This window comes from Verrucosispora sp. WMMC514 (assembly GCF_027497295.1).
Classification (GTDB): Bacteria; Actinomycetota; Actinomycetes; order Mycobacteriales; family Micromonosporaceae; genus Micromonospora; species Micromonospora palythoicola.
This window is the reverse complement of the sequence record NZ_CP114906.1, coordinates 3,420,572-3,478,242: the sequence shown is the minus strand read 5'-3', so window position 1 is coordinate 3,478,242 and position 57,671 is coordinate 3,420,572. Positions and strand designations below refer to the sequence as shown.

48 protein-coding genes and 1 pseudogene (2 of these 49 running past the window's edge) are annotated in these 57,671 nt (G+C 71.7%); 22 read left to right on the top strand and 27 right to left on the bottom strand.

Features of this window, described 5'->3' with window-relative positions; translation table 11 throughout:
• Together O7597_RS16280 and O7597_RS16275 are read right to left on the bottom strand one after the other, a co-directional pair.
• Positions 1 to 867: the 5' portion of an amidohydrolase gene (locus O7597_RS16280; protein WP_269739861.1), read on the bottom strand. 393 nt of this gene lie to the left of the window's left edge; 867 of the gene's 1,260 nt are visible here — the first part of the coding sequence; it begins with the start codon at positions 865 to 867; its stop codon lies beyond the left edge, outside the window.
• 465 nt (positions 868 to 1,332) lie between these two features.
• Complete coding sequence (locus O7597_RS16275) at positions 1,333 to 2,916, bottom strand: methylmalonyl-CoA mutase family protein (RefSeq protein WP_269739862.1); 1,584 nt, start codon at positions 2,914 to 2,916, stop codon at positions 1,333 to 1,335.
• Between the two features lie 208 nt (positions 2,917 to 3,124).
• On the opposite strand from O7597_RS16275, the gene O7597_RS16270 reads away from it, so the two are divergent.
• Both O7597_RS16270 and O7597_RS16265 read left to right on the top strand, forming a co-directional pair.
• Complete coding sequence (locus tag O7597_RS16270; protein WP_281580053.1) at positions 3,125 to 5,254, top strand: serine/threonine-protein kinase; 2,130 nt, start codon at positions 3,125 to 3,127, stop codon at positions 5,252 to 5,254.
• A gap of 48 nt (positions 5,255 to 5,302) precedes the next feature.
• Positions 5,303 to 6,991: a phospho-sugar mutase gene (locus O7597_RS16265; RefSeq protein ID WP_269739864.1), complete on the top strand. Its 1,689-nt coding sequence runs from the start codon at positions 5,303 to 5,305 to the stop codon at positions 6,989 to 6,991.
• Positions 6,992 to 7,042: 51 nt separating this feature from the next.
• Here the strand turns inward: O7597_RS16265 and O7597_RS16260 are convergent, their stop codons facing one another.
• Together O7597_RS16260 and upp are read right to left on the bottom strand one after the other, a co-directional pair.
• Positions 7,043 to 7,732: a GPP34 family phosphoprotein gene (locus tag O7597_RS16260; RefSeq protein WP_281580052.1), complete on the bottom strand. Its 690-nt coding sequence runs from the start codon at positions 7,730 to 7,732 to the stop codon at positions 7,043 to 7,045.
• 53 nt (positions 7,733 to 7,785) lie between these two features.
• Entirely contained in the window at positions 7,786 to 8,418 is a 633-nt protein-coding gene (gene upp / locus O7597_RS16255) for a uracil phosphoribosyltransferase (RefSeq protein ID WP_164446152.1), read from the bottom strand.
• Positions 8,419 to 8,552: 134 nt separating this feature from the next.
• Between upp and deoC the strand changes: the two genes are divergently transcribed.
• The 10 genes and pseudogenes from deoC to O7597_RS16205 all read left to right on the top strand — a co-directional run bounded on the left by deoC (position 8,553) and on the right by O7597_RS16205 (position 20,625).
• On the top strand, positions 8,553 to 9,512 hold the full coding sequence (deoC, locus tag O7597_RS16250; protein ID WP_269739866.1) for a deoxyribose-phosphate aldolase: 960 nt from the start codon (positions 8,553 to 8,555) through the stop codon (positions 9,510 to 9,512).
• 5 nt (positions 9,513 to 9,517) lie between these two features.
• Positions 9,518 to 10,948, top strand: a complete 1,431-nt coding sequence (locus O7597_RS16245; protein ID WP_269739867.1) for an aldehyde dehydrogenase family protein — start codon at positions 9,518 to 9,520, stop codon at positions 10,946 to 10,948.
• On the top strand, positions 10,941 to 11,765 hold the full coding sequence (locus tag O7597_RS16240) for an aldehyde dehydrogenase family protein (RefSeq protein WP_269739868.1): 825 nt from the start codon (positions 10,941 to 10,943) through the stop codon (positions 11,763 to 11,765). The genes O7597_RS16245 and O7597_RS16240 overlap by 8 nt, the downstream gene beginning before the upstream one ends.
• A 548-nt stretch (positions 11,766 to 12,313) precedes the next feature.
• A pseudogene (locus tag O7597_RS16235) lies at positions 12,314 to 12,664 on the top strand (BlaI/MecI/CopY family transcriptional regulator); the annotation flags it as partial.
• A 238-nt stretch (positions 12,665 to 12,902) separates the two neighbouring features.
• Positions 12,903 to 13,808 carry a M56 family metallopeptidase gene (locus O7597_RS16230; protein ID WP_281580051.1) on the top strand — a complete coding sequence of 302 codons (906 nt, stop codon included), beginning with the start codon at positions 12,903 to 12,905 and terminating at the stop codon, positions 13,806 to 13,808.
• Between the two features lie 115 nt (positions 13,809 to 13,923).
• A complete protein-coding gene (locus O7597_RS16225; RefSeq protein ID WP_281580050.1) occupies positions 13,924 to 15,177 on the top strand; it encodes a cytochrome ubiquinol oxidase subunit I in 1,254 nt (417 codons plus the stop codon).
• A 10-nt stretch (positions 15,178 to 15,187) separates the two neighbouring features.
• Positions 15,188 to 16,195 (top strand): cytochrome d ubiquinol oxidase subunit II, encoded by a 1,008-nt coding sequence (locus tag O7597_RS16220; protein ID WP_281580049.1) that lies wholly within the window; start codon positions 15,188 to 15,190, stop codon positions 16,193 to 16,195.
• Positions 16,192 to 17,865 carry a thiol reductant ABC exporter subunit CydD gene (gene cydD / locus O7597_RS16215; RefSeq protein ID WP_269739872.1) on the top strand — a complete coding sequence of 558 codons (1,674 nt, stop codon included), beginning with the start codon at positions 16,192 to 16,194 and terminating at the stop codon, positions 17,863 to 17,865. The genes O7597_RS16220 and cydD overlap by 4 nt, the downstream gene beginning before the upstream one ends.
• Before the next feature lie 156 nt (positions 17,866 to 18,021).
• Complete coding sequence (cydC, locus tag O7597_RS16210; protein ID WP_348650755.1) at positions 18,022 to 19,887, top strand: thiol reductant ABC exporter subunit CydC; 1,866 nt, start codon at positions 18,022 to 18,024, stop codon at positions 19,885 to 19,887.
• Positions 19,888 to 19,953: 66 nt separating this feature from the next.
• Positions 19,954 to 20,625 carry a permease prefix domain 1-containing protein gene (locus O7597_RS16205; protein WP_281580048.1) on the top strand — a complete coding sequence of 224 codons (672 nt, stop codon included), beginning with the start codon at positions 19,954 to 19,956 and terminating at the stop codon, positions 20,623 to 20,625.
• Between the two features lie 2 nt (positions 20,626 to 20,627).
• On the opposite strand, the gene O7597_RS16200 is transcribed toward O7597_RS16205, so the two are convergent.
• Complete coding sequence (locus tag O7597_RS16200; RefSeq protein ID WP_281580047.1) at positions 20,628 to 20,969, bottom strand: helix-turn-helix transcriptional regulator; 342 nt, start codon at positions 20,967 to 20,969, stop codon at positions 20,628 to 20,630.
• Positions 20,970 to 21,115: 146 nt separating this feature from the next.
• On the opposite strand from O7597_RS16200, the gene O7597_RS16195 reads away from it, so the two are divergent.
• From O7597_RS16195 to O7597_RS16185, 3 genes are all read left to right on the top strand, one after another.
• The gene (locus O7597_RS16195) at positions 21,116 to 22,063 is read left to right on the top strand and encodes a DNA primase (protein ID WP_281580046.1); all 948 of its coding nucleotides are present in this window, start codon (positions 21,116 to 21,118) and stop codon (positions 22,061 to 22,063) included.
• 64 nt (positions 22,064 to 22,127) lie between these two features.
• On the top strand, positions 22,128 to 24,446 hold the full coding sequence (locus O7597_RS16190) for a transposase (protein ID WP_281580045.1): 2,319 nt from the start codon (positions 22,128 to 22,130) through the stop codon (positions 24,444 to 24,446).
• A gap of 149 nt (positions 24,447 to 24,595) precedes the next feature.
• The gene (locus O7597_RS16185) at positions 24,596 to 25,813 is read left to right on the top strand and encodes an ABC transporter substrate-binding protein (protein WP_281580044.1); all 1,218 of its coding nucleotides are present in this window, start codon (positions 24,596 to 24,598) and stop codon (positions 25,811 to 25,813) included.
• A gap of 96 nt (positions 25,814 to 25,909) precedes the next feature.
• Here O7597_RS16185 and O7597_RS16180 read toward each other — a convergent pair whose 3' ends face one another.
• The 4 genes from O7597_RS16180 to O7597_RS16165 all read right to left on the bottom strand — a co-directional run bounded on the left by O7597_RS16180 (position 25,910) and on the right by O7597_RS16165 (position 30,863).
• Positions 25,910 to 26,503, bottom strand: coding sequence for an ATP/GTP-binding protein (locus O7597_RS16180; protein WP_155215169.1), 594 nt, complete (start codon positions 26,501 to 26,503; stop codon positions 25,910 to 25,912).
• 1 nt (position 26,504) lies between these two features.
• Positions 26,505 to 26,882, bottom strand: coding sequence for a DUF742 domain-containing protein (locus tag O7597_RS16175; protein WP_091634396.1), 378 nt, complete (start codon positions 26,880 to 26,882; stop codon positions 26,505 to 26,507).
• A gap of 100 nt (positions 26,883 to 26,982) precedes the next feature.
• Positions 26,983 to 27,387: a roadblock/LC7 domain-containing protein gene (locus tag O7597_RS16170; RefSeq protein ID WP_013731521.1), complete on the bottom strand. Its 405-nt coding sequence runs from the start codon at positions 27,385 to 27,387 to the stop codon at positions 26,983 to 26,985.
• On the bottom strand, positions 27,384 to 30,863 hold the full coding sequence (locus tag O7597_RS16165) for a nitrate- and nitrite sensing domain-containing protein (RefSeq protein WP_281580043.1): 3,480 nt from the start codon (positions 30,861 to 30,863) through the stop codon (positions 27,384 to 27,386). Before O7597_RS16165 ends, O7597_RS16170 begins: the two co-directional genes overlap by 4 nt.
• 460 nt (positions 30,864 to 31,323) lie before the next feature.
• On the opposite strand from O7597_RS16165, the gene O7597_RS16160 reads away from it, so the two are divergent.
• Positions 31,324 to 31,668 (top strand): hypothetical protein, encoded by a 345-nt coding sequence (locus O7597_RS16160; RefSeq protein WP_269739879.1) that lies wholly within the window; start codon positions 31,324 to 31,326, stop codon positions 31,666 to 31,668.
• Positions 31,669 to 31,686: 18 nt separating this feature from the next.
• On the opposite strand, the gene O7597_RS16155 is transcribed toward O7597_RS16160, so the two are convergent.
• On the bottom strand, positions 31,687 to 32,766 hold the full coding sequence (locus O7597_RS16155) for an adenosine deaminase (RefSeq protein WP_281580042.1): 1,080 nt from the start codon (positions 32,764 to 32,766) through the stop codon (positions 31,687 to 31,689).
• 143 nt (positions 32,767 to 32,909) lie between these two features.
• On the opposite strand from O7597_RS16155, the gene O7597_RS16150 reads away from it, so the two are divergent.
• On the top strand, positions 32,910 to 33,782 hold the full coding sequence (locus O7597_RS16150; protein ID WP_269739881.1) for a putative RNA methyltransferase: 873 nt from the start codon (positions 32,910 to 32,912) through the stop codon (positions 33,780 to 33,782).
• On the opposite strand, the gene O7597_RS16145 is transcribed toward O7597_RS16150, so the two are convergent.
• The 9 genes from O7597_RS16145 to O7597_RS16105 form a co-directional block, all read right to left on the bottom strand.
• The gene (locus tag O7597_RS16145) at positions 33,779 to 34,459 is read right to left on the bottom strand and encodes a DUF4272 domain-containing protein (protein ID WP_269739882.1); all 681 of its coding nucleotides are present in this window, start codon (positions 34,457 to 34,459) and stop codon (positions 33,779 to 33,781) included. The genes O7597_RS16150 and O7597_RS16145 overlap by 4 nt on opposite strands.
• 106 nt (positions 34,460 to 34,565) lie before the next feature.
• Entirely contained in the window at positions 34,566 to 35,846 is a 1,281-nt protein-coding gene (locus O7597_RS16140; protein WP_269739883.1) for a thymidine phosphorylase, read from the bottom strand.
• Positions 35,847 to 36,056: 210 nt separating this feature from the next.
• Positions 36,057 to 36,761, bottom strand: coding sequence for a cytidine deaminase (locus tag O7597_RS16135; RefSeq protein WP_281580041.1), 705 nt, complete (start codon positions 36,759 to 36,761; stop codon positions 36,057 to 36,059).
• A gap of 15 nt (positions 36,762 to 36,776) precedes the next feature.
• Positions 36,777 to 38,057 (bottom strand): ABC transporter permease, encoded by a 1,281-nt coding sequence (locus O7597_RS16130; RefSeq protein WP_269739885.1) that lies wholly within the window; start codon positions 38,055 to 38,057, stop codon positions 36,777 to 36,779.
• Positions 38,058 to 38,060: 3 nt separating this feature from the next.
• Positions 38,061 to 39,386 carry an ABC transporter permease gene (locus O7597_RS16125; protein WP_269739886.1) on the bottom strand — a complete coding sequence of 442 codons (1,326 nt, stop codon included), beginning with the start codon at positions 39,384 to 39,386 and terminating at the stop codon, positions 38,061 to 38,063.
• A 61-nt stretch (positions 39,387 to 39,447) separates the two neighbouring features.
• Entirely contained in the window at positions 39,448 to 41,100 is a 1,653-nt protein-coding gene (locus O7597_RS16120; RefSeq protein ID WP_348650807.1) for an ABC transporter ATP-binding protein, read from the bottom strand.
• Positions 41,101 to 41,352: 252 nt separating this feature from the next.
• Positions 41,353 to 42,417 (bottom strand): BMP family ABC transporter substrate-binding protein, encoded by a 1,065-nt coding sequence (locus tag O7597_RS16115; RefSeq protein ID WP_269742649.1) that lies wholly within the window; start codon positions 42,415 to 42,417, stop codon positions 41,353 to 41,355.
• Between the two features lie 278 nt (positions 42,418 to 42,695).
• Positions 42,696 to 43,037 carry a hypothetical protein gene (locus O7597_RS16110; RefSeq protein ID WP_269739887.1) on the bottom strand — a complete coding sequence of 114 codons (342 nt, stop codon included), beginning with the start codon at positions 43,035 to 43,037 and terminating at the stop codon, positions 42,696 to 42,698.
• A gap of 18 nt (positions 43,038 to 43,055) precedes the next feature.
• Positions 43,056 to 44,027: a hypothetical protein gene (locus O7597_RS16105; protein ID WP_269739888.1), complete on the bottom strand. Its 972-nt coding sequence runs from the start codon at positions 44,025 to 44,027 to the stop codon at positions 43,056 to 43,058.
• A 102-nt stretch (positions 44,028 to 44,129) separates the two neighbouring features.
• Between O7597_RS16105 and O7597_RS16100 the strand changes: the two genes are divergently transcribed.
• A complete protein-coding gene (locus O7597_RS16100; protein ID WP_269739889.1) occupies positions 44,130 to 44,726 on the top strand; it encodes a TetR/AcrR family transcriptional regulator in 597 nt (198 codons plus the stop codon).
• 73 nt (positions 44,727 to 44,799) lie between these two features.
• Here the strand turns inward: O7597_RS16100 and O7597_RS16095 are convergent, their stop codons facing one another.
• The 3 genes from O7597_RS16095 to O7597_RS16085 all read right to left on the bottom strand — a co-directional run bounded on the left by O7597_RS16095 (position 44,800) and on the right by O7597_RS16085 (position 48,080).
• Positions 44,800 to 45,654: a sugar ABC transporter permease gene (locus O7597_RS16095; protein WP_348650298.1), complete on the bottom strand. Its 855-nt coding sequence runs from the start codon at positions 45,652 to 45,654 to the stop codon at positions 44,800 to 44,802.
• Positions 45,654 to 46,670 carry a sugar ABC transporter permease gene (locus O7597_RS16090; protein WP_281583170.1) on the bottom strand — a complete coding sequence of 339 codons (1,017 nt, stop codon included), beginning with the start codon at positions 46,668 to 46,670 and terminating at the stop codon, positions 45,654 to 45,656. The genes O7597_RS16095 and O7597_RS16090 overlap by 1 nt, the downstream gene beginning before the upstream one ends.
• A gap of 105 nt (positions 46,671 to 46,775) precedes the next feature.
• Positions 46,776 to 48,080, bottom strand: a complete 1,305-nt coding sequence (locus tag O7597_RS16085) for an extracellular solute-binding protein (protein WP_269739891.1) — start codon at positions 48,078 to 48,080, stop codon at positions 46,776 to 46,778.
• A 329-nt stretch (positions 48,081 to 48,409) separates the two neighbouring features.
• Here O7597_RS16085 and O7597_RS16080 point away from each other — a divergent pair, with 329 nt between their 5' ends.
• Positions 48,410 to 49,492, top strand: coding sequence for a LacI family DNA-binding transcriptional regulator (locus O7597_RS16080; protein WP_281583169.1), 1,083 nt, complete (start codon positions 48,410 to 48,412; stop codon positions 49,490 to 49,492).
• A gap of 168 nt (positions 49,493 to 49,660) precedes the next feature.
• Complete coding sequence (locus tag O7597_RS16075) at positions 49,661 to 51,301, top strand: glycoside hydrolase family 13 protein (RefSeq protein WP_281583168.1); 1,641 nt, start codon at positions 49,661 to 49,663, stop codon at positions 51,299 to 51,301.
• Positions 51,302 to 51,451: 150 nt separating this feature from the next.
• Here the strand turns inward: O7597_RS16075 and O7597_RS16070 are convergent, their stop codons facing one another.
• From O7597_RS16070 to O7597_RS16050, 5 genes are all read right to left on the bottom strand, one after another.
• On the bottom strand, positions 51,452 to 51,889 hold the full coding sequence (locus tag O7597_RS16070; RefSeq protein ID WP_164446178.1) for a hypothetical protein: 438 nt from the start codon (positions 51,887 to 51,889) through the stop codon (positions 51,452 to 51,454).
• Between the two features lie 73 nt (positions 51,890 to 51,962).
• On the bottom strand, positions 51,963 to 52,886 hold the full coding sequence (locus tag O7597_RS16065; RefSeq protein ID WP_281583167.1) for a YhjD/YihY/BrkB family envelope integrity protein: 924 nt from the start codon (positions 52,884 to 52,886) through the stop codon (positions 51,963 to 51,965).
• A gap of 63 nt (positions 52,887 to 52,949) precedes the next feature.
• Complete coding sequence (locus O7597_RS16060) at positions 52,950 to 53,519, bottom strand: 2'-5' RNA ligase family protein (protein WP_269739894.1); 570 nt, start codon at positions 53,517 to 53,519, stop codon at positions 52,950 to 52,952.
• A gap of 36 nt (positions 53,520 to 53,555) precedes the next feature.
• The gene (gene trpS, locus O7597_RS16055) at positions 53,556 to 54,581 is read right to left on the bottom strand and encodes a tryptophan--tRNA ligase (protein WP_269739895.1); all 1,026 of its coding nucleotides are present in this window, start codon (positions 54,579 to 54,581) and stop codon (positions 53,556 to 53,558) included.
• 32 nt (positions 54,582 to 54,613) lie between these two features.
• On the bottom strand, positions 54,614 to 55,612 hold the full coding sequence (locus tag O7597_RS16050; RefSeq protein WP_269739896.1) for a hemolysin family protein: 999 nt from the start codon (positions 55,610 to 55,612) through the stop codon (positions 54,614 to 54,616).
• An 81-nt stretch (positions 55,613 to 55,693) separates the two neighbouring features.
• On the opposite strand from O7597_RS16050, the gene galE reads away from it, so the two are divergent.
• A complete protein-coding gene (gene galE, locus O7597_RS16045) occupies positions 55,694 to 56,677 on the top strand; it encodes a UDP-glucose 4-epimerase GalE (protein ID WP_281583166.1) in 984 nt (327 codons plus the stop codon).
• A protein-coding gene (galK, locus tag O7597_RS16040) for a galactokinase (protein WP_281583165.1) crosses the window boundary here: on the top strand, positions 56,674 to 57,671 show its 5' portion. 172 nt of this gene lie beyond the right edge of the window; 998 of the gene's 1,170 nt are visible here — the first part of the coding sequence; it begins with the start codon at positions 56,674 to 56,676; its stop codon lies off the right edge, out of view. The genes galE and galK overlap by 4 nt, the downstream gene beginning before the upstream one ends.

Here is a 57,671-nt window from a genome sequence, read left to right as displayed (position 1 = left end):
CACCCGCAGCGTGCCGGAGGCGGACGCCTCGGACGGGATGACGTTGTAGCGGGTGCCCGCGGAGGCGTGTCCGAAGACCAGCAGCAGTCCACTGTTCGCCGGCACCCGGCGGCTGACCAGGGCCGGCACCTCGGTGATCAGTCGGCCCAGCGCGTCCACCAGGTCCACGGTCAGGTGCGGGCGGGCGGTGTGTCCGCCCGGTCCGGTGAGCCGGACGGTGACGTTGTCGGCGGCGGCGGTGATCGGACCGACCCGCAGGCCCACCTGACCGACGGGCAGGTTCGGGTCGCAGTGCAGCGCGAAGATCTGCACCACGTCGTCGAGACCACCGGCCTCGATCACCTCGAGTGAGCCGCAGGGCAGGATCTCCTCGGCGGGCTGGAAGATCAGCCGGACCCGGCCCGGCAGCTCGCCCAGGTCGGCCAGCTGCGCGAGCAGCATGCCGACGCCCAACATGATCGTGGTGTGCACGTCGTGACCGCAGGCGTGGCAGACCCCGTCGACCGTGGAGCGGTACGGCACGTCCTTGACGTCGGCCAGCGGCAGCGCGTCGATGTCGGCGCGCAGCGCGATCACCGGGCCGTCCGGGCGGCCGTTGATGTCGCAGATCACCCCGTTGCCCTTGGGCAGCAGGCGCGGCTGCAATCCGGCCAGGGAGAGTTCCCGGGCGACCAGGGCCGCGGTCTCGAACTCCGCGCCGGACAGCTCCGGGTGCGAGTGGATGTGACGGCGCGTGGCGATCAGGCCCGGTACCCGGAGGGCGAGCAGGTGGTCCAACTCGAAGGGCAGGGGCTGGGAACCGGTCGGCCCGTCCGGCCAGGACGGCGCCAGTTGGTGACCGGTAGGCATCGTCAACGCACTCGTCACGTCGAATTCTCTTCGATCACTAGAAATGGATGGATCATCGGGAACAGCAGACAGCGTAGACCCCCGACGGTGACTCTGCGCAACCTCGTTCCAGTGATGATCGGACCGCGCAGCGTCACGTATGCCCTGCTGAGAGCGTCCGTAGGCGGGCGGCGCAGCAGGTAGATCGCGGTCATACGCCGTCATCCACCCCTCACCTCCTACAACGCGTAATCGTGCCGAGAGCGCCGAGAATCTTCTCGGAACCCGCGTCGCCGTTCCGAATTGTCGCATTAGTCGTGCCAATGAACTGACGGTACGACAATTTCCCGACCACGCACTGCAACGATCACCCGAGGACGTTCACACGCACCGCACCCCGACGACCGCACACCGTGTGCGTCTGGGTGATCACCGACAGCGGAGTACCCGGGTGCGGCCCGTTCGACACGCTCGGCGACGGACAGGGCTCGGCACGAGCCGCGGTCAGAACCGGTCGGTGGGCTGGTAACGACCCCAGACCTCGCGGAGCGCCCCGCACACCTCACCGACGGTGGCGCGCTCGCGCAGCGCCGCCTTCATCGGGTACAGCACGTTCGCGGTGCCGGCGGCGGCCTCCCGCAGCTCGACCAGGGCCCGCTCCACGGCGGCCGAGTCCCGCTGGGCCCGCAGCTTCGCCAGCCGCTCGGCCTGCGCCGCCTCGATCGCCGGATCGACCCGCAGCGGCTCGTACGGCTCCTCGGCGTCGATCGTGAACCGGTTGAGCCCGACCACCACCCGCTCACCCGAGTCGATCTCCTGCGCGATCCGGTACGCGGACTGCTCGATCTCCCGCTTCTGGAAGCCGACCTCGATCGCGTCCACCGCCGACCCGTGCTCGAAGACCCGGGCCATCAGCGCGTCCGCCGCCGTCTCGATCTCGGCGGTCATCGCCTCCACCACGTACGAGCCGGCGAACGGGTCGACCGTGGCGGTCAGATCGGTCTCGTACGCCAACACCTGCTGGGTACGCAGCGCCAGCCTGGCCGCCTTCTCGGTGGGCAGCGCGATGGCCTCGTCGAAGCTGTTGGTGTGCAGCGACTGGGTGCCACCGAGCACCGCGCCGAGCCCCTGCACCGCCACCCGGACCAGGTTCACCTCGGGTTGCTGGGCGGTCAACTGCACGCCCGCGGTCTGGGTGTGGAAGCGCAGCATCATCGACTTCGGGTTCTTCGCGCCGAACTCGTCACGCATCACCCGGGCCCAGATCCGCCGGGCCGCCCGGAACTTCGCCACCTCCTCCAGCAGGGTGGTGCGGGCGACGAAGAAGAACGACAGTCGGGGGGCGAAGTCGTCCACGGCCAGCCCGGCGGCGATCGCCGCCCGGACGTACTCCACCCCGTTGGCGAGCGTGAACGCGATCTCCTGCACGGGCGAGGCGCCGGCCTCGGCCATGTGGTAGCCGGAGATGGAGATGGTGTTCCACTTCGGCACCTCGCTGCGGCAGTAGCCGAAGGTGTCGGCGACCAGCCGCAGCGAGGGCTTCGGCGGGAAGATGTACGTCCCCCGGGCGATGTACTCCTTGAGGATGTCGTTCTGGATGGTGCCGTTGAGCGCCGAACCCGGCACCCCGTTCTCCTCGGCCACGAGTTGGTAGAGCAGCAGCAGCACCGAGCCGGGCGCGTTGATCGTCATCGAGGTGGAGACCTTGTCCAGCGGGATGCCGTCGAACAGCAGCCGCATGTCCTCGATGGAGTCGATGGCCACGCCGACCTTGCCCACCTCGCCGTGCGCGATCGGGTCGTCGGAGTCGTACCCCATCTGGGTGGGCAGGTCGAAGGCGACCGACAGGCCCATGGTGCCGGCCCGCAACAACTGGTGGTAACGCGCGTTGGACTCGGTGGCGGTACCGAAGCCCGCGTACTGGCGCATCGTCCACGGACGGGAGGTGTACATGGTCGGGTAGACCCCACGGGTGTACGGGAACTCACCCGGTGCGCCGAGCCGGGAGTCCAGGTCGCCGGGAAGATCGTCGGGCGTGTAGACGCCCTTGATCGGGAAACCGGACTCGCTTGACCGCGGTTCGCTCATCAACGGATGGTAGGACGCGCGGCGGGCCGCCGACGGGATAGGGGTACCCCACATCACGCCCGCGCTGCCGCGACAAGAGGTGAGTGGCCGCACACGTACCGTCGAGTAGTGGAAACGTCCGCCGCGCCGGCTTTCGCATCGGGCGCCTGAACCAGCAAGATAGGGGGGTTGTGTCCCAGCCCTCTCGACTTCCCCCGGTGGCTTTTCTGTGACTCAGATCCCGACGTGGAGCGGCGGACCAGTCAGCACTCCCACCAACGGACGCGCGACACCCGGCACCGTCATCGGCGACCGGTACTCGCTGCGCTCGGCGGTGGGCAACGGTGGCATGGGTACGGTCTGGCGGGCCACAGACACGCTGCTGCGCCGTGACGTGGCGGTCAAGGAGGTCGTCCTCCCACCCGGCCTGGCGCCGAGCGACCGCGACGCGATGTACGAACGCACCCTGCGCGAGGCCCGTGCCGCAGCCGCCATCGCGCACCCGGCGGTGGTGCAGGTGTACGACGTGGTCACCGAGGCCGGCCGGCCGTGGATCGTGATGGAGCTGCTGGACGCCCGCAGCCTCGCCGACATGGTGATCGAGGACGGGCCGATCGCCCAGCGGGTCGTCGCCAAGATCGGGATCGCCCTGCTCGGCGCGCTCGAGGTGGCCCACGCGATCGGCGTGCTGCACCGCGACGTCAAGCCCGCCAACGTGCTGATCTGCTCGGACGGCCGTTGCGTGCTCACCGACTTCGGCGTCGCCCGGATGCCCACCGACGTGCAGCTCACCACCCCGGGCATGGTGCTGGGCTCACCGCACTTCATCTCGCCCGAGCGGGCCATGGGGCAGGAGTTCGGCCCACCCAGCGACCTGTTCTCCCTCGGCGTGACGCTCTACACCGCCGTGGAGGGCCGGCCGCCCTTCGACCGGGGCGACCCGATCGAGACCATGCACGCCGTGGTCGAGGACCCGCCCGCGCCGCCCCAGCGCAGCGGCCCGTTGACCAGGGTGCTGATGGGTCTGCTGGAGAAGGACCCGGCCCGCCGACTCGACGTGCACACCGCCCGCGCCATGCTGCGCGAGCTGCTGGCCGGTCCGCTGAGCAGCAGCGCCGCCGGGGTCAACTCGATGACCGACCAGTACTCCGTGATGCCGGTGCCGCAGCCCGCGCCGATCAGCGCGCCGGCCGCCCCGGCCAAGCCGACCCCGTCCGGGCAGATCGGCGGCCGGGCGATGCTGGGGCCCGGCGAGTCGCTCACCGACCGGCTGGCCGCGCTGCGTCGGGGCGAGCGCCCCGGCCAGGCCGCCGCGGCCGGCGCCGCGGCGATGGAGGAGACCAGCGCCGACGCCCTGGCCCGTCCCGCGCAACGGGGTACGGCCATGTCCCCGCCCGCCGGCCGCACCTACGGCGGTGCCGACGCGACCCAGCGGATCGGCTCGGACAGCACCCAGCGGGTCGGGCCGGAGGTCTTCGGCTACGGCGGCCAGCCCGACGCGACCCAGCGGATCGGCGGCTACGGCGCCGCGCCCGACGCCACCCAGCAGCTCGGTGGCTACGGCGCGCAGCCCGAGGCGACCCAGCGGGTCGGTGGCTACGGCCCGCAGCCCGACGCGACGCAGCAGGTCGGCGCCTACGGTGCCGCGCAGTGGCCGGCCGCGCCCCACCAGCCGTACGGCGCGCCGGCTGCCGCCGGCGGCGGCAGCAGCCCGGTCGACCGGGCGAAGGCCGCCGGCACCCGGGTGGTCGACACCGTGCAGGGCTGGCCCCGCAAGGTGCAGCTGGCCGCGGCCGGTGGCCTCGCGGTACTGCTGCTGATCGGCATCGTGGCCTTCGCCAGCGGCGGCGACGAGACACCCACCACGCCGGTCGCCGAGCCGTCCACCTCGGCGGACGAGGGCCCCGGCATCGAGATGCAGGAGCACTCGGCACGCGGGGTGCAGATGCTGGTGCCCAAGGGCTGGAAACGGGCCGCGCCCGCCGGTGGGGTCTACATCGACTACACCGACCCCGAGGACAGCGGCCGTCGGGTACGCATCCTCAACGAGAAGTGGAGCGGCACCTCGGTCCGCTGGGCACAGGTCGCCGAGAACGGCCTGAAGACCCGGTCGGCCTCGTGCGCCAAGCCGTACACCCAGGTGGCCATGGCGGAGAAGGAACTGGCCGGCAAGCCCTCGGCCGAGTTCGAGTACACCTGCGGCGAGGGTGCCGAGATGCGGCACGGCATCTGGCACGGGGTGGCCCACGACGGCCGGCTCTACTCGTTCTACCTCACCTCGACCGACGCGCGCTTCGAGGAGAGCAAGCCGATCTACGCGGCGATGCTCAAGTCGTTCCAGCTCACGGCGGCCGGCTGAGTCAGGGCAGCCGCCCGGGGAGATCCGCCGCCGTGCTATCAAGAGGCCATGGCGGCGGAGACCACTGACCTCGACACGATCCGCGAGCGGGCCGAACGCTGGCTCGCCGACGACCCCGATCCGGCCGGCCGGGCGGAGCTGCGGGCGGTGCTCGACCAACTGCCGGGCAGTGCGCCGGAGCTGGCCGACCGGTTCGCCGGGCCGCTCACCTTCGGCACGGCCGGGCTGCGCGGGCCGCTGCGGGCCGGCCCCAACGGGATGAACCTCGCGGTGGTCACCCAGGCCGCCGCCGGCCTGGTCGCCTGGCTCGCCGCCCAGGGCGGCACCGGCCCGCTGGTGATCGGGTACGACGCCCGGCGCGGCTCCCGCGAGTTCGCCGAGCGCACCGCCCAGGTGGCCACCGGGGCGGGCCGCCCGGCCCTGTTGCTGCCCCGCCCGCTGCCGACCCCGGTGCTCGCCTACGCGGTGCGGCACCTGTCGGCGGTGGCCGGGGTGATGGTGACCGCCAGCCACAACCCGCCGCAGGACAACGGCTACAAGGTGTACCTCGGTGCCGAGCTGGGCGGAGAGCTGGGTGCCGGTGCGCAGATCGTGCCGCCGGCCGACGCCGGTATCGAGGCCGCCATCCGCGCGGTCGGTCCGCTGGCGCAGGTGCCGCTCGGCCCCGCCGGTCAGGTGCTCGGTGACGACCTGGTCGCCGCGTACGTGGCGCGGGCGGTCGGTGTCGTCTCCCCGGGCGGGCCCCGGGAGCTGACCGTGGCGTACACCCCGCTGCACGGTGTCGGTGCGGCGGTGCTCACCGCCGCCTTCGCCGCCGCCGGCTTTCCGACGCCCGGGGTGGTGCCCGACCAGGCCGAGCCGGACCCGGACTTCCCCACCGTCAGCTTTCCCAACCCGGAGGAGCCGGGCGCGGTGGACCGGCTGGTCGCGCTCGCCGAGCGCACCGACGCCGACCTGGCCATCGCCAACGATCCGGACGCCGACCGCTGTGCCGTCGTGGTCCGGGACGCTGCCGGCGGGCCCGACGGACCGGGTTGGCGGATGCTGCGCGGGGACGAGGTGGGCGTACTGCTCGCCGATCACCTGATGCGACGCGGGGTCACCGGCCGGTACGCCACCACGATCGTCTCGTCGTCACTGCTGCGGGCGATGTGCGCGGCGCGCGGGCTGCCGTACGGGGAGACGCTCACCGGGTTCAAGTGGATCGTCCGGGCCGGTGACGGCAGCGAGCCACTGGTCTTCGGCTACGAGGAGGCGCTCGGCTACTGCGTCGCCCCGGACCACGTACGCGACAAGGACGGCATCACCGCCGCGCTGACCGTGGCCGAGTTGGCCGCCGGCCTCAAGGCGGAGGGCCGGACGCTCACCGACCGGCTGGACGAGTTGGCCGTCGAGTTCGGCGTGCATCTGACCGACCAGCTCTCGGTACGCGTCGACGACCTGCGCCTGATCGTCGACGCGATGGCCCGGATCCGCGCCACCACCCCGACCACCCTGCTCGGCCAGCCGGTCACCGAGACCCAGGACCTGCTCCCCGACGCCGACGTGGTGATCCTGCGTACCGCGGCGGCCCGGGTGGTGATCCGCCCCTCCGGCACCGAACCGAAGCTCAAGGCGTACCTGGAAGTGGTGGAACCCCCCACCCACGGCGACCTGGCGGCAGCCCGCACCCGCGCGACCGCCGCCATCACCACCCTCCGCACCGAAACCGCCCACGCCCTCGGCATGCCAGGTTGATCATGAGGTTAGCGGCGAAGTCGATCTCGACGGATGCCGCTAACCTCATGATCAACCTGATTCGTGCGGGCGGCGGGGGCCGAGGGCGTGTTCGACGGCGCGGCCTAGGGCAGCGACCACGAGGGCTACCGAGGGGCGGATCACGGAGTCTTCCAGGTTGACCTCGCCGGAGAAGCCGGCGCCGCTGGCGATCTCCTCGAGCCGGCGGCGGGCGGCGTCGGCGTCCTCGCCGGTGACGCCGAGGGCGGACTCCATCCGGAGCACGGCGACCAGGGTCGCGAGTGCGGCGGTGCGCTCGTCCGGAGCGGCGCCGGTGAGCACCACGGCGAGCCGCTGCCGGGTCTCCTCCTCCACCGTCGGGTCCACCACCGGGTAGCGGTGCACGTGGATGAAGCCCAGCTCGGTCTCGTCGACGTCCCGGACGACGCCCTGCTCGCAGAGGTCGCCGAGAATCCGGTCGCGCAGGCCGTGCCGCAACCGCTGCACCCAGGAGGAGGGGCTGTGCGGCGTGTCGGCCACGATCTTGGCCAGCACCGCGTCGGTGACCGGCTTGCCGGTGGGCGTCGGATCCACCGCGGTCAGGGCCCCGTCGGTGTACGCGATCCGCCCGGCCAGGGCCAGCTCGATGAGCACGGCGGCGGCCATCCCCAGGTCGAGGCTGATCCGCGGCAGGGTCGCCTTACCCGTTTCGTCGTCATAGGCGAGCAGGAGCAGTTCCTCGGCGAGCGGCACACCAGTCATGGCCCGAGACGGTAGCCGGTGCCGGCACCACCCGCACCACAAACCGCCGGGCGTCAGAAGCGGGGCATGCCGCCGAACTGCCGGTCACCGGCGTCACCGAGGCCCGGCACGATGAACATGCTGTCGTTGAGACCGTCGTCGATGGCGGCGGTGACCAGGCGCAGCGGCAGCCCGGAACGCTCCAACCGCTGGATGCCGGCCGGCGCGGCGAGCACGCAGAGCACCGTGATGTCGGTGCAGCCCCGCTCGGCCAGCAGCCGGCAGCAGTGCTCCAGGGACCCACCGGTGGCCAGCATCGGGTCGAGGACCAGCACCGGCAGGCCGGCGAGGTCCCGGGGCAGGGACTCCATGTAGGCGCGCGGCTCGAAGGTCTCCTCGTCACGGGCCAGCCCGACGAAGCCCATCGAGGACTCGGGCAGCAGCCCCAGCGCGGCGTCGGCCATGCCGAGACCCGCCCGCAGCACCGGCACCAGCAGCGGCGGGTTGGCCAGCCGGGTGCCCTCGGTGGCGGTCACCGGCGTCTGCACCGGGTAGGTCTCCACCGGGAAGGAGCGCGCGGCCTCGTACACCAGCATGGTGGTGAGTTCGTGCAGCGCCGCCCGGAACGTAGAGGAATCGGTGCGCTCGTCCCGCATGGCGGTCAGCCGGGACTGGGCGAGCGGATGGTCAATGACGAGTACGTCCACGATCGCTCAACCTACCCGTCCCGGATACCGACGCGCGGGCCCCGGCCGCGACCAGCGACCTCGCTCACCCGCGCGCGCTCCGGCGAACCCAGTGACCAAGATCACGCGGCGTCAACCTGCGTAGACTTCGGGGCATGACGGCGACAGCGACGTCGGCCCGCTCGGACCTCTCCGAGCTGGGACGATCCGAGACCGCTCTGCGGACCTTCCTGCACGGCCTACCGGGCGTGGACCAGGTCGGCGCGGAGCAGCGGGCAGCCCAACTCGGCACCCGATCCATCAAGACCACCGCCAAGGCCGAGGCGATCGACCTCGCCATCCGGATGGTCGACCTGACCACGCTCGAGGGCGCGGACACCCCCGGCAAGGTACGGGCGCTCGCCGCGAAGGCGCTGCGGCCCGACCCGGCCGACCCGTCCTGCCCGCACGTCGGCGCGGTCTGCGTCTACCCGGCGATGGTCCCGTACGTGGCCGAGGTGCTGCGCGGATCTGCGGTGCATCTGGCCAGCGTGGCCACGTCCTTCCCGTCCGGCCAGGCGCCGCTGGAGATCAAGCTCGCCGACACCCGCGCCGCCGTCGAGGCCGGCGCCGACGAGATCGACATGGTGATCAACCGGGGCGCCTTCCTGGCCGGCCGCTACGCCGAGGTGTACGACGAGATCGTCGCCACCAAGCAGGCCAGCGGGGACGCCCACCTCAAGGTGATCCTGGAGACCGGCGAGCTGGCCACCTACGACAACGTGCGCCGCGCCTCCTGGCTGGCGATGCTCGCGGGCGCCGACTTCATCAAGACCTCCACCGGCAAGGTGCCGGTCGCCGCCACGCTGCCGGTGACCCTGGTGATGCTGGAGGCGGTACGCGACTTCCGAGCCGCCACCGGGCGGCAGGTCGGCGTGAAGCCGGCCGGTGGCATCAAGACCACCAAGGACGCGATCAAGTACCTGGTCATGGTCAACGAGACCGTCGGCCCGGACTGGCTGCACCCGGACTGGTTCCGCTTCGGCGCCTCCAGCCTCCTCAACGACCTGCTGATGCAGCGCACCAAGCTGACCACCGGCGTCTACGCCGGCCCCGACTACTTCACCCTGGACTGACCGCGATGTTCGAATACGCACCCGCACCCGAGTCGCGCTCGGTGGTGGACCTCAAGCCGTCGTACGGGCTCTTCATCGACGGGAAGTTCGTCGACCCGGCCGACGGGTCCAGCTTCAAGTCGATCAACCCGGCCTCGGAGGAGGTGCTGGCCGAGATCGCCGAGGGCGGCGCGCAGGACGTGGACCGGGCGGTCCGGGCGGCCCGCAAGGCGTACGAGAAGGTCTGGGGTCCGATGCCGGGCCGGGACCGGGCCAAGTACCTGTTCCGCATCGCGCGCATCATCCAGGAACGCTCGCGCGAACTCGCCGTGCTGGAGTCGCTCGACAACGGCAAGCCGATCAGGGAATCCCGGGACGTCGACCTGCCGCTGGTCGCCGCGCACTTCTTCTACTACGCCGGCTGGGCCGACAAGCTGCCGCACGCTGGCTTCGGGTCCGACCCGCAGCCGCTCGGGGTGGCGGCGCAGGTCATCCCGTGGAACTTCCCGCTGCTGATGCTGGCCTGGAAGATCGCCCCGGCGCTGGCCGCCGGCAACACGGTGGTGCTGAAGCCGGCCGAGACCACCCCGCTCACCGCCTTGCTGTTCGCCGAGATCTGCCAGCAGGCCGACCTGCCGGCCGGTGTGGTCAACATCGTGACCGGCGCCGGCGAGACCGGCCGGGCGCTGGTCGAGCACGCCGACGTGGACAAGGTCGCCTTCACCGGCTCCACCGACGTCGGCCGGGCCATCGCCCGCGCGGTCGCCGGCAGCCGCAAGAAGCTCACCCTGGAACTCGGCGGCAAGGCCGCCAACATCGTGTTCGACGACGCCCCGGTCGACCAGGCGGTCGAGGGCATCGTCAACGGCATCTTCTTCAACCAGGGGCACGTCTGCTGCGCCGGCTCCCGGCTGCTGATTCAGGAATCCGTCGCCGAGCAGGTGCTGGAGTCGCTCAAGCGGCGGATGGCCCGACTGCGCCTCGGTGACCCGCTGGACAAGAACACCGACATCGGTGCCATCAACTCGGCCGCCCAACTCTCCCGCATCCGGGAGCTGACCGAGGCCGGCACCGCCGAGGGCGCGCAGCAGTGGTCACCGCCGTGCGAACTGCCCGAGCGGGGCTTCTGGTTCGCGCCGACCATCTTCACCGGGGTCACCCAGGCACACCGGATCGCCCGCGAGGAGATCTTCGGCCCGGTGCTGTCCGTACTGACCTTCCGCACCCCGGCCGAGGCCGTGGAGAAGGCCAACAACACGCCGTACGGGCTGTCGGCGGGGATCTGGACCGAGAAGGGCTCCCGGATCCTGTGGATGGCCGACCGGCTGCGCGCCGGGGTGGTGTGGGCCAACACGTTCAACAAGTTCGACCCGACCTCGCCGTTCGGCGGCTACAAGGAGTCGGGCTACGGTCGCGAGGGCGGCCGGCACGGGCTGGAGGCGTACCTCAATGTCTGAGCGGGTCGCGGTACGCAAGACGTACAAGCTCTTCATCGGCGGGAAGTTCCCGCGTAGCGAGTCGGGACGGTCGTATCTCGTGCAGGACTCCAACGTGTCGCTGGCCTCGCGCAAGGACGCGCGGGACGCCGTGGTGGCCGCCCGCGCGGCGGTGAAGGGCTGGGCCGGGGCGACCGCGTACAACCGGGGTCAGATCCTCTACCGGGTCGCCGAGATGCTGGAGGGCCGGCGCGAGCAGTTCGTCGCGCTCGGCGTGCCGGGCGACGAGGTGGACGCGGCCACCGACCGCTGGGTCTGGTACGCCGGCTGGTCGGACAAGCTCCCGCAGGTGTACGGGGGCGCGAACCCGGTCGCCGGGCCGTACTTCAACCTGTCGGCGCCCGAGCCGACGGGTGTGGTGGCGGTGGTCGCCCCCGAGACACCGGCCCTGCTCGGGCTGGTCAGCGTGATCGCCCCGGCGATCGTCACCGGCAACACGGTGGTGGTGGCCGCCTCACCGACGGCGCCACTGGCCGCGGTGACCCTGGCCGAGGTGCTGGCCACCTCCGACCTGCCCGGTGGGGTGGTCAACATGCTCACCGGCCGGTGGTCCGAGACCGTGCCCACGCTGGCCGCGCACATGGACGTCAACGCCCTCGACCTGACCGGCGTGACCGACGCGGAGCTGGCGGCCGACCTGGAGGTCAAGGCGGCGGAGAACCTCAAGCGGGTGCTCCGGCCGGCAGCGGACGGTCACGACTGGTCGGCGGATCCGGGGCTCGGCCGGATGACGGCGCTGCTGGAGACGAAGACGGTCTGGCATCCCAAGGGGGTGTGAACTCTCCTCGCTCTGGGGGTTTCCGGGGAGCCCCGCCCGCTCCGGGCGGTCAGGCTTGATCCCTGCGCGGGCGGGGCTCCCCGGAAACCCTGACGTGCGCACGGACCGTCCGTGGGTCACGGCTGGCGGGGCGCTGCCCAGCGTCAGGTCCCCGCTCGGTCGCCTCCCCGGTCCCCCGTCTTTTCCCGGTCCGCCGTCGTTCCCGGCCCCCGTCTTCCCCCGTCCGCCGCCTCCGTCTCTCGCCCCTTCCCGTTCCGCCTCCTGCCCGTCCGCTCTTCCGTTCCGCCCTCTGTTGCTTGTGGCCCCGGCTGCTCGCTCAAGATCTGGACAACTTCCCGGAAAGTGCTGGGTCGAGTGGGTGACGAGGCAGCACCATCCCTGAAGTTGCTGCGGTGGGCGGGCGGGTGGGGTGAGGTGCGCGGGGCGCGGGGTGAGGTGCGCGCGGGGGCCGGCGTGGGTGGGGTGGGTGTGCTTGGGATGGGGTGGGTGTGGCTGGGGCGGGGTGGGCGCGGGTGGGGTAGGTCTACTACGGGGGGTAGGATTGGGGGGTGACTCGGCTGGGGGATCTTGAGCGTGCGGTGATGGACGTGCTTTGGGACGCGGTGCCCGGCACGTCGGATGGGGCCACCGTGCGTGAGGTGGCCGACGCGTTGGACGGACGCGAGTTGGCGTACACCACCGTGATGACGGTGCTGGACCGGCTGGCCGGCAAGGGCATGGTGCAGCGCGAGCGGGAGGGTCGGGCGTGGCGGTACCGCGCCGCGGCCAGCCGGGAGGCGTACATCGCCCAGCTCATGCTCGACGCGCTCGACCTGGGCGGTAGCCGGGACGCGGCGCTGGTCCGGTTCGCCCGCTCGGTCACCGGCACCGAGGCGGACGTGCTGCGCGCCGCGCTCACGACGGAGGCCGGGCTGACGGCCGATGCTCCCGGGCAGGTCCGGCCGGCCGGTGACGCACCGGAGCGGACCCCGACGACAGACGAGGTACCCGGGCAGCACCGGACGACAGGCGATGTGCCAGGGCAGGCGGTGGACGGCCCCGGACGCGGCCTGACCGGTCGGGTCGACTCGCCGTCGGCCGACGGGGCGTCCCGCCCCGACCTGGCCGACAAGGCCGTGGAGCGGTAGGGGCGACGCAGTGGCGCACACCCTGCACTTCGCCGCCTCGATGGTGGCCTGCTGGCTGATCGCCCAGGTGCTGGCCCGCTCCACCTGGACGTGGCGCAGCCCTCGGGTGGCGATCCTGTGCTGGCAGGCGATCGGCCTGGGGGTCGGTCTCTCCGCGATGGGTCTGCCGATCGCGTTGGGTCTCGCCCCGTACCAGCGGGGCACCGGCAGCGCCCTGCTGGCGCTGGTCGGCGATCTTCGGCACGGCACCCTGCCGGCCGGCCTCGGCGCCGTGCACCTGGGTCTGGTCGGTGTCGGTCTCGGCATCGGGGCGGTCCTGCTGACCACGACGGTACGCAGCATCCACGGCACGGTGCGCGCCCAACGCCGGCACCGGGACCTGCTCACCCTGGTCGCCCGACGGGACCCGACCGTGCCCGGCGCACTGGTGCTCGACCACCCGGGTGCGGCGGCGTACTGCCTCCCGGGGGTGAAGCCACGGGTGGTGGTGAGTGCCGGCACGCTCAGCCTGCTCGACCGGGCCGAGTTGGCGGCGGTACTGACCCACGAGCGGGCGCATGCGCAGGAGCGGCACGACCTGGTGCTGCTGCCGTTCACCGCACTCTGCCGCGCGTTGCCCTGGTTCCGCTGGGTCCGCGAGGCGCACGAGCGGGTTTCCCTGCTGGTCGAGATGCGCGCCGACGACAAGGCCCGCGAGCTGCACGCCGAGGCCCCGCTGGCCGGCGCGCTGCGCCGGTTCGCCGCCGCCGGGAACCGGATCACGCCGGCCGGCGCGCTCGGCATGGGCGACCGGGACCTGGACGTACGGGTGCAGCGGTTGCTGGTCACCGCCCGCCCGCCCCGACTGCTCGGCGGCACCGCGCTGGCCATGGCGGTGACCGTGGCCGCCCTGCCGGTCGCACTCTTCCTCAGCTGACGGACCCTGAACTAACCCTGATCATGCCGGTTCCGCTCTCGCCACGGATCCATACGTAGGTTCTCTACAGGTAGGCTCCCTATGCTGCATCGACCCCCGTCCCGGAAGAGCCGCCATGGACACCCTGCTCCTCGCCCGCCTGCAGTTCGCCATGACCGCCTCGGTCCACTTCCTCTTCGTGGCCGTCACACTCGGCCTGGTCACCCTGCTCGTCGGGATGCAGACCGCCTGGGTAGTGACCGGCAACCCCAGGTGGGAGCGGCTGACCCGATTCTGGGGCCAGCTCTATGTGATCAACTACGTGCTCGGCATCGCCACGGGCATCGTGATGGAGTTCCAGTTCGGGCTGAACTGGAGCGGACTGTCCCGCTACGTCGGCAACGTCTTCGGCGCCCCGCTGGCCATCGAGACCCTGGCCGCCTTCTTCCTGGAGTCGACCTTCCTCGGCATGTGGATCTTCGGCTGGCACCGGCTGCGCCGTGGCACGCATCTCGCGCTGCTCTACGGGGTCGCGATCACCGCGTACGTCTCGGCTTTCTGGATCATGGTGGCCAACTCCTGGTTGCAGAACCCGGTCGGTTACGAGGTACGCGACGGGGTCGCCCACCTGACCGACTTCCCGGCGTTGCTGACCAACCCGGCCCTGGGGATGGCGCTCGGGCACGTGGTGTCGGCGGCCCTGCTGACCGGCGGGCTGCTGATGGCGGCGGTCAGCGCGTGGCACCTCGACCGGCGCACCACCGACCACGCGCTGTTCCGCACCTCGCTGCGGATCGGGCTGGTCACCGCCGCACTGTCGATCACTCTCGTGCAAGGGTTCGGCTTCGCCCAGTTCGGGCCGGTGGGTGGGGTACAGCCCACCAAGTTCGGAGGTAACCCCGAAGCCGACGCGCTGATCGCCGACTGGACCGCCAGGTTCGGCCCGGGCGACTACCTGCCGCCGGCGCTGTCCAACGTCGGCCTCGGCTTCATGATCCTCATCGGTTTCGCCCTCGGCCTGCTCTGGCTGCTCGTCCCACTGCTCTGGCGGGACTGGATCATCCGCCTCCGGTTCCCGCTCTGGCTGCTGATGCTCGCCCTGCCCCTGCCGTTCATCGCACTGATCCTCGGCTGGATCGCCCGCGAGGTCGGCCGCCATCCCTGGGTGGCGTACGGGCTGCTGCCGGTGGACCAGGCGGTCTCGCCGGTCAGCCCCTGGCTGATGGCGACCTCGCTGGTCGGCTTCACCCTGCTGCTCGGCACCCTCGCCGTCACCAACTGGGTGCTGCTCGCCCGGCACGCCGCCCGGGGTGCCGCCGATCCGGCGCTCGGCCGCCCGCCGGCCCAACCGCCCGCCGACGATTCCCGCCCCGAACCCGCGTTCGCCTGAGGAGCCGGAGATGGAACTCGCCTGGTACGCCCTGCTCGGCCTCTTCTTCGCCGGCTACCTGGTGCTCGCCGGCTACGACTACGGCGTCGGCCTGCTGCTCGCCGGTGGCACCGACGCGTCCCGCCGCCGCGCCGCGCTCAACGCGGTCGGGCCCTTCTTCCTCGGTAACGAGGTGTGGCTGGTGGCCGCCGCCGGCATCCTGTTCGGCGCGTTCCCGCTACTGGAGGGGGAACTGCTCGCCGGCAGCTACCCGGCGGTGGCCGCCGCGCTCGTCGGGGTGATCCTGGTGACCGCCGGGGTGCAACTACGCAGCCGTCCGGGCAGCGGAGGGGCCCGCACCGCGTGGGATCGAGTGATCGTGGTCGGTAGCCTGCTCGCGGCGCCCGGCTGGGGCGTGGTGCTCGCCGGACTGCTCCAGGGCGTACCGCTGCGGCCCGACGGACACGTGGCCGGGGTGACACACCTGTTCACCCCGTTCGCCGCCGCCACCGGGTTGGCCCTGGTGGCGCTGGTGGTGGCACACGGAGCGACCTTTCTCACGCTCAGGTCACCCGCCGTCGAGGGCGAGCGGCTCCGGCCGTTGGCCCGCCGTCTGCTCCTCACCGCGACCGTCGCGGTCGGCACGGCCGCCGTCGTCGGTGCGTTCTCCGACCGGGTACGCGCCGCCGCGCAGCGCCCCGCGGTCGGCGTACTGCTGGTGGTGTTGCTGGTGGTGGCTCTGCTGGCGGCGCGGGCGGCGCTCCGACGGCAACGACCGGGCGTGGCCTTCGCGGCCACCGCGACGGCGCTGGCACTGCCGGTGCTGCTGGTCGGGGCCACCCTCTGGCCGTACGTGCTGGTCTCGACCGTCGAACCGGGTGCCTCACTGACGGTCACCGACGCGGCCGCCAGCGGGCCGACCCTGCGGCTGCTGGGCTGGCTGACGGTACCGCTGCTGCCGGCCCTACTAGGCTTCCAGGCGATGTGCGTGTGGATTTTCCGAGGACGAACCGACGGTAGGGCACCGGTGTACTGGTGAACCGTCGCCCCTTCGACCCGCGGCTGCTGCGCCGGGTTCCTGCGGCCCGACGCGACCTCGCCCTGCTCACGCTGCTCGGCGTGCTGGCCGCCGGGCTCGTCGTGGCGCAGGCCACCGCCCTGGCTGTGCTGCTGGCCGATGCCTTCACCGGGCGCCTGGACCGGGCCGCGCTCGGCGGTTTCGTGGCCGCCGTCGCGGCCCGCTCGCTCGTGGTCTGGGCGCAGGGCGCGGTGTCCGCACGGGTGGCCGCCACGGTCAAGGCGGCGCTGCGGGCCGACCTGCTGGGCGCGGTCGCCCGGCACGGCCCCGGTTGGGTCGCCGGCCAGCGGGCCGGACAACTGGCCACTCTCGCCGGTCGGGGGCTGGACGCGCTCGACGCCTACTTCACCGGTTATCTGCCACAGCTCGTGCTGAGCGTCACCGTGCCGGTCGCGGTGCTGGGTCGGGTGTTCCTCGCCGACTGGAGCTCGGCAGTGATCATCGCGCTGACGCTGCCGCTCATCCCGATCTTCGGGGCGCTGCTCGGGTGGCAGGCGCAGGCCGCCACCGAGCGGCAGTGGCGACGGCTGTCGCTGCTCGGCGGCCACTTCCTGGACATGGTGGGCGGGCTGCCCACGCTGCGCGCGTTCGGCCGGGCCCGGGCGCAGACCGACGCGGTACGACGGATGGCCGACGGTCACCGGATCGCCACCATGAAGACGCTGCGGATCGCCTTCCTCTCCGCGTTGGTGCTCGAACTCGTGGCCACCCTGTCGGTGGCGCTGGTCGCCGTCCCCGTCGGCATCCGCCTGCTCGGCGGTGGTCTGGCGCTGCAGACCGCACTGCTGGTGCTGCTGCTGACCCCGGAGGCGTACCTGCCGCTGCGGGCGGCCGGCAGCCGGTTCCACGCCAGCATGGAAGGGCTCACCGCGCTGGACGAGGCGCTCACCCTCTCCGGCTCGGCACCCCGGGCGTCGGCGGGTCGGGTGGGCACGCGACCGGACGGGCGCGCCGAGATCCGCTTCGAATCGGTGACGGTGGCGTACGAGCGCACCACGGCGCTGCGGGACGTGACGCTGACCATCCGGCCCGGCGAACGTATCGCGATCATCGGACCGAGCGGCGCCGGCAAGAGCACCCTGCTCAACCTGCTGCTCGGCTTCGTCCGTCCGACCGGCGGTCGGGTCACCGTCGGCGGGGTCGACCTGGCCGACGCCGACCTCGACGGCTGGCGGCGACAGGTGGCGTGGGTGCCGCAGCGGGCCCACCTCTTCGCGGCGTCGCTGGCCGACAACATCCGGCTCGGCACCCCCGACGCCACCCCTGCCGCCCTCGCCGCCGCGGTCCACGTCGCCGCGCTGGACGAGGTGGTCGCCGCCCTGCCCGACGGACTGGACACCCCGCTCGGCGAGCGGGGGCACGGCCTGTCCAGCGGGCAGCGGCAACGGGTGGCGCTGGCCCGGGCGTTCCTGCGGGACGCCCCGGTGGTGCTGCTCGACGAGCCGACCGCACGCCTCGACGCCGCCGCCGAGGCGGCCGTGCTGTCGGCCACCCGCGAACTGGTCGCCGGCCGCACCGCGCTCCTGGTGGCCCACCGGCCCGCCCTGCTGACCGACGTCGACCGCATCCTGCGGGTCGAGGACGGCCGGGTCACCGAGCTGACCCCGATACCGGCCGGGGAACACCCATGAGCGAGCGCAGCGAGCGAATCATCGGGCTCGGTGCGGTGGTGCCTCATCGTGACGCCGAGCGAAGCGAGGTGGCGCGATGAGCGAGCGCAGCGAGCGAATCATCGGGCTCGGTGCGGTGGTGCCTCATCGTGACGCCGAGCGAAGCGAGGTGGCGCGATGAGCGAGCGCAGCGAGCGAATCATCGGGCTCGGTGGGCCCCTGCCCGAACTGATCGTGCTGCGGCTGGCCCGGCCGTACCTGAAGCGCCTGGTCGGTGCCGGGCTGCTCGCCGCGGCGACCGAGTTCGCCGGGCTGGCCCTGATGGCGACCGCCACCTGGCTGCTGATGACCGCCGCCGGTCAACCCCCGCTGGACCGGCTCACCGTGGCGATCGTGGCGGTACGGGCGCTGGCGGTGAGCCGCGGAGTGCTGCGTTACACCGAACGGCTGGCCGGGCATGACGCGGTGTTACGCCTGGTCACCGATGTCCGGGCCGGGGTGTTCGACACCCTGGCGATCCGGCGCGGCAACCCGCCCCGCAGTGGGGACGCGCTGAGTCGGCTGGTCTCCGACGTGGAGGCGGTACAGGACCTGCTGCTACGGGTGGTCGTGCCGGCCGCAGCGGCCGGGCTGGTGAGCGTACTGGCTGTCGGGCTGGCCGCGCTGGTCTCGCCGCCGGCCGCGCTCGCGCTCGCCGCCGGGCTGCTGGTGGCCGCCGTCGCCCTGCCGGCGCTGGCGACCGCACTGACCCGACGGGCCGCTGCCGAGGTGGCTCCACTGCGCGGAGCGCTCGCCACCGACGCGGTCGATCTCACCCACGGCGCCGCCGACCTGGCCGCCTTCGGCGCGACCTCGGACGCGCTGGCGACCGCCGGGCGACGGGCCCGCCGACTGGCACGGCTGGAGCGGCGGCTCGCCGCGCTCGGCTTCGCCGTCGACGCGGCCGGCGTGCTGGTGGCCGGCCTCACCGCCGGTGCGGTGGTGTACGTGGCCCTCGGCGCCGGCGTGGACGGGGTGCTGGTCGGCGTCCTGGCCGTCGGCACACTGGCCGCCGTGGAGATCGCCCTGGCGCTGGTCGGCGCGGCCCGGCAATGGACCGGGCTGCGGGCCGGACTGGCCCGGGTCGCCCACCTCCTGGTACCCGACGACGCCGGCCCTGTCGGGACCGCCGAGACCGCCGAGACCGCCGAGACCGCCGAGACCGCCGAGACCGCCGAGACCGCCGAGACGAGCGTGACCGGGCCGTCCGGCACGCCCGCTGGCGGGCGGTCCTTCGAGCCGACGCCGTCGGTCCGGTTCGACCGGGTGACGGTTCGCTACCGGATCGGGGCTCCCGCCGCGCTCGACGGCTTCGACCTGGAGCTGCCACCCGGCCGCCGGGTCGCGGTCGTCGGTCCGAGTGGGGCGGGCAAGAGCACCCTGGCCGCCGTCCTGACCGGCGCGGTGTCCCCCACCGCCGGCCGGGTCACTCTGGACGGGCGGGACGTGGCGGCTCACCCGTCCCAGGAGCTGCCTCGCCTGGTCGGCGGACTGCTCGCCGAGGCGTACGTCTTCCACGCCACCGTCCGGGACAACATGCTTCTCGGTCGGCCGGGCGCGGACGAGGACGCGCTGCTCACCGCCGCCACCGCCGCCGGGCTGTCGGACTGGGTCCGGGCTCAGCCGGACGGCTGGGACACCGTGGTCGGCGAGGAGGGCGGACAGCTCTCCGGTGGTCAACGTCAGCGGCTCGCGCTGGCTCGCGCCCTGCTGGCCGCGCCCGGCGTACTGGTACTCGACGAACCCACGGAGGGTCTCGACCCGGTCGCCGCCGACCAGGTGCTGGCCAGCACGTTGGCCGCGACTCCCGCCGGGCACTCGGTACTGCTGATCACCCACCGGCTCAGCGGTCTCGCCGAACTCGACGAGATCGTGGTGCTGGACGCCGGCCGGGTCGTGCAGCGGGGCCGGCACACGGCGCTCCTGGCGACCCCGGGGTGGTACCGGGACCAGTGGGTGTTGCAGCAGGCCGCCGAGCACGGATACCTCGCTCTGTCGGGTTGATCCGTCGGGCCGCCTCCGGGATTTCCCCGAGGCCGGAACACGGGCTGGCATGGCAGGGTTGGGGCCATGTCGGTCCGGGACGAGATGTTGGTCGAGGAGCACCTGCGGCAGCTCGCCGGTCGGCTCCGTGGGCCACGCCGGCTACGGGCCGACCTGATGACCGAGGCCCGGCACGGGCTGCTCGACGCCGCCGAGGCGTACCGGGACAGTGGCCTGCCGGCGGGTGAGGCGTCGCGACGGGCGGTCGCCGACTTCGGTACGCCGGATCAGCTGGCCCCGGCCTACCAGGCCGAACTCGCGTTGGCCGCACTGCGCGGGCTGTCGCTGCGAATGGTCGCCTTCGCCGCGACCGGCTCGATCGCCGGGGATCTGACCTGGCACGGATCGAGTTGGAGCAGCGGCCCCCCACCGCCCTCGGCCTACCTGCTGTTGTCACAGTCGGTGGAGTGGATCTGGGCCGGGGCGTTCCTGTTCGGTCTGGCCGGGCTGGCGCTGGTCGCGGCCACCGGCCGCTCGGCGCGTCCGGCACTGACCGCGCTGGCGCGCGGCGCCGGTGTCGCGCTGACCGGCGCCGCCCTGCTGGGCGCCGTGGCCGGGGCCGGGCTGTTCTCCTGGTCGATCGTGCTGTGGGACGCGGCCCTGAGCTGGCCACCGATGATCATCGGAATGGTCGCCGGCGCCGCCGCCCATGTGTGGCTGGGCAGCGCCGCCCGCACCTGGCTGCTGGCCACCCGTTGACGTCAGCCCGCCGTGGTGGGGGTGGTACCCGGGTCCAGGAATCGGCCGACGGTGGTACTGAACTCACGCCAGCCGAAACGCTGGTCGGTCAGCGCCCGCCGGCCGGTGTCGGTCAGCTCGTAGGTACGCCGTTCCCGCCCGTTCACGGTGCTCCATGCGCTGACCACGTGGCCGGCCCGCTCCAGTCGTCGCAGCGCCGGATAGACCGTGCCGGTGGGCAGGTCTAGGCGACCCTCGCTGCGCGCCCGCAGTGCCTCGATGATGGCGTAACCGTGCAGGGCGCCCCGTTCCAGCACGGCCAGCAGCAGGGCGTCGAGGTGTCCGTGCAGCGCCTGGGCGTTCATGCGTAGACACGCTACTTGTTATCGGGGTGGCGAGCCACCGGGGTGCGGCCAGCGGTTACCGAGCGCAGCCAACTAGGGTATGTGCCCAGAGTCACTCACCGGCATCAGCGCCGGGGGGTGGTAGCCCGACGCACACGGAGGTCACCGTGGCACGCCAGTCGCCCCAACGGCCGGACGCCGACGAGCCCGAGCTCGATGACACGACCGGCACCAGCGAGCCGGACGTCGCCGAGCCGGCCGACGCCGCGCCCGACGCCGCCGCGGCGGAGACCGCGAACCGCGCGCTCTGGGACGAGCTGCGGATCGATCCGGTGGAGATCGCCCTGCCGGCCGGTACCGGCTTCACCCTGCGCGCGTACCGGTCGGCCCGTGAGCTGACCCCGACCGACGTGGCGGAGCGGGACGCCGACGACCCCTTCCTCGCCCGTCGGCAGGTCGGCCCGGCCGAGGACGACGTCGAGGAGGGTGACGTCGTCATCCTCGACGAGGACGTCGCCCGGGAGTTCGCCGAGAGCGAGGACGAGGAGCGGCGGGCACAGCCCGACGACGACACCACCGAGGACGGCAAGGACGACGCCGACGAGGTCACCGCCGATGAGGCCGGCGACGAGGAGGTGCCGATCTTCCTGACCCACAAGGGCCGGCTGCTGCTGTTCAAGACGCCCGAGTCGCTTGTCAGCTTCGTCCGTTCCGGTGCTCCCAATGACCTGTCTCAGCTGGACAGTTGGGATGAACTGTCCGAACGGGTGGAACCGGCCGACATCGCGCCGCTGGACGATGACGTCTACGAACTCGATCTCGTCGTGGAGAACCTCCGCGGCGGGCACGACACCTGGGACCCGACGCTGCTCATCGAGGCCGGCGAGGTCGCCCGCGACCTGGCGTACGCCCTGCGGCTGCCCGCGGTGCTGGACATGCTGTCCACCGGCTCCAGTCTCGACGACCTGGACGAGGCGCTCCGGGCGTCGGTCGGCGGCGGCATCGGCGGCTTCATGGGACGGCGTAGGCTGAAGAAGATCGGGGCACAAACCGCAAGCCTGGGTTGGCGGACCATTGTCGGGAAGATCTCTGCGGTCGTGGACTGGCGCGACTGACCCGCACCAGGGACCATCAGTCTCTGGCAGAGAAAGCCCTGAGTCCCGGGAGGAGGACGACGCCGTGGCGCTCGTGCGCGTTTACTGCGGTCTGACCTCGGCGGACCCGGCCGACCGACCGGTCTCGACCGGATCGGCGCTGACGTCCGCTGTGGTCGACGACGCAGGCCGTCTGCTGCATGTCTGCGAGATCGGCGACGACCCGACGGGCTACGCCCGGCTGGTCACGCTACTCGTGGAACGTTCCGGCGGGCCGAGCGGTGCGGCGATCGCCGCCGACAGCGACGACCACACCATCACCTCCCTGCTCAGCGCCGCCGGTCGCCCGCTGGCGATCGCCGACGACGACTCGGTCGACGACTTCGCCGAACGGTTCGCCGATGACGACTCCCTGGAGGAGATGCAGTCACCGCCGGCCGTTCGACGCGCCGTCGGTCTCGCCCGGTCGCTGCAGGCCGGCGCACTGTCGGCGGTGACCCTGCCGGCGCCTCGCGACCTCGCCGGGTACAAGCAGATCCTCGCCGCACACGCCGCGCTGGCCAGCGGTCGGCACTCCGCCGCGGTCGCCCTGCGCGAGGTGCTCCGCGAGCTGTACCCGGCCGCGTTGCGTGCCTACCCCGACCCTGCCGAGCCGATCCCGCTGGCCGTGCTGGACGCGCTTCCCGAGCCGGGCATGCTCACCGACGCCGCCGGCCGGGGCCGGGACGCCGCGGTCACCGCGGACGCCGTCACCGCCCAGCTCGCCGCCGAAGGAGCCGGGGACGCGGAGGCGATCGACGAAGCGGTCACCGCACTACGGGTCGCCATCTCCGAGACGCCGCGGCGGGCCACCGTGAACCGGGCCCTGACGTCGGCCGCCGCAGAGACCATCAGGCAGGCGGTCGCCTCGGTGCGGGCCTGCGACGCCGGCTGCGAGGCGCTCGTCGGTGCCCTGCGGGCCCGCACCGCCGGGCCGGCACCGGCGTCCGGCCGGCGTGCCGCCGCCCGACGCGGCGAACAGGTCGGTGAGTTGTCGGCGAGCGCGCCCGGCGCCCAGACCGGCCTGCGGTCGGTGCGACCCGGCGGCCCTGAGCCGGCCGGTGGTCGCCGCAGCCGACCGGAGCCGGTGCCGGGCAACGCCCCGCCGGCCTCCCCGCGCCCCCTCGGTCCCCCGCCGGTGGCGCCCGCGCCGGTGACTCCCCCACCGGTCGCGCCCGCGCCCGTGACGCCGGCCGCCATGGCCGGTCCGCCCGCCGCGCCGTCGCGCGCCGAGTCGCACCCGTCCCGGGTGGACGGTCCGACCAACCGGCCGATCTCCGCGCCACCCCCGCCACCGCCCGGGATCACGCCGATCGCGCCGACGCAGCGCGGCGCGATCCCGCCCGCCGAAGCGGGCGAGCCGTTCCGGCCGACCCTCACCACCGCAGCGATCAACAACGCCCGGGCCGAGCGTCAGCGGACCGTCATTCCGCCCCGGCCGAAGACGAACGGCGAACCACCGACCGGCGGCTTCAGCGCCACCGACCTCAGCGTCCCGGTGCCGGCGGCCCGCCCCGAGCAGGAGAAGACCGCGCCTCCGGGATCCCGTTCGAACTGGCCGCTGGTGAACAACCCGGACAACCCGACCGACACCACCCCCCGCAACCCGGTCGTCGGCTCCTACGAGGACCGGGGTCGGCGCAGCGCGCCCGAGGCCCCCGTCGACCACGGCGCCGACCGCCGGGTCACCCCGCCCTGGCTCGCCGACGATCTACCGCCGGAACCGCCGGTGTTGCGGCTCGTCGAGCCGCCGCCGCTGGCCGACCGGGCGTTGCGCAACGGAGCCCAGCCGCCACCGGAGCAACCGCCGCTACGGCTCGTCGACCGGGGCGGCGCCGAACGCGGCAACCGGGGGGCGGAGCGGTTGGACCTCCCGCCGGCCCGCCGTTCGGCGGAACCGCCGGTCGAGCACCGGCCGCCACCGGTCTCCGACGAGGGCGACGGTGATCTACTGATCTTCGCGCAGGCCCGCTCCGCGTGGTTCGTGGGCCACGGCGAGGAGGCCGACCTGGACTGGTCGACAATGGCCGACACCGGTTGGCAGGCCGCCGAGCAGGCCGCCCGCCCGGCGGTGGGTGCCGAGACGAACGCCGGGCTACCCAAGCGGGTGCCGCAGGCCAATCTGGTGCCCGGCTCGCCGTTGCGGGAGGAGCGTCCGCTGCGGATAGTGCGCGACGCGGCCAGCCTGGCCGAGAACACGACCGGTTACTTCCGGGGCTGGCGCCGGGGGCAGGAGATCGGTGGGTTCGCGGTCGGCGGGCGCCCCGGGCGGGAGTCCGCAGGCGGCTGGGACTTCAGCCGGGACACCGGCGACCGCGACGACGATCGGGAGTACGAGTACCGCTCCGCCGGCTACCGCTCCTGACGTCCGCACGGGCGGGACACCGGTGCCGGCTCAAGGCCCTTCACCTGCGTGTTCCTGCCCACAGCCGGATAATTTGACGTCGGGTCGTCGGGGCCGGAAGCATACCCGCGGAACAGCCGGCGGCAGGTCGCCGGGCGGGAAGGCGACTCATGGCGACACCGGTAACCAACCCCTGCGTGGTCACTCGACGCGGCGTACTGGCCGCAGCGGCGGGCACCCTGCTGCTGGGGGCCTGCGGGCGGGACGGCGGCCGGGAGAACGCCGTCACCCGGCCCGCTCCCGGTCACGAGTTGGTCGTCGGTGCCACGCTTGAGCTGAGCGGTCCAGGTGCCGCGCTGGGGGTGCTCCAGCAACGCGCGCTGGCCATCAGCGCGGCGGCCCTCAACGAGAAGGGTGTGGCGGTCGGCAACCTCCGCCGGACGGTCCGCGTCGAGGTGCTGGACAATCGCAGCAACCCCCGGCTGGCCGCCCAGCAGGCGACCGAACTGGGCCGCCGGGACGACGTGCACGCCCTGCTCGGAGCCACTCTGGCGGAAACCTCGATGTCCGTGATCGGGGTGGCGCAGAAGCTCCGGCTACCGTTCGTGTCGTTGGCGTTCGGCGACTCCATCGCGGTGCCGCTGGCCCAGCGGGCCTTCGTATACAAGGTCACCCCGGACGCCGGAGACGTGGCACGGCGGCTCGCCCAGTTGGTCAGCGCCGAAGGGCTACGCCAGGTGGTGCTGCTGGCCGAGGACGGGCTGCACGGCGATTCGGGTGTCCGGGCCATGCGGGGCGCGCTGCGGACCGCGGAGGTGGGTCTGGCCCGCACCGTACGGCTGCCGACCGGCAAGGCTGGCCTGGCCCGCGCAGCGGAACAGGCCGTCGCGGCCCGCGCCGACGGTGCGGTGGTGTGGGCCACCGCACCCACGTCCGGTGCCGCCGCACGGGCGCTACGCGCCGCCGGACACGACGGTGAGTTGTTCTTCGACGCCGGGGCGGTGGCCGAGGAGACCCTGGAAACTGCCAATCTGGCCGCCGTCGAGGGTGCCTACGCGGTCCACCCGTCCTCGCTGGGTGGCTCCACCATCGCCAACAGCAGCGCCACCGGACGCGCCTACCGCGACCTCGTCTCGGCGTACATCCGCGCGCACGGCAGTTACCGTGGCTTCGCTCCGTACGCCTCGGACGCGCTGCTGCTGATCAGCACGGCGGCCCGGTTGGCCGACAGTGTGGACCGTGGTCGGCTGCGGGCGTACCTGCAGAACCAGGTCACCGACGGGCTGGCCGGCATGTACTCGTTCACACCCATCCGACACAGCGGCATGGACCGCCACTCGCTGGGGGTTTACCGCGTCGACGGCGGGGCCTGGAACCGGTTCAGCTGACGACGGTGGGCACCCTGGGGCGTCCACCGTCGTCATCCGGTCACCAACCAGCGCCCGGCGTCGGCGGTAGCCGTCACCGGGCGCTGGTGCCGATCGTCAGGCGGGCGCGACGGCCCGGGAGCGACGCATTGTGAGCACGTACTCGACAAGCGAGATCAGCACGTGCTTGGTCGACTCCCGGTTCCGGGCGTCGCAGGCCACCACCGGCACGTCGCTGGAGATGGCGAGCGCCTCCCGGACGTCCTGCGGATCGTGGTACTGCATCCCGTCGAAGCAGTTGATGGCCACCAGGTACGGCAGCCGCCGGTGCTCGAAGAAATCGATCGCCGCGAAGCAGTCGGCCAGCCGACGGGTGTCCACCAGCACGACCGCGCCGATCGCACCCCGGACCAGCTCATCCCACATGAACCAGAAGCGGGTCTGACCCGGCGTACCGAACAGGTACAGGATCAGGTCGCGATCGATCGAGATGCGGCCGAAGTCCATGGCCACCGTGGTCGTCGTCTTGCCCGGCACCTGCCGGGTGTCGTCGACGCCGACTCCGGCGGAGGTCATGATGGCCTCGGTGGTCAGCGGCGTGATCTCCGAGACCGAGCCGACCAGCGTCGTCTTGCCGACGCCGAATCCACCGGCGATAACAATCTTCGCCGACGTCACGCGCCCGCTCGGGGCCGGCGGCCGGTGCGACATGTCAGAGCCTGCGAAGTCCACTCAGCACCCTCTCCAGCAATTCAGTGCCCACCGCGTCGTCCGAGTCGTCCAGGATGGTCGGCTCGTGGACCGCGACCAGGCCGTCCGTCGCCATGTCGGCGATGAGCACCCGGGCCACGCCGAGCGGAAGCTGCATGCGCGCCGCGATCTCCGCGAGCGACTGCACGCGTCCGTCACACAGCGCGGCGATGTACTGGTGCTCACGGCCTTGGCCACCATTGCCAGTGGCAGCGGCCCGACCGCGCACCGTCGTCTCGACCAGCGCCTCCAGGGCGATGTCGAGGCGGGGACGGGTACGACCGCGGGTCACGGCGTATGGACGGACCAGCGCGCCGGTCGGCTCGTCACGATCAGCCATGTTGCCGTTCACCTCCTTCGTACCCGGCACCGGTTGGACCGGTGCTACCCGTCGTATGCAATGTTCTCGCCCCGCCTGCCCCCACCGGCCGGCGCGACGATCAGCCCATCATCCCCACAGCCGTACGCGGCTGTGGGGTCAGGGCGTCGCCCACCCGGTCGACGAGCAGGGCCATCTCGTAACCAACCTGTCCCACGTCGCAACTACGCGCGGCGAGCACCGCGAACGACGAGCCGTCGGAAATCGACATCAGGAACAGGAAGCCATTGTCCATCTCGACCACGGTCTGCAGCACGGCGCCTCCCTCGAAGCAACGGGCCGCACCCTGGGTCAGGCTGACCAGGCCGGAGGCGATCGCCGCCAGCTGGTCCGCCCGGTCCCGCGGAAGGTCTCGGGACGACGCCAGGAGCAGGCCGTCCGCGGAGACGGCGACCGCATGCGCGACACCGGGCACCCGATCGGCGAAGTTGGCAAGCAGCCAACCGAGATCCTGCGTACTAGTCATCCTTCTTGCTCCTTCTGCCCGCTCCCGGCCACCGGGCCAGAGCCAGACTCCGAGGATTGCTGCCCGCCCGGAGTTCCGTCCGGGCCGGTCGGGTTGCTGTCCGAGGGGTGACTGCGTCCCCGTTGGACACCCCGGTGGTAGGCGGAGAGCAGACCGCGTACCGATTCCGGGTTACGGCGCTGCACCGAGGTGGTGGGCTTCTCCACCGCGCCCGGTACGAGCTGTGCCATCGGCGTACGCTTCGGCAGCCCGGTCTCGGTGGTGCCAGCCGGTGGCGCCTGGCTGGCGGCGGTGGCCGCCCGCCAGCCGTCGTCGGCAGCGGTCCGCCAGATGTTCTCCTGCGGTGTCGGGCGGTGCGCGGGCGCGCTGTCGGCAGCGCCGGACCGAGGCCCGCCACCCGCTGCCGCGCCGTTCCCGCCGGACGCGCCCGCCCCCGTCGGAGTCTGTGCCATCGGTGCGTTACCTGTCGTCCCGGTCTGGGTCTGCTGGGCTGGCCGATTGACGACGTCGACCGTGGAGAGCTGCTGGGTCGTCGCGCCGGCCGTGGCCGACTGACGCGCGCCCGCCGACTCCTCCGGACCCGGCCGGCGGGTACGGAACCACGCCGACTCCAGCTCCCGGAAGATCGGCAGTTCCATCGTCTCGTCGGCGTACCGCTGCCGGTTCTGGGCCTGCGGCGGCGTCGGCGTGGTCGGCTGGTTCTGCGTGGGGGCGGGACGCGCAGCCGGCGTCTGGCGCTGCACCCGAGGCAGTTCGGTGGTCATGTCCAGGGCGGCGGCCAGCCGCTCGGGCACGGGCGGGGCGGCCGACTCCCCGGCCACCGGCGGCCACGCCGGAGGCGCCGAGGACGTGCCGGCGCCGGGTGCCGCCGAGACCGGCCGCTGCGGCAGCGGGTTGCCGGGCGGAGTCGACACGGGTGAGCCGGAGACCGGCGAGGCCGACACGGGGTGACCGGAGACCGGGGCCGCCGAGACCGGCGGGGCCGAGTACGGCGTACCGGAGACCGGGGGCGACGACACCGGGGGCACCGGCGGAGCGTACGGCCCTGCCTCGGGGCTGCTCGGCAGCTGGCGCGGGATGGACGGCGGCTGACCACCCGGCTCGTCGGTGGACCGACGCTGCGGCAGCGGGTCGATCGGATGACCGTTCGAGGTGAGCGGGGCGAAGCCGTTGCCGTTGCCGTTGCCGCCGTTGCCGTTGCCGCCGGTGCCGCTGGCACCGGTCAGGTCCGACCAGGCGGGCAGGTTGCCGCCGCCCACGGTGGTCGGCGTTCCGGAGCCGTTGCGGCTGGCCGGATCGAAGGGCCGACCGCCAAGGGTCACCTGGTTACCCGAGCTGCCGGGCGTACGCGCGGCGGGCGGGACCGGCGGGTGCGCGCCGTTGCCGAGCGCCGCCAGCGCACCGAACGCCGGGGCCGGTCCGGACGAGGGGCCGGCAGCGGCCGGCAGCGCGGCGGGCTGCTGCTGCCCGCGGCCGGACAGGGCCCGGGGGACCAGCACGGTCGGCGGCAGCGTGACCTCGGCGACGGTGCCCCGGTCGCTGCCCGGGCGCAGCTCGACCTTGACGCCGTGCCGGGAGGCCAGGCGGGCGACCACGACCAGACCCATCATCCGGGAGACGGCGACGTCCACCTGCGGTGGTGTGGCCAGCCGTTCGTTCAGTTCGGCCAACTGCTCGCCGCTGATGCCGATGCCCCGGTCCTCGACGTACAGCGAGGCACGGTCACCGACCCGGCGAGCCTCCACCAGCACCTGGGAGTCCGGCGGCGAGAACGCGGTCGCGTTGTCGAACAGCTCGGCGACGAGGTGGACGAGATCGTTCACCGCGTGCGCGGCGACCTCGATGTCCCGGTCGATCACCCCGAACTCGATCCGGGTGTAGTGCTCGACCTCGGACTGGGCGGCCCGCAGCACGTCGATCAGGGCGGCCGGTTCGCGCTGCACACGGGTCGAGTCGGCGCCGGCGAGGACCAGCAGGTTCTCGTCGTTGCGGCGCATCCGGGTGGCGAGGTGGTCCAGCTGGAACAGCTCCGCCAGCCGGTCCGGGTCCTCCTCGCCACGCTCCAACCGGTCGAGGTGGCCGATCAGCCGGTCGACCAGGATCTGCGACCGACGGGCCAGGTTGACGAACATCGTCGCGACCGACGAGCGCAGCGCGGCCTGCTCGGCAGCGGTCCGGACCGCCTCCAGGTGGACCGCGTTGAACGCCTCGGTCACCTGGCCGAACTCGTCCTTGCTGCGCACCGGCAGCGGTTCGGCGATCTGGTTGGCCAGCTGTACCGGCGAGAGCTGCCCGGTGACCTGCGGGTCACGCAACCGGGCCACGGCCTGGGGCAGCCCGTACTGGGCGATGGAGAGCGCGCCCTGACGCAGCTCACGCAGCGAACGGGCCATCGACCGGGCTACCAGGAAGGCCAGGAAGATGGCCAGCAGCAGCATCGTGAGCAGCAGGCCGGTCTCCAGGAAGACCGTGCGCTGCACCTCGGAACGCAGCTCACCGGCCTGCTCCACCACGTCGGAGTCGAACTTCGACTCGACCGAGCGGATCAGCTTGCCGTTGGCGACCAGCGCCTCGTCCCACTGCTGAGGGGTGAACGAGATGCCGGCGAGGTTCTGCGAGTTGTCGGCGTTGACCTGGCTGATGTAGATCGTCGCCTGCCGGCGGTCGCCACCGCCGATGGTCTGGGCGTGGAACTCGGCCTCCGCCTCGGTGGCCACCGCGTCGAAGCTCTGCTGCGCCTGCTGCTGACCGGTCTCGCTGGAGATGTAGTCGGTGCGCAGGGTCGAGCTCATGCCGCCCGCGATCAGCGCGCGGTGCACGACCACCCGGCGGACGGAGAGCCACTCCTTCTCCCGGGCGACCGCGGCGGCGGCCCGCATCCGGTCGCTCAGGTCGTTGTCACCGGCCAGCTGACTGGCCGAGTCACGAATGGTGAGCAGCTGGTTGATCAGCTCGTCGTAGGACTGGAGCGCGTCGGTGATCCGGAACTTGCCGTTCAGCACCTGGCTGCGAGCACCCGGCAGGTCACCGAGCCCGTCGTCGATCTGGCCGAGCAGCCCGTTCAGGCTGACCGGCAGGTCGGTGAGGTCGGACCGCTGCCGGGAGTAGGGCGCCTTGTCCTGGTCGACCCGCGCCGCGACCTCGTTGTAGCGGGTGGCCGCCGCCTCCTTCTGCGCCGCGGTGCTCCGCTGCGGATCCAGACCCAGCAGCAGCACGGCCGCGGTCCGCTCGTCCTGCAGGCCGTCCACCAGCTCACCGGAGTGGCTGATGAGTTCGGCCAGGTCGCCGGCGCGGTTCGCGTCGTTGAGCGCGTCCAAGTGGTCGACCAGACCGCTGGTACCCACGACGACCGTGGCGATGGTCGGCACGATCATGATGAGACCGAGCTTGGACCAGATCGGCATGTCGCGGAGCCGACCTGCGGGCCGGCGTAGACGCGACAGGAGAGAACCTGCCGTCTTCGGCCGTTTGCTCACGTCACCGCCCTCGTGATTGCAGCGTCCGCGTTGCCCCCGGACAACGCCCAGCAGCCGACCCGGCGGGTCGGACCATCCGAGATTCCATCACGCCGCCACGGAAAGAGAAAGCCCAGGTTGGCCCCAGCCGGAGGTGTGATGAGATGTTGATGCAATTTGATCGCGTTCCGTCTGTTCGGAGTTACTAGAAGTAATGAGCAGTCCGCACCGAGTCGTCCTCCTGGCCGGCCCTTCCGGCTCCGGAAAGTCGTATATAGCGCAACAAACCGGGCTGCCAGTGCTCTGTTTGGACGATTTCTACAAGGACGGCGATGACCCAACGTTACCGAGACGGAACGGTCAGATCGATTGGGAGTCGCCCGATTCGTGGGACGCCGAGGCAGCGGTGGAGGTTATTGACCAATTGGTCCGGCACGGTCGGGCGGACGTGCCGGTATACGCCATCAATGAGGATCGACGGGTGGCCACTCGGCGCTTCGAGCTGACCAGTTCGCCACTTTTCGTGGCCGAAGGGATCTTCGCCGCCGAGATCGTCGGGGAGTGCCGGCGACGCGGGCTCCTCGCCGGGGCGTACGCCCTGCGCCGGCCGCGCAGCGCGACCTTCCTCCGTCGGCTGGCCCGGGATCTCGCCGAGCAGCGCAAGGGCCCCCGGGTCCTGCTGCTGCGCGGCCTGGCACTGCTACGCGCCGAGCCGGCCGTCCTGCGTCGGCAGACCGGGCTCGGTGCGGAGGCCGCCCGGGGTCGGGACGTGCTGCGCCGGGTGGCGGGTCTGCTCGCCGCCGGCCATCCGCCGCGGACCGGCTGACCCGGCCCGGACGTCCGCTCAGCCCAGCAACTTCGCGTACGCCGGCTTGATCACCTCGTCGATGATCCGTAGCCGCTCGTCGAAGGGGATGAAGGCCGACTTCATCGCGTTGATCGTGAACCACTGGAGCTCGCGCCAGCCGTAGCCGAACGCGTCCACGAGCAGCGCCATCTCCCGGGACATCGAGGTGCCGCTCATCAACCGGTTGTCGGTGTTGACGGTCACCCGGAAACGCAGATCCCGCAGCAGCCCGATCGGATGCTCCGCGATGGACGCGGCGGCACCGGTCTGCACGTTCGACGACGGGCACAGCTCCAGCGGGATCCGCTTGTCCCGCACGTAGGCGGCCAGCCGGCCGAGCTGGGGCCGCGGGCCGGGGGTGACATCGTCGACGATGCGGACCCCGTGGCCGAGGCGGTCGGCGCCACACCACTGGATCGCCTGCCAGATGGAGGGCAGCCCGAACGCCTCACCGGCGTGGATGGTGAAGTGGAAGTTCTCCCGCTGGAGGTACTCGAAGGCGTCCAGGTGGCGGGTGGGCGGGAAGCCCGCCTCGGCACCGGCGATGTCGAAGCCCACCACACCGTGGTCGCGGTGCCGTACGGCCAGCTCGGCGATCTCCTGCGAACGAGCCGCGTGCCGCATCGCGGTGAGCAGCGTGCCCACCCGGATCGGCGTGCCGGCCTCGGCGGCGAGCGCGCTGCCCTCCACGAAACCGGCCAGCACCGCCTCGACCACCTCGTCGAGGGTCAGGTTCTGCTCCAGGTGCTGCTCCGGAGCGAACCGCACCTCGGCGTAGACCACCCCGTCGGCGGCCAGGTCGAGGGCGCACTCCCGAGCCACCCGGCGCAGTGCGGCACCGGTCTGCATCACGGCGACGGTGTGCGCGAAGGTTTCCAGGTAGCGCTCCAGGGAGCCCGAGTCGGCCGCCGCCACGAACCAGCGCCCCAACTCCGCCGGATCGGTGCTGGGCAGAACGTGTCCGATCTCCTCGGCCAGGTCGACGATCGTCGCCGGACGCAGGCCGCCGTCCAGATGATCGTGCAACAACGCCTTCGGTGCCCGGACGATGTCCTCGTAGCCGACCACCGTGCTCATCGCCGCTCGTCCCGCTCACAACCCATGCTCCCGACCCTAGTCGCCCCGTCCGGTCGGCGACCCGCGCAGGGCGTGTGTCGGGGCTCTCGGCCACCGGGACGGCCACGACGTACGCCCTAGACTCGACGCGTGAGACAGCCGTGATGGATTCCCGCGTCGTGGCCCGGCTGCGCTGTCCCGTCTGCCACGACCCGCTCGCCGAGGCCGTGGCCGGCGGATCCCGGTCGTTGCGTTGTCCGCGCCGGCACAGCTTCGACATCGCCCGGCAGGGCTACGTCAATCTGCTCACCGGCCGGGCACCACACAGCGGCGACACCGCCGAGATGGTCGCCGCTCGGGCGGAATTCCTGTCCACCGGCCACTACGACGTCATCTCCGCCGCCCTCGCCACCGCCGCCGACGCTGGCCTCGCCGACGCCGCCCCCGACCCGGTTGCCGGCGCGTACCCGCTGGTGGTGGACGCGGGCGCGGGCACCGGCCGGCACCTGGCGGCGGTGCTGACCGCCGCGCCGGGGGTCGTCGGTCTCGCGCTGGACATCGCCAAACCGGCGCTCCGCCGGGCCGCCCGCGCCCACCCCCGGATCACCGCCGCGCTGGCCGACACCTGGCAGCGACTCCCGCTGGCGGACGCCTCGACGGCGCTGCTGCTGAACGTCTTCGCACCCCGCAACGGCGCCGAGTTCCGCCGGGTCATCGCCCCCGGCGGACGGCTGCTGGTGGTGACCCCGGCCGACGACCATCTCACCGAACTGGTCGCCGCACTCGATCTGCTCCGGGTCGACCCGGCCAAGGCGGACCGGGTGGCGGCCAGCCTGGCCGGGCACTTCACCGAGGAGTCGACGACCGTGCACCGGCGGGAGCTGACGCTGTCCCGCACGGACGTGACCACCCTGGTCGGCATGGGTCCGAGCGCCTGGCACACCGACCCGGCGGGGCTGGCCGCCCGGATCGACACCCTCGGCGAGCCGGTCCGGGTGACCGTCGCGGTGCGGCTGGGGACGTACCGTCCGGCCTAGGTGGAGAGGTCGACCTCTTCCCAGCCGGGGGGCTCGTCGTGGTACGGCCCGCGCAGGATCACCGCCCACTCCAGCGCCCACCGACGTTGACCGATCGCGTTGGCGTCCACCAACCCGGGCAGGCTCCGGCCGGCGCGGCTCACCTCCAGGTACGACCAGTCCAGGCAGTAGTGCAGGTCGAGCAGGGCCGCCGCGTCCGCCGGATGCTGCGGCGCGGCCAGGATCCGGGACCGCCACTGCCGGAAGGTCTCCCCCTCGGCGATGTGCGGCAGCCGCTCCACCAACCGGTCGTCGGCCGGCATGGTGGGATCCAGCTGCTTGGTCAGGCCGAGCACCCAGGCCAGCGAGAACAGGGCGTCGTGATGCAGCACGAAGGAGCGGTGGTCGCCCTTGGCACCGGTGACGAACTGGAACTCCGGCGGGGTGACCATCTCCACCAGATGCGAGGCGAGCAGCCAGCTCATCGCTGCCTGCGGTGGCATGCCGAAGCACCGGGCCAGGATCAGGTGCAGCACCGCGATCCGCGCCTCGATCTCCGCCGTCGGCCGTAGCTCGATGTCATCGCCCGGTTCCCAGACCAACGGAAACTGCGGCGGCGGCAACGGCAGCCGCAACCGGGCCAGTTCCTCCAGGCTCGCCTCACGCACCTCGCGGGGGTCGGGGGCAGGCACGATCACGGCAACATCCCTGTCTGATAACGACGTCTCGGCGCCGACGGTCCCCCCTGGCCTGCGACAATAGCGGTCCTCACGCTCCGACACCATGGCCGGGGCCCGGGTTTCGTCACTCGACGCGTTCGATCACCAACGGCGTCGCGGCCGGTGGTCGAGCGGCGACGGTCACCGCCCGCGCGGCCTCCGCCAGCGCCGCCGGGATCAGCTCCGACCGCTCGGCCCGCAGCTCGTAGAGGGGGTCACCGGCCCGCACCGGGTCGCCGGGGCGCTTGTGCAGCAGCACCCCGGCCGGCACGCTCACCGGGTCCTCCTTGCGCGCCCGACCCGCACCCAGCCGCCAGGCGGCCACCCCGATGGCGTACGCGTCGACCGCAGCGACGTGACCGTCCGTGTCGGCGCGGACCACCTCGACCTCGGTCGCCTCGGGCATCGGTGCGTCCGGGTCACCGCCCTGCGCCCGGATCATCGACCGCCAGACGTCCATCGCCCGCCCGTCGCGAAGCGCGGCGGCCGGGTCGGCATCGGGCAGCCCGGCCGCGTCGAGCATCTCCCGGGCCAGCGCCAGGGTCAGTTCCACCACGTCGGCCGGCCCGCCACCGGAGAGCACCTCCACCGACTCGGTCACCTCGATGCCGTTGCCGATCGCCCGGCCGAGCGGGGTGGACATGTCGGTGAGCAGGGCGACGGTCCGCACACCGTGCGCGCCGCCCAGCTCCACCATGGTCCGGGCCAGCTCCCGGGCGTCGTCGACCGACTTCATGAACGCACCGGAGCCCACCTTGACGTCGAGCACCAACGCCCCGGTTCCCTCGGCGATCTTCTTGCTCATGATCGAGCTGGCGATCAGCGGGATGGCCTCGACGGTGCCGGTCACGTCACGCAACGCGTACAGCTTGCGGTCGGCCGGAGCGAGCCCGGAGCCGGCCGCGCAGATCACCGCGCCGACGTCCCGCAGTTGGGCGGTGAACTCCTCGTTGCTCAGCGCCGCCCGCCAGCCCGGGATCGACTCCAGCTTGTCCAGCGTGCCGCCGGTGTGGCCGAGACCGCGCCCGGACAGTTGGGGAACCGCGGCTCCGCAGGCGGCCACCAGCGGGGTGAGCGGCAGAGTGATCTTGTCACCGACCCCACCCGTCGAGTGCTTGTCGACGGTCGGCCGCGCCACCGAGGAGAGGTCGAGCCGCTCGCCACTGGCGATCATCGCGGCCGTCCACCGGGCGATCTCCGGGCCGGTCATCCCGTTCAGCAGAATCGCCATGGCCAGCGCCGACATCTGCTCGTCGGCCACCACCCCCCGGGTGTACGCGTCCACCACCCAGTCGATCTGCCCGTCCGACAGCACCCCCCCGTCCCGCTTGACCCGAATAACGTCAACCGCCGCAAAACCACTCACCTTTGAGTCCAATCACTATTCACGCAGCCGGCAAGCCGCCCATCGATCGCAACGGACGCACGTAGCGCACGACGTGGAGGCGACACCCGCAGCAATGGACGCACGGACCGCACCACGCACGGGCCGGGGCCGACCGTGCCCGGCGGAGGGATCAAGCCTGACCGCCCGGAGCCGGGTACGGTCGGCCCCGGCCCCGGCCGCAACCAAAGATCAAGAAGACCACCGAACCGGAATCTCCGTAGGCGGCTCACCCTCACCGGCCCAGAAGATCGTGCCGGACGCGTCGACCACCACCACTCGAGGCGTACGCGCCAGCCCCCAGCCGATCGCCTCCGCCGGGTCGTCCCAGCTCGGGCCCTCCTCCAGCACCCCGGTCTCGGCGCCCGCGTCGTCACCGGCCGAGCGTTCCCAGTACGCCGTCCAGACCTGCTGGCCGGCGGAGAGGTCGGGGTGCACGAAGACGGTGCCCCGGCCGCGCCAGGCGGCCAGCCGGTCAGGTACCACCGGCACCGGCCGCTCCCCGGTGACCGCCTCGATGTCGGCCACGTCGAAGGCGTGCGGCAGCAGTTCGGCCATCCGCAGCGGCCCGCCGCTGGCCTCGACGAGACATTCCGGCCCGCCCTGTTCCCACAACAACTGCCGGCAGCGCCCGCACGGCATCAGTGGCTCGCCGGTCGCGTCGACGCAGGACAGCGCGACGATCCGGCCGCCGCCCGTGGCGTGCAGTGAGGAGACCACCCCGCACTCGGCACAGAGCACCACGCCGTACGCGGCGTTCTCGACGTTGCAGCCGACCACGACCCGGCCGTCGTCGACGAGCGCCGCGGCACCGACCGGAAACTTCGAGTACGGCACGTACGCGTGCCGCATCACCTCGGTCGCGGCGGCCCGCAGCCGCTCCCAGTCGATTTCCATGGTCCGCTCCCTGGGTCAGCCCTTGATGTACGGCTTGCCGTCGGCGGCCGGTGCCCGTACCCGGCCGACCAGCCCGGCCACGGCCAGGATCGTCGCGAGGTAGGGCAGCATGGCCAGGAACTGGCCCGGAATCACACTGTTGATCGCGCCGAGGTAGGTGGCCAACTGGTCGGCGAAGCCGAAGAAGAGCGCGGCGAGCAGCGCACCGGTCGGGCTCCACCGGCCGAAGATCAGTGCCGCCAGGGCGATGAAGCCCTTGCCACCGATCATGTTCTTGGTGAACGAGAAGAGGGCCAGTGTGTAGGAGGCGCCACCGATGCCGGCGACGGCGCCGGCCATGATCACGTTGCGGTAGCGCAGGCCGAGCACCCGCACACCCAGGGTGTCAGCCGCCGTCGGGTGCTCACCGACCGACCGGGTCCGCAGGCCCCACCGGGTCCGGAAGAGCGCGATGTGGATCACGAGCACCAGGAGCAGCGCCAGATAGAGGAAGATGTTGCCCCGGAACAGCGCCGGCCCGAGCAGCGGGATGTCCGACAGCAGCGGGATCTCCCAGTTGCTGAAGCGCGGTGCGCTGTTGTAGCGGGCAGCGTCGGTCTGCATCAGCCGCTCGTAGAGGAAGCCGGTGATGCCGACCGCCAGCAGGTTCAGCACGATGCCCATGACCACCTGGTCGACCAGGTAGCGGATGCTGAACACGGCGAGCAGCAGCGAGATGAGTGAGCCGCCGACGGCGGCGGCGAGCAGTCCCACCCAGACGCTGCCGGAGATGCTGCCGAAGAGTGCGCCGCTGAAGGCGCCCATCAGCAGTTGCCCCTCGATGGCGACGTTCACCACGCCGGAGCGCTCGCACAGCACACCGGCCAGCGATCCGAAGATCAGCGGCAGGGCGAGCAGGAAGGTGCCCCGCACGATGTTGACCAGCGGCATGAAGTTCTGCCCGGTCGGCGCGGCGGAGACCTGCCAGCACAGGAACGACAGCACGAACGCGACCAGGCCGACGGCGAGCACCGGCACGAACCAGCGTTTCGGCAGGCCGGCGAGCATCGAGCCGCCGGCGGCGAGGGCGATCAGGCCGAAGACGATCGCGCCGACGGTGCCGTTGACCTCCAGCGCGGCGCCTGCGGCGTCCTCGCTGAGCGTGAAGCGGGCCTGCTCGCCGGTGGCGAGCGCACCGAACAGCACGGTGGCCAGCAGACCGAGGGTCAGCAGCACCAGCCCGACCTTGCGGTTACGGGTCCAGAAGCCCTCGTCGACCGCCGCGACCGCGACGTCGGGAACAGCCGTGGTGGACATGCCTCACCAGCCCTTCGCGAGGCTCGTCTGCAACCGGGCGGTGCGCGCGGCCCGGAGCTGGAAGATCGCCTTCACCAGTGCCGGCGCGGCGATGAAGATGACGATCAGGGCCTGGAGCACGGTGACCAACTCCAGTGAGATCCCCGAGTACGACTGCATCCGGTTGCCGCCGGCCTGCAACGCACCGAACAGCAGCGCGGCCAGCGCCACCCCCCACGGTTTCACCCGGCCGAGCAGGGCGACCAGGATGCCGTCGAAGCCGATCTGGGCCACCACCAGTGGGGTCAGGGCCGCAGCGGTGGTGCCGAGCACCATCTGCGAGCCGCCGAGCCCGGCCAACGCCCCGGCGAAGACCATGACCAGGACGTACGTCCGGGTGACGCTGATACCGGCGGTACGGGCGGCGTCCGGGTTGGCGCCCACCGCCCGCAGCTCGAAGCCGAGCGTGGAGCGGTTGAGCAGCCAGGCGACCGCCCAGGTGGCCAGCACGGCCAGGATGATGCCGGCGTGGGCGCGTAGCCCGTCGCCGAAGAGTCGAGGCAGTTGGGCGGAGGCGTCCACCGGCCGGCTGATCGCGTCGGTGCGGCTCGGGTCCTGCACCCCGTTCTGCACGATCAGCCAGGTGAGGAAGTAGACCGCGATGTAGTTGAGCATGATCGTGTTGATCACCTCGTGGGCACCGGTACGCGCCTTCAGGATGCCCGGGATGAAGCCCCAGATCGCCCCGCCGAGCGCGCCGGCCAGGACGGCGACCAGCAGGTGCAGCCCGGGCGGCAGCGGCAGCAGGAAGCCGGCCAGCGCGGCCAGGATGACACCCATCGTCGCCTGCCCCTGCGCACCGATGTTGAACAGGCCGCCACGGAAGGCCAGCGCCACCGACAGACCGGTGAAGACCAGCGGTGCAGTGTAGGTGAGTGTCTCCGAGATCGGGCTCAACGCCGCGTTGACGGTGGTCGCGGCCGGATCGAAGACCGAACCCTTGAACAGGTTCGCGTACGCCTCACTGACCAGCGTCCAGCTGGCGTTCATCGCGTCCGACGGGCGGGCGGTGATATAGCCGTAGGTGGCCAGCACCTCCGGATCGCTGATGATCATCAGGACGGCGCCCACGACCATCGCCAGGACCAGCGAGAGCAGGGTCACGGTGAAGGTGTTGGCGGCCCAGAGGTTCTCCAGGAACAGCCGCCCCAGCGTGGGGCGCGGCCCGGAATCGCCGGGGGTGGTGGCCGCCTCGGCGCGTTCGGTGTTGCCGACCGCGGTCCGCGCCGCCTGGTCCTCACTCGCCGGTTCCTTGTCCGGGGAACCCGGCTGGGCGTTGGGGTCACTCATGCCGGCAACTCCGCTCCGCTCCGTGCCGCCGCAGGGCCGCCGTGCCAGATGGTTCGCTCGCTCATCGGTCCTTCTCGTCTTCGCTGCCTGGCCCCTCGGCGGCCGGCGCCACGCCGTCGGTGGTGGCCGCGACGTCACGATCGGTGGTCGCCGGAGTGCCCGTACCGGAAACCGCGTCCGCGTCGGTGGTGGCGGGCGGATCCGAATCGACGGTCGCCGTCGGTCCGGCCTCGGTGCCGGATCCGACGTCGGGGGAGCCACCCGTGGCGTCCGGGGTGATGCCGGCCATCAGCAGGCCGATCTCCTCGCGGGCAGTGTCCGGGCCGACCACGCCGATGATCCGGCCGCGGTACATCACCGCGATCCGGTCGGCCAGTCCGATCACCTCGTCGAGTTCGCTGGAGACCACCAGCACGGCGGTACCGGCGTCGCGCTCGTGGACGACCCGGCTGTGGATGAACTCGATCGAGCCGACGTCCACCCCCCGGGTGGGCTGGGCGGCGATGAACAGCTTCAGCGGTCGGGACAGTTCCCGCGCCACGATCACCTTCTGTTGGTTACCGCCGGAAAGGGTGCCGACCGGCGCCTCCGCCGAGGAGGTGCGTACGTCGAACTGCTCGATCCGTTCCCGCGCGGCCCTGGCGATCTCGTCCGGCCGCAGCGACAGACCCCGACCGAAGGGTGGCCGGTCGTACACGTCCAGCACCAGGTTCTCCGCGACGGTGAACTCCTTGACCAGGCCGTCGACGCTGCGGTCCTCCGGCACGTAGCCGACGCCCGCCCGGAGCACCTTCTTGGTCGACCAGCCGTCGATCCGCTGCCCGTCAAGGGTGATCGTGCCGGCGAGCACCGGACGCAGACCCATGATCGCCTCGATCAGTTCGGTCTGTCCGTTGCCCTGCACACCCGCGACACCGAGCACCTCGCCCGCGCGTACGGTCAGGTCGACGCCGTCCACCGCACGGACCTGCCGGTCGTCGTCGACGATCAGGCCGGAGAGTTCCAGGACGGGCTCGCCCGGGGTGGCCGGGGCCTTGTCCACGGTGAGCCGGACGGTGCGGCCGACCATCAGCGCGGCCAGCTCGTCCCGGCTGGCCTCGGGCGAGGCGGTGCCCACGGTCTTCCCACGCCGGATCACCGTGATCCGGTCGGCGATCGCCTTGACCTCGCCGAGCTTGTGGGTGATGAAGACGATCGACTTGCCGGCGGCCTTGAGCGACCGCATCACCGTCAGCAGTTCCTCGGTCTCCTGTGGGGTGAGCACGGCGGTGGGCTCGTCCAGGATGAGCAGGTCGACGTCGCGGGTGAGCGCCTTGACGATCTCCACCCGCTGCTGGATGCCGACCGGCAGATCCTCGATCACCGCGTCCGGGTCGACCCGCAGGTTGTACCGCTCGGAGACCTCGGCGACCTCGCGCCGGGCGCGGCGCCGGTCCAGGAACCCGGCGATGCCGCCACGCACCTGCTCGGCGCCGAGCATGATGTTCTCGGTGACGCTGAAGACGGGCACCAGCATGAAGTGCTGGTGCACCATGCCGATGCCGGCGGCGATGGCGTCGGAGGGGCCGCGCAGCTTCAGAGGCTTGCCGTCGACCAGGATCTCACCCTCGTCGGGCTGGTAGAGCCCGTACAGCACGTTCATCAGGGTCGACTTGCCCGCGCCGTTCTCGCCGAGCAGGGCGTGGATCTCTCCAGGCTCCACCGTCAGGTCGATGTGGTCGTTGGCGACCAGATCACCGAACCGCTTGGTGATGCCGCGCAGTTCGAGTCTCAGCGCAACCTCCTGGAGTGCGAAGCGATGGTGCAGCGTAGCTGCTGGCGAGCGGGCGCGGCGTCGGCCGGACCGGTGGCGCGGACCGGCCGCTGCGGCACGGCGGGTCTCCCCCGCGCCGCAGCGGCCGGATCAGGTTTGCTCTGCTCGCCGGCCGCTCCTGGTGATCGTCTCACCGGGGCGGCCGGCGACGGGTCACTTCGGCTGGGCGGCCGACTCGACCTTGACGGTGCCGGCGGCGATGTCCGCCTTCAACTTCTCGACCTCGGCCTTGAGCTCGGCCGGGACCTTGTCGTCGAACTCGTGGTACGGGGCCAGCGAGACGCCGTCGTTGGCCAGGGTGCCGATGAAGCCCGGGTCCGCCTGGAGCTGCTCGCCACCGGCGGCCTTGAGTACGGCTTCCTTGACCGCGCCCGGGATGTTCTTCACCACGGTGGTGATGATCGCCGGGCAGTTCGGGGTGCTCTCGCAGCCGTCGACGTCCACCCAGATGGTGTTGTACTTGCCGCCGGAGGCCTGGGCCGCGCCGGTGGTGCCGAGGCCGGCGCCGCCGGCCACCGGCATGATGATGTCCGCGCCCTGGGCGACCAGCGCGTCGCTGACCTTCTTGCCCTCGTCCTGCTTGACGAAGTCGTTGGTGAAGGAGCCGTTCTGGGTCTCCTTGTTCCACCCGAGGACCTGGACGTCCTTGCCCTTGGCCTCGTTGTAGTAGGCGACCCCGTCGGCGTAGCCGTCCATGAAGATGGTCACCGGCGGGATCTTCAGGCCGCCGTAGGTGCCCACCTTGCCGCTCTCGCTCATGCCGGCGGCGACGTAGCCGGCGAGGAAGGCGGCCTGGGCGGTGTCGAACTGCATCGGGTAGACGTTGCCGACACCCGGGTCGGCGTCGACGATGCCGAACTGCTGGTCCGGGTTCGCCTCGGCGATCTTCTTGGTCGCGTCGCCCATCAGGCCACCGACGGCCAGGATGAAGTCGCAGTCCTGGTTGACGTACTGGGTCAGGTTCGGCTCGTAGTCCGCCTCGGCCTTGGACGCGACGTACTTGATCTCGATGTTGTCGTTCTCCGCCTTGGCGTTCTCCAGGCCCTGCCAGGCCGAGGCGTTGAACGACTTGTCGTCGATGCCGCCGACGTCGGTGACCATACAGGCGCTGTACGCCTCGCCGCCGGAGCCGGCGTTGTTGTCCTCATCCGGAGCCTCGCCACAGGCGGCGGCGCTCAGTACGAGCCCACCCGCCGCGATGATCGAGGCGATCCGCATCCCACGCACCGAGCGCAAGACGTCTCCTTCCCATTGCACACCGCGTGGTACGCGGTGGCAGCCCTTGAGCCGGCCTGCGCCTTGCCGCCGGCGTCCCACGTTACGGGAGCAGAGCGTACGCCCGCGCCCACCTGCCGACCGACAATCGTGCAGGACTGTTGGAGCCCTGTTACCCCTACGTAATGCTCGGGTGGGGGACATCACTCGTCAGTGCCGGCAGGCGGGCACCCACATGCCGAAAAAGTCCCTTTTCCCCGGCGCCGACCCGCCGGCTGCGACTATCGCCAGAAGACCGCCACGGCGGCGTTGACCAGGGTCAATCCCACGATGGCGAGGAAGTGCCCCCGGTTGACCTCGTCCCGCTTGCGGGAGAAGAAGACCATGACGAAGATCAGCAGGGCGAGCACCAGCTTCGTCACAAGCTTCGCGGGTGCCGGCTCGTCGCCGTCACGCAGCGGGGCGCTCAGGCCGATGCCGGTGAGTAGCTGGATCACCGAACCCCACAGCATGGCGGCGTTGACCCGGATCTTGCCGGTGAGGTATTGGGCGATCGCGCCACCGAGCAGCAGCGCGAACCCGATCAGGTGGACGTAGAGAAGGATGAGTCGAAGTGCTTCCACCCGACCCATCCTGCCCTATCAACGACCGTTTGTAGTAGAGGCATCCCGGTGCATCCGGGAGGCCACCAGCACCAGCGCCAGCCCGACCACCGAGTAGCCGGCCAGCACGGCAATCGGGCGACCGGCGCCGGCGCCGTCGAAGAACGCCACCGAGCGCAGCAGCGTGCCACCGGCACCTACCGGCAGCCACTGGCCGAGCGCACCCCACGGCTGCGGCAGCAGTTCCGGCGCGGCGCCGACCGCGGAGAGCGGATTGCCGAGCAGGAAGACCAGCAGCGCGCCCAGCCCGATGCCGGGTCGCCCGAGGAGGGCACCGAGTCCGGTCACGACGGCCGACGCGGCCAGGGCGAACAGGCCGATGGCGGCACCCTCGGCGAGCCAGTTCCCGGCGATGACGCCCAGCCAGCCGTGCAGGACGGTGACGCCGACCAGGCCCGCCAGCAGGCCGGTCGCCACCAGCCCGACCAGCCGTGCCAGGCCGCCGGCGACCAGCAGGACCAGCAGCGCACCGGCGAGCAGGCTGGTCATCGCCAGCGGCAGGAAGCCGGCGGCGAACCCGGCACCCCGGGGATCGTCGGTGGTGGTCGGCACCACCTCGACCACGGTGACCGGACGCCCTTCACCCACCTGGCCGACCGCCTCCGTCAGCAGCGCGGCAACCGTGGGACTGGCGGCCGACGCGGTGTGCAGGGCGAGGCCGTCGGTTCCGATCACGAACGCGCCGTAGACCTCCCGGTCCCGTAGCGCCCGGTCGGCCGCCGCCGCGTCCGGAAGCGTGGTCAGCGAGAAGGCGCCGGGACGCGCGGCCGCGAGCCGCCCGGCCAGCTCGGCCACGGCCGGCGCCGGGCCGGCGACGGCGACCGGCAGGTCGCGCGGGGCCAGGTTCGCCGCCGGAGCCGCGAACAGGGGTACGAGCAGCGCCTGCGCCATGACCGCGAGTGCGGCGACGAGGACGGCGAGCAGCAGGGGTGACCGGTTCCGGGTGGGCATGGCTCCACTCTCCTAAAACGAACACTCGTTCTTTTATGAAGCCAGACTCCGCTCGCTCATCGACTCCTGTCAAGAACGAACGCTCGTTCTACGATGTAACCCGTGCCACGTGTCTCGGAGGAACACCTCGCCGCCCGCCGCCGCCAGATCGTCGACGCGGCCCGCCGCTGCTTCCTGCGGGAGGGTTTCCACCGCACGACGATGCAGGACGTGATCGCCGAGGCAGGGCTCTCGGTCGGCGCGGTCTACCGTTACTTCCCCAGCAAGGCGTCCCTGATCAGCGCCATCGCCGAGGAGACCATCGGCGGCGCCGAGCAGGTCCTCGACGAGTTGGCCCGGCAGGATCCGCCGCTACCCCTGGACAAGGCGCTGGAGTACGCGCTGGCGTACATGGCGGAGCAGGCCGGCGACGAGGGGGTGCTGCGCATCGCGATCCAGGTGTGGGGAGAGGCGCAACGGGACCCGGCACTTGGCGAGTTCGCGGCGAGCAGGTACACCAAACTTCGCGGTTACTTCGAGGTGCTGGCCAGCAGGGCCCAGGAAGCCGGCGAGCTGCCCGCCGACGCCGACCCGGCGGCCGTGGCCGCTGCCCTGTTCGGCCTCTTGCCGGGCTGGTTCCTGCAACGCATCATCACCGGCGGCCCGGACGTGGCGACCTATCTCTCCGGCGTCCGCGTCCTGTTCGGCCGGCAGCGCTGACCACCACCGTCGGGGCGGGTGGGCGTGGTCGACACGCCCACCCGCTGACAGCGCCCACCCGCGCCCCGCCCGGTCAGCCCTTCGTGCCGCCGGCGGTCAGGCCGGAGACCAGATGCTTCTGGGCGAAGAAGAAGACCAGCCCGGCCGGCACGGTGACCAGCACGGCAGCGGCGGTCAGGTACTCCCACTGCGGGTTGAACTGCGGCACGAACTGCTGCAGCCCGTACGCGAGGGTGAACTTGTTGTCGGTCTGGATGAACGCCGACGCGTACGCCACCTCGCCCCACGCGGTGAGGAAGGTGTAGAAGGCGGTGACCGCCACGGCCGGGCGGGCCAGCGGCAGCACCACCCGCCAGAAGGTGGCGAACGGGCCGCACCCGTCCAGCGCCGCCGCCTCGTCCAGGGAGGTCGGGATGGAGTCGAAGTAGCCCTTCAACATCCAGGCGCAGAACGGCACCGCGATGGTCAGGTACGCGATGATCAGCGCGGGCATCGTGTTGATCAGCCCCAGCCGGGCCATGATCGTGTAGATCGGCACGATCAGGATGGCCACCGGGAACATCTGGGTGACCAGGAAGACCATCATCAGCGGCCGGCGGCCCGGGAAGTTGAACCGGGACACCGCGTACCCGGTGGTGGCCGACAGGAAGATGCCGATACCCATGGTGAAGGCCGCGACGATCACCGAGTTCAGGAACCATCTGGGGAAGTTCGTCTCGGTCAACACGTAGGCGTAGTTGGCGAGCGTGGTGTCCCGGAACAGGGTCAGCTCGCTGCTCTGGATCGCGTACCCGGGCTTCAGCGAAGAGAGCAGCACCCAGACGATCGGGCCGATCGCGATCACCGAGGCCACCAGCAGCGTGCCGTGCAGCAGGACGGACCGCGCCGGGCTGCGCCGGCTACGCGCGGGCCGCTTCACCCGACTCATCACCACACCTCGCCTTGCTTGCGTAGCGCTCGGCGGTAGAACACCGAGAACACCAGCAGGATGGACAGGATCAGTACGCCGTAGGTCGAGGCCAGCGAGTAGTTGCGGATGCCCTCGAAGGCGGCCCGGTAGGCACCGGTCACCAGGATCTCGCTCTGCCCGGCCGGCTGTCCCTCGGTCACCAGGAAGATGATCGGGAACATGTTGAACGTCCAGATGGTGCCGAGCAGGATCACCGTCATGCTGACCGGCCGCAGGCCGGGCAGGGTGATGTTCTTGAACCGCTGCCAGGCGGAGGCACCGTCGATCTCGGCCGCCTCGTACAGCTCCGACGGGATGGTCTGCATGCCACCGAGCAGCGCCACCATCATGAACGGCACGCCGAGCCAGATGTTGGTGACGATGGCGGTGAGCAGCGCCGTCCACCGGTCGGCGAACCACGAGACCGGGTCGATGCCGACCGCGGAGAGCAGCGCGTTGGCCAGGCCGAAGCGCTCGTTGAAGATGAACTTCCAGGCGAACGCGCTGACGAAGGCGGGCACCGCCCAGGGCAGTACGAGCAGCACCCGGTAGAGGCTCCGGAACCGCATCGGGCGGTTGAGCATGGTGGCCAGGCCGAGGCCGAGGCCGAAGTGGAAGGCCACACAGACGAAGGTCCAGATCAGCGTGGTGCCGGTCCACTGCCAGAACTCACCGACCTCACCGGTGAGCACCCGGACGTAGTTGTCGAGGCCGACGAACTCCCACCGGTTGGGGTTCTCGGCACAGACCTCACTGCCGGTGATCGACTTGGTGCAGATCTCGGCGACCTGGTTCGCCTCGTTCAGGTTGGTGAAGGAGAGCCAGATCCCGCGGAACAGCGGGTAGAAGATCAGAACTGCCAGGACGATGACGACGGGCAGCACCATCGCCCAGGCGTACCAGTGCTTGTCCCAGCTGCGGCGCAGCCGGGACGGACGAGCGGATCGGCCGGACGGCGTCGCAGGCGGCGCCGGTTCGGCTGTCACGGTGGTCATCAGCTGCGCTCCATGATGGGAGGCCCGGCAGGGCCCCGCGACCGGGGACGGTCACGCGACCCTGCCGGGTGCCGAGAGGTCACCGGCTGAGCGCCGGCGGTGAGGTCAGTTCTCGTAGGAGGGGACGACCTCGGCCTTGTACTTCTTGGCGACGGTGTCCAGCGCGGCCTTCGGGTCCTTGTTCTGGATCAGAACCTCGGTGGCCATCTGGTCCAGCGGGCCGAAGAACTGACCGGCCTCGGGGATCCACGGGCGACCCACGCCAGCCTCGACGACCGGCTGGAACGCGGCGACGACGGGGTTGTTCTTGACGGCGTCGAGTTCGTACGCCGAGGTGCGGGTCGGCAGCAGGCCAAGCTTCTCCGACAGGAACGCCTGCGACTCGGCGGAGCTCATGAACTTGACGAACGCGACGGCGGCGTCGACCTTCTCCTGCGGCATGCCGGACCAGATCACGTAGTTGTGGCCGCCGACCGGGCCACCGGCCTTCGCCGAGCCGCCCGGCACCGGTGCGATGCCCAGGTTCTCCAGGCCGCCGAAGCCCGGCGCCTGCTGGACGTTGTTGACCTCCCACGGACCGTTGATGATCATGGCGACCTTCTTCTCCTTGAAGAGGGTCATCATGGTGCCGTAGGCGTCGTTGGCGGACGGCTTGACCGCCGCACCGCTGTCGATCAGGTCCTTGGCGATCGCCAGCCCGGCCGCGTTCTGCTCCGAGTCGATGACGATCTTCTTGCTCGCGGTGTCGACCAGATCGCCGCCCTCGCCGTACATGAAGGGCAGCAGGAAGTAGCCGGCCGGGTTGATGTAGACGCCCTCGGCGTCGGTCTTCTCCTGGACGGTCTGCGCCGCGGTCTTCAGCTCGGCCCAGGTCTTCGGGGGCGCGCTGATGCCGGCCTCGCTCAGCAACTCCTTGTTGTACATCAACGCGAGGCTGTCGGTGACCTGGGGAACGCCGTAGGTCTTGCCGTCGAACTTGTTGGACGCGAGCGGCGTCTCCAGGAAGTCCGACTCGTCGGCGAGCAGCTCGGAGCCGTCCAGCGCGTACAGGTAGCCCAGCGAGGCGAACTCGGGCACCCAGGCGACCTCGGCCCGCAGGATGTCCGGTGCGCCGGAATTCGCCTGTGCGGCGGTCTTGAACTTGTTCTGCGCCTCACCGAACGGAACCGACTGGTAGTTGACCTTGACGTTCGGGTAGGTCTGGTTGAACTTGGCGATCAGCTCCTGGAACGCCGGACCCTCGTTCTTCGGATCCGACGTGTCCCACCAGGTCAGTTCTGCGGTGAGGGAAGCGGGGTCGACCGCCGGCTGCTCCTCGGCCGCCTGGTCGTCCTCCCCGCCGCACGCGGCGACGGAAAGGGCGAGAGTGGCAGCGGCGAGTACGGCGATCCCCCTGGCTGTGCGGCGCATGTTCGCTCCTAAATTGCCTGCCGGGTAACGGCGGGGACAGTAGCAAGAACTTTCGAAACTAGAAACCCCTTGCGAACACCCCCGCAACAACCGTGCTCCATCCGCAACGTCGACCGTCGACAAGTCGTGCTATCTGGGCGTTTTGCCCTCGCCTGGGGTGACCGAACTCCTAACCAACGTCACCGTACGCCCATCTCAGGACCACTCATCGTTCCGACGAGGTCGGCTCCGGCCAGGCGTCGTGGGAACGCTCCCGACGACCGCTGCTCGATTCTGCAAGTTCTTGCCGGCTAATGCGCAAGAACTTGGCGGTGAGCTACAGTGCCGCCATGCGCGCTCGCCTGTCCGACATCGCCCAGCAGGCCGACGTCAGCGAGGCCACGGTGTCGCGGGTGCTCAACGACCGCCCCGGCGTGGCACCCGAGACTCGGCAGGCCGTCCTGACCGCTCTCGACGTGCTCGGGTACGAGCGCCCCGCGCGGCTGCGCAAGCGCAGCGCCGGACTGGTCGGCCTGGTGGTCCCGGAGCTGGACAATCCGATCTTCCCGGCGTTCGCCCAGATCATCGAGTCGGCCCTGGCTCCCACCGGCTACACCCCGGTGCTGTGCACCCAGACCCCCGGCGGCGTACGCGAGGACGAGTACGTCGAGATGCTGCTGGACCGGCAGGTCTCCGGCATCGTCTTCGTCTCCGGCCTGCACGCCGACACCGCCGCCGACCACGACCGGTACCGCACCCTGCTCGCCCGCCCGTTGCCGATCGTGATGATCAACGGATACGCGCCGGGCATCCCGGCGCCCTTCGTCTCCTGTGACGACCGGGAGGCCGCCGAGCTGGCCGTGGCCCACCTGGTGGCCCTGGGTCACCGGCGGATCGGCCTGATCACCGGCCCGGACCGCTTCGTGCCGGTGCAGCGCAAGGTCGGTGGCTACAAGGCGGCGATGGAGCGCCTCGCCGGCGTCGACGCCGGCGAGCTGGCCGAGCTGACCGAGCTGTCGCTGTTCGGCGTCGAGGGCGGCGAGGCGGCGGCGGGCCGGCTGATCGAGCGCGGCGCCACCGGGATCGTCTGCGGCTCGGACCTGATGGCGCTCGGCGCCATCCGGGCCGCCCGGCAGCGGGGCATGTCCGTACCGGAGGACCTTTCGGTGGTCGGCTACGACGACTCGCCGCTGATGGCCTTCACCGATCCGCCGCTCACCACCATGCGCCAACCGGTGGCCGCGATGGCGGTCGCGGCGGTCCGGGCACTGGTCGACGAGATCAACGGACACGGCGCCCCGCACTCGGAGTACCTGTTCCGGCCGGAGTTGGTGGTGCGCGGGTCGACCGCCGTGGCCCGGCAGGACGACACGTCCGCACCGAGCGGCCCGCGGCAGCGACCGGCGCCCTCCGCGCTCGCGGTTCCGGCGTGAGCGGTCCGGCGTGACGTAGCTCGCGCCCGAGGTGCGACCAGCCCTTCTTGCGCAAGAAATGCTTGACTCTTGCAGAGTCGGCGCGGCATTCTGCTCAGACACCCGTGCGTCCCCACCTCGCCAACGCCGGGTAGCCGCCGTACCGCGCCACAGAACGGGGAACACCCGATGACCGTCAGCATCCCCTCGCCGCTGACCGCCGACGCCGACTGGTGGCGATCCGCCGTCGTCTACCAGGTCTACGTCCGCAGCTTCGCCGACTCCGACGGCGACGGCATCGGAGACCTCCAGGGCATCCGGGCGCGCCTGCCCTACCTGCGCGAGCTGGGCGTCGACGCGCTCTGGCTGACCCCGTTCTACACCTCGCCCATGGTCGACGGCGGCTACGACGTCGCCGACTACCGCGACGTCGACCCGATGTTCGGCAACCTCGCCGACTTCGAGGCGATGATCACCGACGCCCACGCGCTCGGCCTGCGGATCATCGTCGACATCGTGCCGAACCACACCTCCGACAAGCACCCCTGGTTCACCGCGGCGCTGGCCGCCGCCCCCGGCTCACCCGAACGGGCGCGCTACCTCTTCGCCGACGGCAAGGGCGACGACGGCGCGCAGCCGCCGAACGACTGGGAGAGCATCTTCGGCGGCCCGGCCTGGACCCGGGTCCCCGACGGCCAGTGGTACCTGCACCTGTTCGACCCCGCCCAACCCGACCTGAACTGGCGGCACCCCGAGGTACGCAGCGAGTTCGAGGACATCCTCCGCTTCTGGCTGGACCGGGGCGTCGACGGCTTCCGGATCGACGTGGCCCACGGCATGATCAAGGCCGCCGGGCTGCCGGACGTCGGTTTCAACTCGATGACCAGCGGCCGGCGCCAGTCCGAGCTGCTCGGCAAGGGCCGGCTGCCCTACTTCGACCAGGACGAGGTGCACGACATCTACCGCGCCTGGCGGCCCATCCTGGACAGCTACCCGGGCGGTCGGATGGCCGTCGCCGAAGCGTGGGCCGAGACACCGCAGCGACTGGCCCGCTACATCGGCCCGGACGAACTGCACCAGGCCTTCAGCTTCGACTTCCTCGACGCCACCTGGTCGGCCGACTCGTTCCGCAAGGTGATCGACACCGCGCTGGCCGAGTCCACGATCGTCGGCGCACCGACCACCTGGGTGCTGTCCAACCACGACCGGCAACGGCACGTCACCCGCTACGGCGACGGCGAGGTCGGGCTGCGTCGGGCCCGGGCCGCCGCACTGCTGATGCTCGCCCTGCCCGGCTGCGCCTACCTGTACCAGGGTGAGGAACTGGGCCTGCCCGAGGTGCTCGACCTGCCCGACGAGCTGCGTCAAGATCCGGCCTTCCTGCGCACCGGCGAGAGCCGGGACGGCTGCCGGGTGCCGATCCCGTGGAGCGGCGAGCTGGCGCCGTACGGCTTCGGACCGGCCGGCAGCGAGCTGAGCTGGTTGCCGGCCCCGACGACCTGGCGGGCCCTCTCGGTGGCCGCACAGACCGGCACCCCCGGCTCCACCCTGGAGCTGTACCGGGCGGCGCTGCGGATCCGCCACACCCATCCGGCGCTGGCCGGCCTCGGCGGCATCACCTGGCTGGAGACCGGCCCGGGAGTGCTCGCCTTCCAGCGCGAGGCCGGTGACACCGTGCTGACCTGCGTGGTGAACATCAGCGACGCACCGGTGGTGATCGACGGGTACGGCACGCCACTGGTCGCCAGCAGCACGCTCACCGACCGCGACGGCGGCCACCTGCTGCCGGTCGACGCGGCGGTCTGGTTCGAGCGGCACCTGAACGGGTAGCCCGCCATCGACTCGGCCGTCCGGCGTGCGACGCGCCGCCGGGCGGCTGGGCACGACCCCTTGTGGTGGGGGGTGCGACGGTGCCGGCGCAGCCGGGGCGATCCCCCGGGGCGCCGGCACCCGGTCTCTCTCGGCCGTCGGCGGGTTCGGTCAACCGCCGGTGAGCTGCGCGGCTATCCGGGCGAACCCGGCACGCAGCTCGGCCACGTCCGGCGCCGGCAGCGGGCCCGCCGCCCGGTCGTGCTCGGCCGCCTCCAGTTCCTCCTCGTCGATGGTGTCCTCGTAGTCGCCGTAGAGGTCGGCCTGGTCCACCCGAGCCACCTCGTCCTGCGCGGCGAGCTGCGCGGCGGCGATCTCCCCCCGGATCTGCTCCACCGATACCGCCGGCACCAGCGGTTCCACCACCGCCATCAGCTGTTCCTCGGCCACCACCGCCTCGGCCAACGCCAACGCGTGCGGTCGCTCGTACGGGCCGCACACCACCGGCTCCCACTCGTCGGCGTCACCGAGCGGAGCGAACGTGATGATCCACGGCAGCTCCAGCATCGGCGAATCGGCCGGCAGGTCCAACGTCACGAGTGCCCCCACGCGCCCATCATCGTCGGTGTTCCGGCAGGTGGGGGTGAGTTCGGCGGAAGGTACGACCGCCGGGAGCAGCGACTCAACCCGCCCCGCCCGGCGTACCGGGATCGGAGTCCGCGTCCAGGTCGACAGGTGGGCGCCGGCCGGCCAGGTCCACCGTCCGTCCGCGCCGGCTCGTCGCCGCCAGCGCCGCGCCGAAGAGCACCAGCTGGTTGAGCAGGTAGAGGTAGACCAGCAACCCGACGGCGGTGGCGACCACCGTGTACGCCGGGTTGTGTTCGACCCGCCCCACCCAGAACCGGCCGACGGTGTTGAGCAGGGTGATGCCGACCGCGACGATCAGCACCACCGGCCGCAACCGGGACCGGCTCATCCGCACCCGAGGCACGGCGACCAGCAGCAGCGTGGCCAGTACCGCGTTGACCAGCACGCTGAGCAGCGCGCTGACCGTGGTGAGCGCGAACGAGCCGGTGCTGCGCAGCAGGAACCGCAGCAGCGTCTCCAGCGCGTCCACGGCCGCCACCGAGAGGCCGAGGAGCACGAAGACGACCACCAGCACACCCAGGTCGACCAGGCGGCGCACCACCAGGTTGCCCGGATGCTGGTTGAGCCCGTGGATCAGCCGCTGCGAGGAACGGATCGCCTCCACCCACCCGATCCCGGTCAACACCAGGATCAGCAGACCGACCACCCCGGCGGTGCCGCTGCTGTCGGCCACCTGGGCGGGATCGAGAAACGGCAGGTTCTCGCCGAGGAACTCCTCCGCCGCCGCGCTCACCTCGTCGTTGTCCTCCAGGATCGCGCCGAAGATCGCGTACGCGACCAGGGCCAGCGCGAAGACCGCGAAGAAGCCGTAGTAGGCGATGGCGGCGGCCAGCCGGCCGCCCTGGAGATCGGTGTAGAGCACCCCGGCACGCCACAGGTGACCGAAGGCCGGGGAGCGGCGGCGCGCGGCGGTCAGCCGGCGGTCGACGGCCGCCTCGACCCGACCCAGAACGTTCACGTCGTCATCCTCACCGATCCGTCGTCGCCGTGTCAGAGGTACCCGACGTGCCGGCCGGGGCGGTCAGCCACCCAGTCGGAAGTCCCGGCGTGGCTGCCACCGCGCCTGCCCGCTGTGCGAGAAGAGCGTGAAGTGGTCCACCTCGAACATCGCGGAGAAGTCCGCCAGGTCCTCGTACGCCTTGTCCAGCGCCTCCGGCGCGACGTCCTGGGCGACCGTCACGTGCGGATGGTAGGGAAAACGAAGCTCCCGGCGTAGCTGCGGGGCGGCATTGATCGCGGCGGCGAGCAGTTCGCACTCGCTGATGCCGGCGGCGACCGCGACGAAGACCACCTGGGTCACCGGCCGGAAGGTGCCCGTACCGCGCAGGTGCAGACTGAACGGCAGGTGGGCGGCGGCGACCCGGGCCAGGTGCCGCTCCACCGCCGGCAACGCGGTCACCGGAATCTCCGTCGGCCCGAGCAGCGTGACGTGCGCCGGCACCGCGTTCGGGTCACCGGCCGCCAGCCGCCGCCTTGTCAGCAGGCCGCCCCACGGCTCCGGGATGTCGACCGCGATGCCGATCTGGACACTGTCGCCGACCGCCGGCGCTCCGGTCCCCTGATCCACGCTGCACGCCACCCCTCCGGCCATCGGCCCCTGCCCGCACCGCCGCCCTCGCCCGGGCGGTCACTCACCGCGTACCGGAGGGAAGAAACCCACCCGCTCGTACGCGGTACGCAACGTCGGCGCCGCCACCGCACGGGCCTTCTCCGCGCCGGCGGCGAGGAGCTTGTCCAACTGGGCGGGGTCGTCGAGATACGAACGGGTGCGCTCCTGGATGGGGCTGACGAACTCCCGGACCACCTCGGCGAGATCCTTCTTCAAGTCCCCGTAGCCCTTACCGTCGTAGGCCGCGACCAGGTCGTCGACGCTGCGACCGCTCAACGCCGAGAAGATGGTGAGCAGGTTGGAGATCCCCGGTTTGGTCGTCTCGTCGAAGACGATCTCCCGGCCGGTGTCGGTCACCGCCGACCGGATCTTCTTCGCCGAACGCGCCGGATCCTCGAGCAGGTCGACGATGCCGCCCGGCGACGAGGACGACTTCGACATCTTGGCCGTCGGGTCCTGCAGGTCGGTGATCTTCGCGGTGGCCTTGACGATGTGCGGCGCCGGGACCGTGAAGGTCCGGCCGAACAGCGAGTTGAACCGCTGCGCCAGGTCCCGGGAGAGCTCCAGGTGCTGGCGCTGGTCCTCACCGACCGGTACGGCGTTGGCCTGGTAGAGCAGGATGTCGGCGGCCTGCAGGATCGGATAGGTGAACAGGCCGACACTGGACCGCTCGTTGCCCTGCTTCTGCGACTTGTCCTTGAACTGGGTCATCCGGCTGGCCTCGCCGAACCCGGTGAGGCAACCGAGCACCCACGCCAACTGGGCGTGCTCGGGCACCTGGGACTGCACGAACAGGGTGCAGCGTTCCGGGTCCAGACCGACCGCGAGCAACTGCGCGGCGGCCACCCGGGAACGCTGGTGCAGCACCTTCGGGTCGTGCCCGGCGGTGATGGCGTGCAGGTCGACCACGCAGTAGAACGCGTCGTGCGACTCCTGCAACGCCACCCAGTGCCGCACCGCGCCGAGATAGTTGCCGAGGTGGAACGAGTCGGCGGTCGGCTGGATGCCGGAGAAGACGCGGGGGCGGACGGGAACGTCGGACATGCCGGCAATTCTGTCAGCTAGCCCGGCGTACGTCATGACGGGCCGGCGGGTCGGGCCGGGTCGGCGGCCGAGAGCACCTCGCGCCGCTGCTCGGGCAGGCGCGCGGCGGTGACCGCCAGCCGGGCCACCCGCCGACCTTCCAGGGTCAGCACCCGCAGCAGCCAACCACCGCCCGGCGTCCCCGGCGATTCGGCGGGGACCGGCACCTCGTCGCCCGGCCCCGGCAGCCGCCCCAGCGCGGCCATCACGAACCCGCCCACCGTCTCGTACGGACCCGGCGGCAGCGACACACCGGTGCGTTCGGCGAAGTCGGCCAGATTGAGTCGACCGTCCACCATCGCCGGTAGTCCGGTGCACCCGGCCTCGGGGGTGTCCGCGTACTCGTCGTGGATCTCCCCGACCAGTTCCTCGATCAGGTCCTCGCAGGTGACGATGCCGGCAGTGCCCCCGTACTCGTCGACCACCACCGCCAGGTGATGCCCCTCCCGTCGCATCTCCGTCAACGCGGCGAGCACCCGTTTGCTGGCCGGCAGCCGCTTGACCTCCCGGGCCAGCTGACCGACCGTGGTCCCCGGTTCCCGGTCCGGGCCGAGCAGCAGGTCACGCAGGTGCACCACGCCGACCACGTCGTCATGGGTGCCGTCCACCACCGGATAGCGGGTGTGCGGACCGGCCCGCACCAGCGGTTCCGCCTCGACCACCGGCAGCGTCGCGGAGAGGAACACCACCTCGGTGCGGGGCATCATCACCTCACGCACCAGGCTGGCACCGGCCACCAGCACGTCGTCGATGATGCGCCGCTCCACGGGATCGAGGACCGTGTTGACCGCGACCAGATCCCGCAGTTCCGCCTCACTTATCCGCTCCCGGCCGGCGGTCGGGCCGGCACCCAGCAGATCGGTGACGAGCCGCAGGGCACCGTCGGCGGCCCGGACCACGACCCGGGCGACCGCGCGAGCCAACGGACCTGGCTGGCGGCGGTGCAGGTCGTGGCCACGCCGTCGGGGTATGCGCCGACGCGAGGCCCGCATGGGAGTGATGGTAACCAGCCCAGGGCCGTAGGGTGACCACCACGAGGCCGCGACCGTGCCGGCCAGGCGGGAGGAACCGACGTGAAACTGCTCGTCACCGGCGGGGCCGGCTTCATCGGCAGCGTGGTGACCCGGATGCTGCTCGACGCCGGACACGAGGTGGTCGTGCTCGACGATCTGCGCACCGGCCATCGGGGCGCCCTGGCTCCCGACGCCACCCACATCGAGGCCGGCATCCACGACGCGGGCAAGGTACTCACCCCGCAGGCCGGCTTCGACGGCGTACTGCACTTCGCCGCGCTGATCGCCGCCGGCGAGTCGATGGTCGCCCCCGAGCGGTACTGGCACAACAACACCGTCGGCACCCTGGCGCTCATCGACGCGGTGCGGACCGCCGGCGTACCTCGGCTGGTGTTCTCCTCGACCGCCGCCGTCTACGGCAACCCCACCGAGCTGCCCATCCCGGAGACCGCCGTCAAGGCACCCACCAACACGTACGGGGCGACGAAGCTCGCCGCCGACATGATGCTCACCGCCGAGGCGATCGGGCACGGCCTGGCCGCCGTGTCGCTGCGCTACTTCAACGTCGCCGGTGCCCACCTCGACGGTGACGTCGTCCTCGGCGAACGGCACGACCCCGAGACCCACCTCATCCCGATCGCCCTGGAGGTGACCGCCGGCCGGCGGGACAAGCTGCAACTCTTCGGCGACGACTACCCCACCGTCGACGGCACCTGCGTCCGCGACTACATCCACGTCTCCGACCTGGCCCGGGCCCACCTGCTCGCGCTGGACGCGGCCACCGGCGGCCAGCACCGCATCTACAACCTCGGCAACGGCAACGGCTTCACCAACCGGCAGGTGGTCGAGGTCGTCCGCGAGGTCACCGGGCACCCGGTGCCGGTCGAGGTGGCACCGCGCCGGGAGGGCGACCCGGCCGAGCTGGTCGCCTCCGCCGCCCTGGCCCGCGCCGAGCTGGGCTGGGAACCGCGCAAGCCCACCCTGCACGACATCGTGGCCGACGCCTGGGCCTTCTACCAGGCACAGGTCCTGGACCGCCGGTGAACAGTCGCTCCGACGCGGTGGCCGACCGCGCCACCGACTGCTTCCAGCACGCGTACGGCCAGGCGCCCGCCGGCCGCTGGGCGGCTCCCGGGCGGGTCAACCTGATCGGTGAGCACACCGACTACAACGACGGGTTCGTGCTGCCGTTCGCGCTGCCGCTGCGTACCGTCGTCGCGGCCACGCCGCAGCCGACCGGCAGCTGGACGGTCTGCTCCGAGCTGACCGGCGAAACGGTCAGCTTCGGCACCGACGAGGTGACCCACCCCGGTCGGGTGACCGGTTGGGCGGCGTACGTGGCCGGGGTGGTGTGGGCGCTGCGGGAGGCCGGCCACGTCGTGCCCGGTGCCCGGCTGGCCGTCGCCTCGGACGTGCCGCTCGGCGCGGGACTCTCCTCCTCCGCCGCGCTGGAGGCCGCCGTGCTCACCGCCCTCGTCGACCTGGGCGGGCTGGACCTGCCGGCCGAAGGACAACCCCGGCTGGCCCAGCACGCCGAGAACCGGTACGTCGGCGCGCCCACCGGCATCATGGACCAGTCCGCGGTGATCCGCTGCCGCGCCGGACACGCCCTCTTCCTCGACTGCCGCACGGAGCGGGTCGAACACATCCCGTTCGACCTCGACGGCGCCGACCTCGCGGTGCTGGTGATCGACAGTCGCGCCCCGCACCGGCACGCCGACGGCGAGTACGCGGCCCGCCGCGCCAGCTGTGAGAAGGCGGCCGACCTGCTCGGCGTACCCGCCCTGCGTGACGTGCCGTCCGCCGGTCTCGACGAGACGCTGGCCCGGCTGCCCGACGACGAGACCCGCCGCCGGGTCCGCCACGTGGTCACCGAGGACCAGCGGGTGCTCGACACCGTCGCGCTGCTGCGCGCCGGGCAGGTCCGGCGGATCGGGCCGCTGCTCACCGCCTCGCACGCCTCCATGCGTGACGACTTCGCCATCACCGTCCCCGAGGTGGATCTCGCGGTCGAGGCCGCGCTGACCGCCGGGGCGCT

Coding starts and splice junctions, on each gene's coding strand:
- O7597_RS16275 (WP_269739862.1), bottom strand. CDS start 2,916: ATGAGCGAACCGCGGTCAAGCGAGTCCGGTTTCCCGATCAAGGGCGTC.
- O7597_RS16265 (WP_269739864.1), top strand. CDS start 5,303: ATGGCGGCGGAGACCACTGACCTCGACACGATCCGCGAGCGGGCCGAA.
- O7597_RS16260 (WP_281580052.1), bottom strand. CDS start 7,732: ATGACTGGTGTGCCGCTCGCCGAGGAACTGCTCCTGCTCGCCTATGAC.
- deoC (WP_269739866.1), top strand. CDS start 8,553: ATGACGGCGACAGCGACGTCGGCCCGCTCGGACCTCTCCGAGCTGGGA.
- O7597_RS16245 (WP_269739867.1), top strand. CDS start 9,518: ATGTTCGAATACGCACCCGCACCCGAGTCGCGCTCGGTGGTGGACCTC.
- O7597_RS16240 (WP_269739868.1), top strand. CDS start 10,941: ATGTCTGAGCGGGTCGCGGTACGCAAGACGTACAAGCTCTTCATCGGC.
- O7597_RS16225 (WP_281580050.1), top strand. CDS start 13,924: ATGGACACCCTGCTCCTCGCCCGCCTGCAGTTCGCCATGACCGCCTCG.
- O7597_RS16220 (WP_281580049.1), top strand. CDS start 15,188: ATGGAACTCGCCTGGTACGCCCTGCTCGGCCTCTTCTTCGCCGGCTAC.
- cydC (WP_348650755.1), top strand. CDS start 18,022: ATGAGCGAGCGCAGCGAGCGAATCATCGGGCTCGGTGGGCCCCTGCCC.
- O7597_RS16205 (WP_281580048.1), top strand. CDS start 19,954: ATGTCGGTCCGGGACGAGATGTTGGTCGAGGAGCACCTGCGGCAGCTC.
- O7597_RS16200 (WP_281580047.1), bottom strand. CDS start 20,969: ATGAACGCCCAGGCGCTGCACGGACACCTCGACGCCCTGCTGCTGGCC.
- O7597_RS16185 (WP_281580044.1), top strand. CDS start 24,596: ATGGCGACACCGGTAACCAACCCCTGCGTGGTCACTCGACGCGGCGTA.
- O7597_RS16180 (WP_155215169.1), bottom strand. CDS start 26,503: ATGTCGCACCGGCCGCCGGCCCCGAGCGGGCGCGTGACGTCGGCGAAG.
- O7597_RS16175 (WP_091634396.1), bottom strand. CDS start 26,882: ATGGCTGATCGTGACGAGCCGACCGGCGCGCTGGTCCGTCCATACGCC.
- O7597_RS16170 (WP_013731521.1), bottom strand. CDS start 27,387: ATGACTAGTACGCAGGATCTCGGTTGGCTGCTTGCCAACTTCGCCGAT.
- O7597_RS16155 (WP_281580042.1), bottom strand. CDS start 32,766: ATGAGCACGGTGGTCGGCTACGAGGACATCGTCCGGGCACCGAAGGCG.
- O7597_RS16150 (WP_269739881.1), top strand. CDS start 32,910: ATGGATTCCCGCGTCGTGGCCCGGCTGCGCTGTCCCGTCTGCCACGAC.
- O7597_RS16135 (WP_281580041.1), bottom strand. CDS start 36,761: ATGGAAATCGACTGGGAGCGGCTGCGGGCCGCCGCGACCGAGGTGATG.
- O7597_RS16130 (WP_269739885.1), bottom strand. CDS start 38,057: ATGTCCACCACGGCTGTTCCCGACGTCGCGGTCGCGGCGGTCGACGAG.
- O7597_RS16125 (WP_269739886.1), bottom strand. CDS start 39,386: ATGAGTGACCCCAACGCCCAGCCGGGTTCCCCGGACAAGGAACCGGCG.
- O7597_RS16115 (WP_269742649.1), bottom strand. CDS start 42,417: ATGCGGATCGCCTCGATCATCGCGGCGGGTGGGCTCGTACTGAGCGCC.
- O7597_RS16105 (WP_269739888.1), bottom strand. CDS start 44,027: ATGCCCACCCGGAACCGGTCACCCCTGCTGCTCGCCGTCCTCGTCGCC.
- O7597_RS16095 (WP_348650298.1), bottom strand. CDS start 45,654: ATGAGTCGGGTGAAGCGGCCCGCGCGTAGCCGGCGCAGCCCGGCGCGG.
- O7597_RS16090 (WP_281583170.1), bottom strand. CDS start 46,670: ATGACCACCGTGACAGCCGAACCGGCGCCGCCTGCGACGCCGTCCGGC.
- O7597_RS16085 (WP_269739891.1), bottom strand. CDS start 48,080: ATGCGCCGCACAGCCAGGGGGATCGCCGTACTCGCCGCTGCCACTCTC.
- O7597_RS16080 (WP_281583169.1), top strand. CDS start 48,410: ATGCGCGCTCGCCTGTCCGACATCGCCCAGCAGGCCGACGTCAGCGAG.
- O7597_RS16075 (WP_281583168.1), top strand. CDS start 49,661: ATGACCGTCAGCATCCCCTCGCCGCTGACCGCCGACGCCGACTGGTGG.
- O7597_RS16060 (WP_269739894.1), bottom strand. CDS start 53,519: ATGGCCGGAGGGGTGGCGTGCAGCGTGGATCAGGGGACCGGAGCGCCG.
- trpS (WP_269739895.1), bottom strand. CDS start 54,581: ATGTCCGACGTTCCCGTCCGCCCCCGCGTCTTCTCCGGCATCCAGCCG.
- O7597_RS16050 (WP_269739896.1), bottom strand. CDS start 55,612: ATGCGGGCCTCGCGTCGGCGCATACCCCGACGGCGTGGCCACGACCTG.